Source organism: Streptomyces sp. NPDC046939, assembly GCF_040644575.1.
Lineage (GTDB): Bacteria > Actinomycetota > Actinomycetes > Streptomycetales > Streptomycetaceae > Streptomyces.
Genome location: NZ_JBEYWV010000005.1, coordinates 1 through 55,770, shown reverse-complemented (window position 1 = coordinate 55,770; position 55,770 = coordinate 1). Strand labels below are relative to the sequence as shown.

Sequence of the window (55,770 nt, the reverse complement as noted above, 5' to 3'; positions counted from 1 at the left end):
AGGAGGCGGGCCACCTTGTCGGCGCCGACGATCGGACGCAGCGCGGCATGCTTCACGCCGCCTCCGTCGCCCATGTAGACGACATCGGGCGCCAGTACGTCGAGCAGTCCCTGCAGGTCCCCGCCCTCCAACGCCCGCAAGAACGACTCCACCACCGTCCGCGTCCGGCGCGGGGAGACCGCCGAGCGCGGACGCCGGGCGTCCACGTGCCGACGGGCGCGGTGCGCGATCTGGCGGACGGCGGCGGGCGTCTTGTCGACGGCCGCCGCGATCTCGTCGTAGTCGACGTCGAAGACCTCGCGCAGGACGAAGACGGCCCGCTCGGTCGGCGACAACGTCTCCAGGACCAGCATCACCGCCATCGACACGCTCTCGGCGAGTTCGACGTCCTGGGCGACGTCCGGCGTGGTCAGCAGCGGCTCGGGCAGCCATGGGCCCACGTACGACTCCTTGCGCCGTGCCATGGTGCGCAGCCGGTTGAGCGCCTGCCTGGTCGTGATCCGGACCAAGTACGCGCGCTGGTCGCGCACTTGGTCGAGATCGACCTCGACCCACCGCAGCCAGGTCTCCTGAAGGACGTCCTCGGCGTCGGCCGCCGCGCCGAGCATCTCGTACGCCACGGTGAAGAGCAGGTTGCGGTGGGCGACGAAGGTCTCGGTCGCCCGGTCGACGGCGTCGTCGTCACCCATGCGCGGAACCTCTATTGAGCTCGGATCGTCACCCATGCTTGGAACCTCTATTGAGCTCGGGTCCTCACTCGAGCTTGCAACCTCACCCAAGGTGGACTCGGCACTCAAGCTGGACTCCGCACTCAAGCTGGACTCCTCGCTTAAGCTGGACTTCACGCTCAAGCTGGACTTCTCGCTCATGGCTGGATCCTCTCCCCCACGCCTTCCGGCTTCCCAGGACCTAGGAAACCCGCTCGACGACCGGTGCCTCGGCCCGCATCGCCGCCAGCGCCTCGCGGCGTCCGGCGCCTCCCTTCATGCGGTGCAGGCGGTATCCGCCGGGCTTGTGCGCCTCCTCGGCCAAGTGCTTCACGATGCCCTTGCACACGCCTTCCTTCATCTTCGCGCCGAGACGACCGCCGATGTGGAACCACACCGCGACATCGGACCTGTTGCCGAACTGGAAGACGCCGGTGCCGCGGCCCAGGCTGACACACTGAGCCCCGAACGACTGGTTGAGGGGCTCGGGCCGCTGCCCGGCCAGTCGGCTGAGCACCGTGTCTGCGGCCCGCGCGCCCAGCGGCATCGCCGTCTGGCAGCTCATCCGCAGCGGCAGACCCGACGGCGCCGCCGAGTCCCCGGCCGCCACGATGCGGTCGTCGTCCACACTCGTCAACGTCTCGTCCGTGAGCAGCCGGCCCAGGGCATCCGTCCGCAGCCCGCTGCGCGCGGCCAGGTCCGGCACGCCGAAGCCCGCGGTCCAGATGGTCACCGCGCTGGGCAGCTCCCGGCCGTCAGCGAGCCGCACCGCGTCACGCGTCACCTCCGTCACCCTCGCGGCCGAGCCCTCCAGGACCTTCACCCCGAGCGCCGCCAGCCGGTCGGCCACGGAACGCCGCCCGCGCCGGTGCAGGTAGGGACCGAGCACCCCGCCGCAGACCAGGGTCACGTTGCGGCCCTGCTCCGCCAGCTCGGCGGCGGTCTCGATGCCCGTAGGACCGGCGCCGACGACCGTGATCGCGACCGACGCGGACGCGGCGTGCAGAACCGGCAGCAGCCGCTGCGCCTCCTCCAACCCGGCGATCGGGTAGGCGAACTCGGCCGCTCCGGGCACGTGCGGGTCGGCGCTGCCGCTGCCCACCGCGTAGACCAGGTAGTCGTAGCCGACCGTGGCCCCGCTGCCCAGCTCGACATGGCGCCCGGCCGCGTCGATCCGGGTCACGCTGTCGACCACCAGCCGCACCCCCGCCGACAGGACCTCCTGGTAGTCGACGACAGCGGTGTCGGTGCCGCCCACCAACTGGTGCAGGCGCACCCGGTGGACGAAAACGGGGCGCGGGTTGATGAGCGTCACGGTCACGTCGTCGCGCTGCGTCAGGCGGTTGGCCGCCATGACGCCGGCGTATCCGCCGCCGATCACCACTACGCCGGTGTTCTCAACCATGATGGTGTCTCCCTCGTTTCGAGCGGTTCGTGCTCAAGACACCACTGGTGCGACTGGTGTGACACGTTGTGACCCATGTCACCCTGCGCCCCTCCATGACCGGGGCGCGTGATGCCGCCCCAACAACACACCGCACACCGCACACGCTTAACGTCGATCGGAGGCCCCGGCGCTCTCCGTCGCGATGCGGGGCGGCAAACCGGCCAGCAGACTGCGTCGAGCCGAGTCCACATGCTCCTCGGCCCGGCGGGCCAGTGTCCGGATGTCGCCCGAGCGCAGGAGAGCGGCGAGTTCGCGGTGCTCATCGATCACACGCGCGCGGTAGTGGTCGTAGGCCGCGTCGACGCGTCGCAAGTGGAACAAGTGCAGTTGGGAACGGATCGTCCGCCAGGCGGTGGTCAGTCTGCCGTTGCCGGCGGCGGCGTAGATCTGGTCGTGGAAGGCGATGTCCAGCGCCACCAGCCGGTGGGCTTCACCGCCCGCAGCGATCTCGGTCGCCATCTCGGCCACCAGCCGGTCGAGTTGAGCGAGGTGCTCCTCGGGCGCGGCCCGTCGCGCGGTGGTCGCGGCCAGCCGGTCGAGTGCGGCCCGTAGCGCGTACACCTCTTCCACGTCTTCGGCCGTCACCTCGATGACGGTGGTGCCGCGGTGCCAGCCGCCGCGTACCAGTCCTTCCTGCGTCAGCCGGGCGAGCCCTTCGCGGACCGATCCGCGGCTGACCCCGAGGCGTTCGGCCAGCTCCACCTCGCGGAGTGCGGCGCCGGGCGGGAAGTGGCCGGAGAATATGGCCGCGCGGATCAGGTCGGCGGCTTCGTCGGCGAGGCCGCGCCGGGCTGCCCTCGGCAGTGCGGATGACATGCGGGCAATGCTGGCATCCGGACAATGACCGACGTCAGGCCCGCCAGCCTGCGCCCATGGCATTGTCCGAATGTTGACATTAGGACAACGACCGGTCCACGCTGCTGCGGTCCACCGCGCCCATCGGAGGGGACCCTGTGCCTCATCGCCCCGCTGCCCATCTGGCCATCCCCGTCAACGACCTCACCGCCGCCCGCGACTTCTACGGGAAGGTGCTCGGCCTGACCGAGGGACGCAGCACCGACCACTGGGTGGACTGGAACCTGGAAGGGCATCAACTGGTGACCCACGTAGTGGCGGCCGCATCCTGGCCGATCGGTACGAGGTTGGTGGGGCCCGATGCGGCGGGCAACGCATGGGAGTTCAAGTCCTTCCGCGACGAGTCGATGGTGTTCGCCCGATGAGGGGCGTACTGGTCAGCGGCGGTTCGCGGGGCATCGGCCGGGCCGTCGCGATGGCCTTCGCCACGGGCGGTGACCGCGTCGCCGTGCAGTACGCCGGTCGTCGTGCGGACGCCGAGGAGACCCTGCGCCTCCTGCCGGGCGACGGGCACACTCTCCTCCAGGCCGACCTCGGCGAGCCCGGCGCGGCCGAGCGGACCGTGAACGAGGCGGTGGCCGCACTCGGCGCGGTAGACGTACTGGTGAACAACGCGGCCGTGGCGCCCACGGCGGAGACCCGGCATCCGATCGCCGAGACTCCGCTGGACCACTGGCAGCAGGTGTGGCGGCGGATGGTGGACGTCAACCTCCTCGGGGCGGCCGACCTGTGCTGGGCCACGGCCCGCCACCTCGTCGACCGGGGTGCCGGCGGCGCGATCGTGAACGTCGGCTCGCGCGGCGCCTTCCGCGGCGAACCCGACTTCCCGGCCTACGGGGCGACCAAGGCGGCGCTGCACGCCCTCGGCCAGTCCCTTGCCGTGGCGCTGGCCCCGCACGGCATCACCGTCACCTCCGTCGCGCCGGGATTCGTGGCCACCGAACGACAGGCGGCGAAACTGTCGGGCCCGCAGGGCGAGCGCCTGCGCGCGGAGAGTCCGTTCGGGCGGGTCGGTACCCCGGAGGAGATCGCCGCCACCGTGCACTTCCTCGCGTCCCCGGCCGCGACATGGGCGTCGGGAACCGTCGTGGACCTCAACGGCGCGTCTCACCTGCGCACCTGACACTCACTCACCGACCATCACAAGTTCAGACCCTGCCGGATCGCTGTCTCCACGGGAGAGTACGCGCCGTCGGTCCGCTCCAGTTCGTACGGCGCGGCCGACATCAACGGTGGCTGCGCCATGAAGCGGGGTCGTGTCCCGTGATGCGGCTGGGCCGCGTGCACCAGGAACGGATGGCACAGAAAGACGTCGCCCGGGGACCCGGTGGCGAGGGCGACGGGCCGGTGGGCGGATGCCGCCGCGAGGTCCGGCGCGATGTCCAGGACGCTCGCGCCCTGCTCCCCGTACGGTTCAAGGACCTTCGGCACGTCCAGGTGGCTGCCGACCCGGATCCGGGTAGGGGCGTCCTCCTCCCCCACCTCGCTGAACAGGAACAGCATCAGCAGCGCCCGGCCGCGTGAGCGGAGATTGGTGAAGGGCCAGTCCTCGCCGTCCACCGCGTAGCTGCCCTCGATGTGCCAGCCCGCGTCGTCGGGCTCCTCCTCGTGCGGGAAGCGCAGCGGAAAGGTGCCGAGGGAGTAGCGCGGCTCCCAGCGCCCGGCGCCCACCAGCAGGTCGTACGCCCGGTGCAGAGCCGGGGAGTTGGGCGCGGCGGCGAACGGCCCCTGCGCCATCCCACCGACCCAGTGCACGGGCCGCGTCCACGTCTCCGGGTCGTCAGGGTCGCAGCCGGTCTCCCGCCACAGCAGCCGCGCGCAGCTCGCGGCCACGCGGGGCGCGACGGCCCCCTCCAGCTTGACGAAGCCGTCGCGGAGGAAGCGGGATGTCAAGGTCTTGTCGTCCATGGCTTCATCGTGCGACGCGGCCCGTCCGGCACACCCGACACATGCCGCACCGCTTTTCTCGGGTGCGGCGGTCATCCTCGTCTCGTCCGCTGAGCGTGCCTGTTGTTGCCGTCCGGAGGCTGGACCGTCTGACTCCCGGTACGCGGCGCCCCGCAGGGTAAGCGGTGCAGTCGGTTCTCCTCGTCCGCCAGGTGGGATGAACCCCGGCGCGTGACAGGCCGGGGCGCAATGCGAACGTGGTGCGCATGACCACTGACACACCAGCAGACGTACGCGTCACCGACGCATGGAGCCAGATCATGGAATGGCTGGCCGACTACACCCCACCGTCGTATGCGGCCCTCAGACTCGGCGCCCACGACAGAGACATCACGGCCCTGGAAGAAGCCCTCGCCGTGAGCGTTCCCGAGGAGTTGAAGGCACTGTGGCGGCTGTCCGCCGGTGAGAACGGTGTCAACGGCTCAGGGCTCATGCTGGGGAACTGGGCCCTGATGCCGCTCGACGCCGTGATCGAGGTGCACCGGAGACAGATGCGGTTACGGAGCAGCGGCGAGGGCGCGGCCGGCGACGTGGGCGGCATCGAGGGCGAGGAGGCCCCGGCGTCATGGAAGCCGTCATGGATACCCTTCTGCTCCCGCACCCCCGAGGACACCGCCTACGGCCTCTACTTGGACGGCGAGACCGGGGAGGTCTGGCAGTGGACCAGGTTCGCGGAGCGCGTACGGAAGTACAAGTCGCTCCCCGCCTACCTGGAACTCATGGCGATCAGCCTCGAAGCCCCCGTGACAGGGTCCGGCCCCGAGAAGCCCGGCATGCTGGGCGGCGCCCTGGTATGGGGACCGCCTTCCGACGAGGAGCGCAGGGACCAGTGGGTTCGCCACCTCGGCCAGGCCCCGCCGCGCCACCCCGCGAAGACGCTCGGCGCGATTCGGGAGGCCCTGCCTGTCGATGACCGTACGGAGTTCGACGATCAGCGCGACGCGCTCGACCTGGCAGACTCCGAGGCGGTCGCGGCCTTCCTGGATCAGTGGTGGGGGCGCGCGGTGCAGGCCCAGGAGGAGCTGGAGGACCAAGTCGCCGCCGCACTGCGTGGGAACGTCCTGGTCAGCCCCGGCCGCACACTGGCGCCGGAGTACGAGGCGACACTGGCGCCCGCCATCCGCCACCGCCCGCCGTCCCTGGACGACATCCGCAGCGCCCTGCGCCACGAGAGCGTCCGCGCCCGGTTCAACCGGGACTTGATGAACGCGATCCCGCCGCACTACCCGGCGTTGCTACTGCGGTGGTGGGACCTCGCCCGCCTGATGGCCGACCCGCGCGGCGACCGAGCCGTTCGCGCTGTCATCAAGGGCCGCGACGCCTCGGACTGACCGGTTCGCGTGGGCGGGGCCGACATTGGGCCGCCGCGAGGAGAGCAAGCTGAAGTCTTACGTCGTCGACGAGATCGGCACTCCGCCCGTCTGCTGAACTCGTCTCGGACGCGGCTGACTTGGCAGGCCACCGAGTCGGCCGTGACCCGCACCTTGGCGCACGTCGGCGGCCTCGACGCGGCGGTGGCCAACGCCGGATTCACGTCCGGTGACTCCATCGGGGCCGGCGACCCGACGCTGTGGTCGCCCATGGTCCTCACCAACCCTCGGGCTCGCCCCGCCGCCCATGCCACCCTGCCCCACCTCGATATCACGGGCGGACGGCTGGTACCCGGCCACCAAATGGGCCACTACCGGACGCGCTGAAAACCTGCGCCCGTACGCCACGACCGCGGCATCGGTGCCACCCTCGTCACCCTGGCATGATCGACACGCCGTTCTGGCAGGGCATCGACGTACCTCCGTTCGCCCTGCCTGCCCAGCCCGTCGCCAAACCGGTCTGACCGCGACTCACCCGCCCCGCCCCCCCCCCGAACCGAAAGGTCCCCGTGCCCCGTACCACCCCCCCACGCCCCGTCGACGTCGAGGCCCTTCCCAGGGCTGCAGGCCTTCCGGCGAACCACCACCCGGCTGCACCCGAGTTTTGGCAACCCGGGCCCTGCTCAGAGTTCGGTGGGCGGCCCCCTGTGGTGGCCCGCCGACGAGTCGTGGCCGGTGTGCACGAGCGTGCACCGCAAGCACAGCGGGTACCGCCTGACGGATCTGCGCGCGGGGCGCCGCCTCCTCGACGCGGCCCGGCGTCGCGACCCCGAGCACGGCCCGAACGACGCGGAACGCGAGACGCTGCGGCGGCTGGAGCGGCGGGTGCGGGCGGTGCCCGGCATCGTGGACGACGACCCCGTTCCGTTGTTGGCGGCGCAACTCTTCGCCCGTGACATACCGGACCTACCGGCCGGGCCCGGTGGCGCCGACCTGCTGCAGGTCCTGTGGTGCCCCTTCGAGGCGCACGGACCGGACCGCACGATCGACGTGGTCCTCAGATGGCGCCACACGGACGATGTCACCGAGGTCCTCGACGTGCAGCCGGAACCGTTGATCGTGGGCCGTACGTGGTGCGTGCCCAACGCGTGTGTCCCGGACCCGGAGCAGGTCGTCGAGTACGAGTACGCCGACCTGCTCCCGCAGACCCTGCGGCGAGCCATCGACGCGTGGGAGGACGAGCAACTGACCCGGCAGGAAGCGGCGCTGGAGGACGAGGCGCCGTGGGGCAATCACGCGGACAGCGCCTCGTTCGACGCCGCGACGGCCGCCCGCCCCGACACACCGGAGATCCACTCCTACCAGCACGATCTGTCCATCGCGCCCGGCTGGAAGGTCGGCGGCTACGCCACCTGGCACCTCACCGGCCCCGCCCGCGTCGACTGCGCCGCGTGCGGTACGCCGATGCGGCCCCTGCTCACCGTCGAGGACGGCGAATGGGACGGCACAACCACCTGGGTCCCGCTCGAGGACCGCCACCTCATCGGGGTCCCGGGCGCCTCGACCCCTACGGGAGTCCAGCTGGGCCGCGGCCTGCTCCGTATCTTCACCTGCCCCACCGACATCGGCCATCCCCATCGACTGAGCTTCCAGTGACCGCGGCACTATGGGCGGGCCGTCACTCCTCCGCGCCTCGTCGGCTCGGACACGGCGGGGCACTCGTCGCTGGTCGGATACGGTGACGAAGTGAGCGAGGGCCTGCCTACCGACATAGCCGACGTGCTTGCGGCGCTCCTGAACAGGGACACGCCGGTCCATGTCGCGCTCAGGAGTCAGATTCCGCACCTACGCGTGCGAGAACACTGCACATGTGGGTGCGGCACCGCCTACTTCGAGCTCAGCACCGGCGACATAACGTCCGCGCCGACCGGCCCCGGCACAGTCGTGGCGGCGGAGGCGCAGCTGCTCACCGACGCGGGCGAATGCCCCGGTGAGATCCTGGTCTTCGTCCAGGACGGCCGTCTGTCATGGCTGGAAGTCTGTTCATGGAGCGATGACATCGAAGTGACCCTGACGGCCGCGCGTCACTGGTTGCCCGCATGCTCCTGCGCCTGAATGCCTCGGTGTGAGCAGGCCAGTCTGCAAGCGCATGGCCGACTGCGCCGCTGAGGGCTCCGGTCAGGATCCACTCCGCTGCTACGAAAATCACCAGCCACCCAGCCCCACCCCGGACAGGATGCCCTACGTGAATCATGTCCTGTGCGGGCTGGCCGCCAATACTGCCCTGCCCTCCGAGCTGGTCGATCGGCTGATAGCGGTCGCGGACGCCGACATCGCCTGGCACCTAGCCGACCGTGCGGATCTCAGTCGTGCACAGGCGCTCGCGCTGACATCGCGCGTCGAGGAGAGCGCCGCATGGCTTGCGTACGCGGGACGACTGACCCCCGCCGACATCGACCCCTCTGAACAGCCGGACGCCGCCCTCTCCCTACTCGCGAAGGATGTCGGCTGTCCGGAATGGGCACGTCTCCTCGCAACGGACCCGGTCCCCGAGCGACGGAAGAAACTCGCTGCTTGCCCCGGCCTTCCTCCCGACGTGGTCCGGACACTCAGCACTGACCCTGCCGTACGGGTCGTGGCGGAGCTCGCGTCGGCAACCACTCCCGCCGTAACCGCCGAACTCGCGGCGCATCCGCATGTCGAAGTGCGCCGCGCCGTGGCCTCCAACGAGGCGACACCCCCGGCCGTACTGGCGGCGCTGCTCACCGGCGAGGGTCTGCCTCCCGCGCAATGGTGTCTGGTCTGCGAGCGGCACAGAACAACGGCCGTGGATCAGCGACAGCACCCGCTGCCCGACCACGTTCCACTGCCGGACGCCAGGTGCGACGGCGCGCATGAGTCGGCCGTGCACGACATACGGCAGATGACACTGAGCAACCCCGCCACCCCCGCCGACGCCGTCACCCGCTTCGCCGACCATCCGTCAGCGCTCCTGCGGTGGGCACTCGCCACTCGCACCGACCTGTCCTCGCGGGTGTACGAGCGGCTCGCCGTGGACCCGGACCCCTGCGTCCGGGCCGACCTCGCCCAGAACCCCGCGCTCGAAGACGACCTCATTCGCCTACTGGCCGACGACCATGAGCACGGAGTGAGACGCGACCTCGCCCACCACCCGCGCGTACCGCTCGATGTACTCGTCCGCCTGGCCGCGGGCAACACCAGGCTCGGCCCCACCGTGCTGCCGAGAATCGCCGCCGCCAGTACGGCCGAGGTGGAGGAGCTGGCGCAGTCGCGCGACCCGGCCGCCCGGAAGCTCGTGGCTCAACGACGTGACCTGCCGGCCCGGATCCGCCAGGCGCTCGCCGCCGACCCCGACGCGAAAGTGGTGAAGGCGATCGCTCCCCATCCAGGTCTTTCCGAGGCACAGCTACGTGCCATGGTCGACCGGCACGGCGTACGAGTCGTCGCCAAGGTGGCGGCCAATCCGGACGCGTCCCCGACCCTGCTGGAAGACCTGACCCGGTACCAGCCTCCGGTACGCAAGGCGCTCCGCGAGATCGCTCGGCACCCTCGTGCGACGGTCGCGGCGCTCCGCACCTGCCTGACGGACCCGCAGGCGCGCCCTCTGGCCGCCGGCCACCCGGCCCTTCCGCCGCACGACATTGTGGAGTTGATCGCCGACACCGACTGGCAAGTGGTAGAGGCCGCGACCAGTAACTCCTCCCTGCCACTTGCTGTCATGTCGGATCTGATAGCTCAGCGGTGTTCCCAATAGTCGCGCTGCGGCAACTGCACCCACGCATCAGGAGGCCCGACGTGCATCGAGCGGGCGCAGTCCGGCGAAGGCGCAGGAGTAGGCCACAGCGTTGTACTGGTAGGGGTGGCGGCATGGCTTGCTCGGCGCTGTCGCCCGCCTGCGGTCCGCGGTCCGCCCCCGGGGTGCAGGTCCCAGCCGACAGCCGACTGAGCACCCCGGGCAACTGTGCGCGTACCCCCACGGTTGGGTCAGCGGCGACGAATGCCCGCGCGTTGTCGGGCCTCCTGGACACGACGGCCTCCCACAATGCCGTCACTCCGTTCTCCAGGGCATCCATGTCGGCGACTCGCGTGGCCAGCTCCATGACGACCTCCGGGGAGCCGAACACCGCCGCCCGGTGCAACGGCCGTCCCCCGCTCCATCCCTCCGGCTCGGCCCCCTGTGCAAGACGCCGACGTATCGTTCGCACGCGTCGGCGTTGTGCCGCTCCGCGCTTCCGCTTCAAGGCCCCGCAGGGGAAGATCACGGAGGTCCGTGCATCCGCCCGGCCCTGCTCGCAACTCCCGGGGGATCCCATGTACCGTCGCGCCCGCCCTGTGACCACGGCTCTCGCAGGCTTCGCAATCCTGACAGCCGTGGCGACAGCCTGCTCCGGCTCGGCGGAGACGCCGGAGCCTTCCTCGTCGAAGGCAATGGTCGGCGCTCCGGCCGCGTCCCCCGCGCAACGGGTGTCCCGCCCCGACCATGAACGGCTCGACAACGCAGCCCGCCATCTGCTCGACAGCACCGGCCTTCTGGACGCGGACGACGACGGCTTCATCGCGTCCGGGACGCTCGCGATCCCCGGGCAGAACGTGGACGAGACCATTGAGTCCGGCACCGCGCTGCGCGTGAGGATGGCCTGCGGGGGAGAAGGAACGGTCACGTTCACGGCCGTGTCCGGGACCGCCAGAGCCGTCAGGCACATCGACTGCACGCGATCAGCGACCAAGGAGCTTCACCTCACCACGGCAGCGCCGCGCCTCGCGGTCCGGGCGGACTCCGCCACACCGGACACGATCGGCACCGCCTACGTGGTACGCCGCGCCGACGAAAATTGAACGCCGCATGCGCGGCCCACCCCGTGACGGTGTGGCAACGGCGGCGGTCGCGACCGCCATCCGTCCCACGTGGACCCCAGCTCCACCGACGGTGGCGGTGGCAGTAGCGGTGGCCCGGAGCACACTGCATGAGCCGGCGCGAGCTCGATCAGTGTCGCTGACTCAGTCCCGGGGGTGGCGGCATTCGGGGGGCGGGTTGCGGGTGTTGGCGATGACCGTGTCGAGGCGGTCGCGCGCCGCGAGCAGGTCGGTGATTCGCTCGCTGATCCGCGCGCGCTCGGCCTCCAGGTGGTCCAGGAGTCCGGGTACCACCGTGCCGGAGTACACGCACGGCAGCACCTCGCGCACCGACCTGCTCGGCAGGCCCGCCGCGAAGAGCTGCTGGATCAGTTTGACCCGGTCGACAGCGGAGTCGGGGTACTGGCGCTGTCCCCCGGCACTCCGCTCGGGGGACAGCAGATCCTGCTCCTCGTAGTAGCGCAGGGCTCGCACGCTCACCCCGGCCTCCCTGGCCACCTCGCCGATACGCACGAACCCTCCGCCCCACGGGCTACTCCGCCCGCGACTTGCATCTCACGTCAATGTCAGGTTTTAGCGTAGTCGACGTCAAGGCACACCGAGACGACCGAGCAGAACCGAGCGAAGAGGCAGGACGTCATGCGCGCAGCCCGTTACCACGAGTACGGCGGTACGGAGACTCTGAGGGTCGAGGAGGCCCCGGACCCGTTGCCCGGCCCGGGCGAGGTCCGCATCCGTACTACGGCGGCCAGTGTGAACCCGGTCGACTGGAAGGTGCGCAGCGGTGTGGTGCGCGAGCTGTTCCCGTTGGACCTGCCCGCGATTCCCGGTCGCGACGCCGTTGGTGTCGTGGACATGGTTGGGGAGGGCGTCGAGGGCGTGGACGTCGGGGACCGCGTCTTTGGGCTCGGCGGCCTGACGGGAGCGACGGCGGAACTGGTCGTGCTCTCCGCCTGGGCCACTGCGCCCGCTAACTGGACCGACGAGCAGGCGGCCGGGGCCGGTCTCGCGTCCGTGACCGCGTTCGGCGGGCTCCATGCCCTCGGTCCGCTGGACGGGCGCACCCTGCTGATCGAGGGCGCCGCCGGAGGCGTCGGCAGCGCGGCGGTCGAGTTCGCCCTCGCGCAGGGGGCCACCGTGATCGGGACCGCCAGTGAGCGCAACCACGCCTTCCTCGCATCCCTCGGCGCGATTCCCACGACCTACGGCGCGGGCCTCGCACAGCGCCTCACCGACCTGGCGCCGAACGGCGTCGACCTCGTACTCGACGCCGCCGCCTCCGGCTCACTCGCCGACCTCGTCGCGATTGCCGGTGCGGCGGACAGGGTCGTCACCGTCGCCGACCACCAGAACGCGGAGAGCCTGGGCGTACGGGTAGCCAACGCGGTCAACGACTCCGCACTCCTCGCCGAAGCGGCAGCCCTCGGCGAGCAGGGCCGTTACACCCCGCGGATCGAGCAGACGTACCGGCTGGAGGAGATCGTGCAGGCCCACGCCCACTCCGAGCGCGGACATGTACGGGGAAAGATCGTCGTCCTCATCTGATTCCGCACCGCGTACGCGTACCGAGGGAGGTGGGCCGGAGCGGCAGCGGCCAGAGCCGGTCGCCAGAGCCGGTCCACTTCCCGCGCCCGTGTGCCGGCGGACGGCCTTGGTCGTGTGCTTCGGACCCGCTACCAAGGCCGCACACATGGCGCGTGTTTCTTTCGCACGGCGCTCCTGTGCGGCCTTGGTAGCGGGCTTGCTTATGTGTCACTTCCGTGTTACTTCCCGGGCGAGCAGATGTGCTCGGCCGGGGCGATCAGCCCACCGTCCACTTCTGGTTGGCGCCGCCCGAGCAGGTCCAGATCTGGAGCCGGGTGCCGTTGGCGGAACTGTTGCCGGTCGCGTCCAGGCACTTGTTCGCCTGTGGGTTGACGATGTCGTTCGCTGAGCTGACGGCCCACTTCTGCGCGGCCGTCCCGTTGCAGTCGTAGAGCTGTACGGGGGTGCCGTCGGCCGTGCCGCCGCTGGCCACGTCCAGGCACTTGCCGAGGGCGCGGATCGTGCCGTCGGAGCCCACGGTCCACTGCTGCGCGGCGGTGCCGTTGCAGTCGTAGAGCTGTACGGGGGTCCCGTTGGCGGGGTTCGCCCCGGCGACGTCCACGCACTTGCCCGCGATGCCCCTGATCGCGCCGCCCGTGGGCGTGTCACCCGTGGTCACCGTCACCGAGTCGACGACGAGTTGGGCGGGGAAGACCGTGGAGCTGTTGGGGTCGCCGGGCCAGTAGCCGCCGACCGCCAGGTTGAGTATGAGGAAAAAGGGCTTGTTGAAGGCCCAGGTCTTGCCGCTCACGTCGGCGGGCGTACGTGTCTGGTAGACGACGCCGTCGACCGACCACTTGATGGAGTTGGGCGCCCAGTCGACCGCGAAGGTGTGGAACGCGTCCGCGAACGCCTGCCCGCCCGGCAGCGTGTACCCGGCGCCGACACCGGCCGATCCGGAGTAGCCCGGGCCGTGGATGGTGCCGTGGACCGTGGAGGGCTCGAAGCCGACGTTCTCCATCACGTCGATCTCACCCGAGTTGGGCCAGCCGACCGAACCGATGTCGGTGCCGAGCATCCAGAACGCGGGCCACATGCCCTGCCCGCGCGGAATCTTCATGCGCGCCTCGACATGCCCGTACTGGGCGCTGAACTTGCCCGAGGTGTTCAGCCGGGCCGAGGTGTACTGGCAAGTTCCGTACCAGCACTGGTAGTTGGCCGGGTTCTCCTTCTTGGCCGTGATCACGAGGTGGCCCTGGCCGTCCAGGGCGGCGTTGTTGGTGCCGGAGGTGTAGTACTGGCGCTCGTGGTTGTTGACGTTGTCGCCGGTCTCCAGGGTCCATTTCGACCCGTTGACCGCGCTGCCCGCGGGGCCGTCGAACGTGTCGGAGAACGTCACGGCGGCAGCGGCAGCGGGGGCAGCAGTGGGGGCGGGGGCGGCATTCGACGGTTCTGCTTGAGCCACGCCGGTGGCGGCGGATGCGACCAGTGTCGCGGACAGGGCTGCGAGCAGACATCTGCGCAGCAGACGGTGGGAGTTCACGTCTCGATCCTTCCTGGGTGGTGGGGCACGACATGGGCAGGCCGAGATGAGGGTGAAGGTGGAGCTGTTTCGCCTGTTGATTTAAGAAGTGAAGTAAGTGGGCGTCAAGGTGTTGGCACGGACCAAACGTTGATCGCGGCGAGCCCGCGCGCCTCGCCCCACGAGGCCTGGCCGAGACCGTAGGCCCGTCGTAAGCCGTCGCAGGCCGTCGTAAGCCGTCGTAAGCCGTAGTAAGCCGTCGGAAAATCCGTGGAGCCCGCGGATCTCCCTGGCTAGGGTCGCGGCATGAGTACTCGCACCTTCCGCGTCACCGTCCGCGGTGTTTTCGACGGGCTCAGCAGCGATCAGCGCGCCGCGCTCCTGGCCGACGCAGCGGAGCACGACGTCCTGCGCGCCGCATTCACGCGCGAAGGGCACCTCAGTTACGACCTGGCCGCGCGTCCCGCCTTCACCTTCCGTTTCCTGGACTCAGGAGAAGAAGAGGAAGACATCCTGGAGGCGTCCGAACGCGCCGAGGAGACGGCGAAGGCGTGGCTCGCGGAACACGGCTACGGCTACAAGAACCTCCGCGTCCGCGCCGAGGACCTGTCCCAGGCCCCCTTGAGCAAACGCCAGCGTCGCGCCGCCGCACAGGGCACCGCCTGACAAGACCCTCAGCGTCGATAGTCGCCACTGAAATCGCCCCGGGCAGAGGATGTCAGGTCAGGGGCACAGTTCCATGTCACTACAGTCGCCCCTCCTCTCCCGCTCTACAGCCCGCGGGCTCCGGATCGAGGTGATCCGGAGCCCGCTCGCATGTTTGCTGGGTGGGTTGTTTTCGACGCTTCCGACACACCTGTGCGCCACCGGCATCGGTCCCACCAACCTGCGGTCAGTGAGCCACCCCGGTTCGGCGGGCGGTCGTGGCGTTGCGGCTGAGGAAGAAGCCCAGGGCGATCATGCCGATGCCGAGAACGAAGTGCAGCCAGTTGTCGGCCGTGTTCACCGGTACGAAGTTGGCGTCGCTGGTGCGGTCGATGAGCAGGCCGTACAGCCACAGCACGAGATAGATCGCGCCGCCGACGACCAGGTAGTTGCGGGCGGCGCCGGCGCTGCGGGCTAGAGCGAGGCCGGCGATGCCGAAGAGCAGGTGCACGATGTTGTGCAGGATGGACACCTGGAAGATGCCCAGGAGCTTGGCCTCCGAGTGGTGGGCCGCGAATTCCATGGTGCTGTAGTGCGTCGTGATGCCGGGTATGAAGCCCAGGATGCCGACGAGCAGGAAGACGGCTCCGACGACCATGGCGGCCTGTTGCACGGGCGTGCGGGTGGGTGTCACGGAGCGGGCGGATGTAGTCATCGCTTGTCCCTTTGTCTTGCGCGGGCCGAGGGGGGCCCTCGCGTGTGACGTCGCCAGTACCCGTAGGGGGGAATCGAAACCATGGATGGCTGTATGCCGTACGTCGCGACGGCTAGTACGGATGTGTGTCGGCCACGGATGTGTGTCGGCCAGGGGTGTGTGTCAGCCTCGGGACAGCACACCACGGGCACATCCAGGGGAGAGGTGCGTTCGGCACCCCGGGCCGCCATGTAGCTTGACACGGCAACCTCGGCAGTCCGGCATAAGGATAGGAACCATGGAACAGCGGGCCTTCGGCAGGAGCAAGCAGCAGGTGTCCGTGATCGGCTTGGGCACCTGGCAACTGGGGGCCGACTGGGGTGACGTGAAGGAGGAGGACGCCCTGGCGGTGCTGGATGCCGCCGTCGAGTCGGGAGTGACCTTCTTCGACACCGCCGACGTGTACGGGGACGGCCGCAGCGAGCAGCTCATCGGCCAGTACCTGCGCCGGCGCCCGGACGCGGACGTCCTGGTGGCGACGAAGATGGGCCGCCGCGTGGAGCTGGATCCGGCGCTGTACACGCTGGAGAACTTCCGCGCTTGGACGGACCGCTCACGCCGCAATCTCGGGGTGGACCGGCTCGACCTGGTGCAGTTGCACTGCCCGCCGACGCCGGTGTACTCCTCCGACGCCGTCTTCGACGCCCTGGACACCCTCGTGGAGGAGGGCCGGATCGCGGCGTACGGGGTGAGCGTGGAGACGTGTGAGGAGGCGCTGACCGCCATCGCCCGGCCGGGCACGGCGAGCGTACAGATCATCTTCAACCCGTTCCGGCTGAAGCCGCTGGAGGAGGTCCTGCCCGCAGCGGCGGAGGCCGGGGTCGGCATCATCGCCCGGGTGCCGCTCGCCAGCGGGCTTCTGTCCGGCCGGTACACGAAGGACACGGTCTTCGCCGCGAACGACCACCGCTCGTTCAACCGGCACGGCGAGGCCTTCGACCAGGGTGAGACCTTCGCGGGGGTCGACTTCGCGACGGGCGTCGAGGCCGCCGCCGAGTTCTCCGCGCTGGCGCCCGAAGGTGCCAGCCCGGCGCAGACTGCACTGCGCTGGATCCTCCAGCAGCCGGGCGTCTCCTCCGTCATTCCCGGCGCCCGCAACCCCGAGCAGGTCCGCGGCAACGCCCAGGCCGCCGCGCTGGCCCCGCTGCCCCAGTCGACGCTCGACGCCGTCCAGGCCCTGTACGACGACAAGGTCCGCGGCCAGGTGCACCACCGCTGGTGATCGGACGGTCACGCATACGCCCTGTTCCGGGCGGTGCCGACCGGACGCGCGAGACCCCGCCACCAACATTCGAAGGAGGCGGGGTCCGCGCGGGCGCGCGTCCGTCAGCGGTTCGTCTCGTCGTCCGATTCGTCCGCCTGGGGCGCAAGGCCCGCCTCTTCGAGGGCCTCGGACATCGTGCGGCCGGTCGCGCCGTTCGTGTCCTCATGGGAAGCGTTCTGCTGCCCCGCCTGCTGATTCAGCAGCGCGTCATTGGTGGAGTCGGTCTTGGGGCGGCTTTCCTCGGGCGTGGTCATGGTGTCCTCCAGACGAAACCGGTCATCAGGTGTTACTGAGGGGCAAGGAGTGCTTGCTGTGACTCAGTGATCCGGCGAGTACCCAGGAGAGATCACCGAAAAAGTCCCGTAAAGAGAGAATCGCCCACGTTTTTGGCGTGTACGCGTGCTGGGCGGCCCGCACCCGCCGGCGTCGCCGGCCCTGGCTCGCCGCCCCGTGACCCGTACGCGGAGCACTGCGTCGGCGAGGAGCCAGGAGCCGGCACCGGCTTTCCGTCCCCCGGTCCGTCCTACTGCGGGGCCGAGGGCGACGGAGAGGTCGAGGTCGACGGCGAGGGCGACGGCTGGTTCGCGGGCTCGCACAGCTTGTCCAGGTCGGCCGCGGGGGTGCCCAGGTTCAGGACCTTGATGAGCGCGACGAGCGCTTTGCATATCGCGACGGGGTCCTGCTGCGGGGCGCTCGGGTCGGCTTGCGGGGCACTCGGGGCGGCCTGCGGGGCGCTCGGGGCGGCCCAGGCCACGACGGGCGCGGCGACGAACAGGGCCAAGGCGGCGGACACGGATACTGCTGTTTTGCGGATCACGAGCTTTCCCTTCATCGGCCGGCTTCGCGCCGGAACGTCCTTCGATGGTGCGGGAGTCACGCGAGCGGCCCCAGACAGCAACGCCCGAATGAGTGACCGGGGCCCCGTGATGCCCTTCTGGTGGTGATCGGGGCGGTTCTCAGGACGGGCGCCGCGGAAGCCGAGCGAGGCCGCGGCGTCCGCGCCCGGCCGCAGTTCCTCGCGTGCCGTCAGCACCCGGTCGACGTCCACCAGGCGGACCCAGAGACTGTCGGCCAGCAGATGCTTCAGGGGTTCGTCCACGGCACCGTCGTAGGCGAGGTGGGTGCGGGCGTCGAGGTCGATGAGGAAGCGCCCAGAGGGCGGCATATGCCTGCCGGGAGGCGGGCGCGACCTCGGTGACCTGCACGAGCCCCGGCTTCGAGCGGTACAGGGCGTAGTCGGTGACCTCTCCCCCGCGCCCCAGATGCACTGTGAAGCACAGCGCCGTTGCGCCGTCGGCAAGGCGCGCCTCTCCGTACGGTCGACCCAACCGCGGACCGTAGTCTTGGTCAACTCGACGACCCTGGAGGGGACATGACCGTGGCGGGCAGGCTCGACGCCAAGAGAGTTCTGGTGCTGGGCGGCGGCGGGGACGGCATCGGTCGTGCCATCGTCCGTGCGTACGCCGCCGCCGGGGCGCGCGTGGTCGTCGCCGACGTGGACGCCGCACGGGCGACGGAGGCGGCGGGCGAGTTGCGGACGGCCGGACACGCAGCCCACGCGCTGAGCGGTGACGTCCGCTCCCGCGAACAGATCGACGCCATGGTCACCGGCGCGGCCGAACGTCTCGGCGGTCTCGACACCCTGGTCACGGTGGTCGGCGGACAGGTCGCGTTCGTACCGGCGGTCAAGCTCCACGAGATGGAGGACGAGGACTGGGAGACCGTCTACGACCTGAATCTGCGCTACGTGATGCGTGCCGTGCGCCGCGTACTCCGCTTGTTCCTGGAGCAGGGGACGGGCGGGAACATCGTCAGCATCGGATCGGTCACCGGCATCATGGCCGCGCCGAAGCAGGCCGGGTACGGCGCCGCGAAGGCCGGTCTCCTCAGCCTGGCGCGCACCGTCGCCGCCGAGTACGCGGCCGACGGCATCCGGATGAACGTCGTCGTCGGCGGGGCCATCAACACCGCGGTCAACAACGGCCCTGCCGCCGACGCATGGGTGCCGGAGATTCCGGCAGGACGCTACGGCACGTCGGAGGAGATGGCCGCAGCGGCCCTCTATCTGGCCTCGGACGAGGCCCGCTATGTCACCGGGCAGCAGATCGTGGTGGACGGAGGGGTGTCGGTGCGGGGCCCGTTCCCCGAATGACCGTGTACCCCGAGTGACCGTGTAGGCGCCATTGCCAGGAGCGAGCCTTACGTCCCGTCTCTCGCCGCCCCACGCCCCAGCCCGGCCACAACGATCACGGCCGCCAGCAGGGGCAGCGTCACGGCCAGCAGAAACACCGGCCGTGCGGTCAACCGGTCGGCCAGTGCCCCTCCCACCAGGATTCCCAGTGAGCCGCCCGCCGCGCTGAGGGAGGCGAACCAGGCGAACGCCTCCGTACGCAACTGCTGCGGGACACCCTCGCCGAGTGCGGTGCCGGCCAGCGTGGCGACAGGAGTCGTGGCCAGCCCGGCGACGAACATCAGCGCCGCCATGGGCGCGCTCGCCGTCGGCAGCGCGAGGAGCGCGAACCCCGTCGCGGCACCGGCCGAGACCGCCGCGTACTGGGCGCGGATCCCGCCGCGCCAGGACCGGGCGGCGAAGACGAGCCCGCCCGTCACGGAGCCGGCCGCCCACAGGGCGAGGCAGATGCCGGCGAGCGCCGGGGCGTCGAGCTCCAGCGCGCGTGCCGAGACGCCCACCTCGACCATGCCGACGGCCAGCATCTGGGCGAGACCCGCGAGACCGACCAGCCACACCACCCGCACGCGCCGCACGCTGTGGCGCCCGGAACCCGTAGCAGCGGTCGCCGGCCGGTGTTTCGGGACCGGCCGTGCGGATAGGAACAGCAGCGTCCCGGCGGTGGTCAGAACGGCGCCAGCGAGCAGGGCCAGTTGCGGCGCTCCCCAGGCGAGGGCGGCGCCGACGGCCGCAGGCCCGACGACGAAACTCAGCTCCACACTCACCGCGTCCACACCGAAGGCGGCGGTCCGCATCCCCGGGTCCGTGAACGAGCGGGTGAGCAGCGTACGCAGCGACGGTGTGACGGGAGGTTGCAGCGCCCCGGCCACCACCGCGGCGACGAGCAGCCCGGCCGACTGGTCCGCTTCTGCCGCGACGACGAGGCCCCCGATACTGAGGGGCGCGGCCAACGCGCAGACGCCGAGTACGATCCCGCCGTGGCGGTCGACCAACCGTCCCAGGACAGGGCTGCCGACCGCGATCGCCACACCGAAGCAGGCGACGACCAGGCCCGCCATGGCGAACTGTTCCGCTTGCCGCCGCACGGTGAGCAGCATGGCCACGGGGTACATGCCTTGCGCGAGCCGGGCGACGAGTGCGCCCAGCAGGCACCGTCTGACCTGCGGCTCTCCCAGCACGAGCGCGTACCGCCGTATCCCCGTGGCCTCCCTCTCCGCGCACGGCGACTCCCTTTCCCCGTCCGCGCCGCTCCCCTGCCGTTCGCTCGGCTCCGGCTTCCCCTGGCTCAACACACAGCCTTCCGCTCGACGTCGACGGTTTCATTGTCTGGCCGGAAAAACCCGCTGTCTCACAGGGCGTTCACAGGCACCGCCCCTACTGTCGTGCCCATGTCCAGACCCTCTCTCGAAGAGCCTGACAACGCCGTCGTCTCCCAACTCGTGTCCCGCCGCCGCCTGTTGCTCCTCGGCGGCGCGGCCGGTGCCGTCGCCCTCAGCGGGGCAGGCGCCGCCGCGAGCGCCGCCGACCGGAACAACACCGGCACCGGCACCAGCACCCTCGACTCGGTGAAAGCCGCCGCCTCCGCGTCCAGCACCTGCATGTCGCTGACCACGGAGCAGATCGAGGGCCCCTACTACATCGACTACGAACTCTTCCGGAAGAACGTGGTCGAGGACCGCACCGGAGTTCCGCTCCTCCTGGTACTGCGCGCCGTCGACAGCGCCACCTGCAAGCCCCTGCGCAACTCGGCCATCGAGATCTGGCACTGCGACGCGTCCGGCGTCTACTCCGGCTACACCGAGATCGGCAACGGCGGCGGAGGCATGCCCCCTGGCCAGCCGCCCTCCGGTACCCCGACGCCACCTCCGGACGGTCCGGGCGGTGGCGGCGGTGGCGGTGGCGGTCACGCCACCCCGACCGACGACCTCACCTGGCTGCGCGGCATCCAGATGACCGACCACCAGGGCTTCGTCACCTTCCGGACCGTCTTTCCCGGCTGGTACACCGGCCGCGCCGTCCACATCCACACCAAGGTGCACACGGGCGGCTCCCGGACCTCTGACGGGTACACCGGCGGCCGCACCTGCCACACCGGGCAGTTCTACTTCTCCGAGGACGCGGTCGAGGCGACCGCCGACAGCGCCCCGTACAACACCAACAACGTCACACGTGTGACCCTCGACCAGGACTCGATCTACCCGGGGACCGGCACACGGGGCGGCATGCTCAAACTCCTCTACGACAAGCGGCACATCGAACGCGGCGTCATCGGCTCCCTCACCATGGCGGTGGATCCCAGCGCCACGAACGAGGACGGAGGCGGGGGCGCACCAGGCGGCGCCCCCTCCCCCACCACCTGACGCAACCCACCCGTCTGTCGTCAACTCGGGCTCAACCGACGCGCGACGGCGCCGAGCAGTTCACCCAGCACCGCCTCACGTTCCCGTCCCGGCGGCCAGGCCAACGAGTTCGTCAGCGCGGCGGTGGTCCTTGGGGCGGCCGATGGCGCGCCGCATGCGGATCAGATCGTCCAGCGCGACGTAACGGATGGTGAAGCCCGCCGGGTCATGGGCTTCCACCGCCGTCGCCAGGCAGCCGGACACATCCATCTGCCCCCAGGGAAGGGCAGGTGTGCATAGGTCACCACTTACACCGGTCACCTGGTAGGCCACTTGTGGGTGGTTCAGGTCGGGTACGTCGGTGCAGCCGGTGGCAGTCATGGCGGCGCGCAGAGCGTGCGCCTCGCCGGGGGTTCCGTCCCACAGCAGGTCGAGGTCGCCGGTCAGTTCCTCGGAGCCGTGCATGATTCCGGCGACCTGGCCTATGACCACCGCGCGGGAACCGGCCTCGTACAAGGCTGTCAGGAAAGGCAGTGGGTCGAAACCGAGCGCGCCGTCCGTGGCGAACGTTCCGGTGACGTCGTCGGCCTCCTCCACGGTGCGGCCGGTGGCAGCACGTGCGCGGGTGGCGTGATGGATACGCCGGACGGCCTGACGAAGTCGAACAGCAGCCGATTCATTCATTCCATGCATTCAACAGCACCCCGCACCAGCCATGTCCATCCATGTCGTTGTGGCAGCAGTACATCGAGCGCGAGCAGCGTCGCATCACGGCCTGGAGGCCGCCCGGCGTTGTCACCGTTTCGTCCCAAGCCGCGCATCAGTACAACCTGTCGGCCCTTCCCCCTGTCTGCTTGTTCAGGACCATGGTCGGCCGCGGGCAGAGCGCCCCGCGGCCGGCCGTAGAGACGCAAGGCATGGGAGAGGAACTGCCATGGGGGACATTCGCAGATGGGGCACCGCCACCGTCGCGATCGCCGGGCTCGTCGCGCCGTTGACGCTGGCGTTGGGAGCGTCGCCGGCGCAGGCCGCGAGCAACTGTACGACCCAGCGCGGCCCGTATCAGAAGCAGGTGGAGAAGTTCCTCGGCCGCCCGGTCGACGGCAAGCAGTCCGCCGCCGACTGCAAGGCCATCAAGGCATTCCAGACCAAGCACGGCATCACTCCGAACATCGGCTACGCCGGGTCGGTGACCTGGGGCGTCATGAACCTCATGAACAAGCAGAAGGCCGTCGGCAACAAGCCGAACAAGAGCGGCAAGTGCCCCGTGAACAAGGGCCGCATAGCCTGCGTCGACCTGACCCTGCAGATCAGCTGGATCCAGGACGGCAGGAACCTGGTCTACGGGCCCGTGCCCGTGCGCACCGGCCGCAACGGGTACGAGACCCGTACCGGCCTGAAGAAGATCTACTGGCGGCACATCGACCACGTGTCGACGATCTACAACGTCCCCATGCCGTACAGCCAGTTCTTCGACGGCGGTCAGGCGTTCCACTCCGTCGGCGTCAGCATGTGGAACCCGCCGGGCTCCCACGGATGCGTCAACATGACGAAGACCGCCGCGAAGAAGTACTGGTCCTTGCTGCGCAACGGCGATGACGTCTTCGTCTACGGTCGCAAGCCCGGCACCTGAGCCGACCGGTGAACGGGGCGCGTGAGCGCGGCGGTTCCATGTCGGCCGCGCTCGCCCGCCCCGCGCTCCCCCGTCCTTCCCTACGGTCTCCTGGCCACGCCGCAGAAGTGCGTCACGTCCACGGAGTGGGCTCCATCCGGTGAGTCGTTGCGCCGGCGCGAGCAGGTGACGAAGCCGGGCTCGAGCAGTTCCGAGCGGGTGCGCAGCGTCATCGGCGCCGATGCCCAGGAACCGCCGGAATGCCCGCCTCAGTGACGAAGTACTCGACGGCCAGCGCGAGAAACCGCCGATCGGCCACGGCGGAACGGGGCCGCCCAGCCAGTAGTTCCAGATCCGGGCCGAGGAAGCATGCCGCTGGTCGTCCACGACCCACTCGTCACCCAGCTCTTAGGGCTCGGGCCGGATGGGTCGTCCCAGTCGATCGAGGACTGGTAGCGCTCGCTCAGTTCGGCGAGTTCTTCGCGGGTGGTCCGGCTGAGGGGCAGGCGGTCCGGTTCGCAGGGGTAGCCGAAGGGGCTGTCGACGTCGTCGGGCCACAGTGCGGTGCCGACGACACCGGCCGAGAAGAAGAACCGCAGATGGGGAGGCATACGGCAGCTTCCCACACTGGCCCGGCCCCGTGGCGGAGTCCCTGTCGTGCTACCGCGCCGACGCCCCCCGATGTGCCACCTGTGCCGCGCAATAGTCCCGCACCCGGGCGTACCGTCGCGCTGGGTTTCCGTAGTAGGACCATGGGGGCGTGCCCGCGTAGCCGTCCACCGCGCGGAACTGTTCCAGCGCTTCCTCGTAGCGGTCCTGGGAGTACAGGAAGTGGCCGAGCATGTGGCGGGCCGGGGGGATGGCGCGGTCGTGCGGGTTGGTGGCGTGCGCCGTCGCCACGTCCGCGAGGGCGGCGTCCGTCGCGGCGACGATGTGTGGCTGCCGGTAGTACGTGCCGGGGTTCAGTGTCTCGTCGGTGATCTCGTACTCGAAGTAGGCGTCGAGGACGATCGTGGACAGGAGTTGCCCGGGGGCGCCCTTCGCGGCGGCGGCGCGGCCGAACTCCTCCGCCGCCTCGTGCGAGCCCCGCCACTTCGCGCACCAGTACTGGAGCGCCGAGTGGTGCGCGGCCACGTGGTACGGGTCCCGTTTCTCGACCTCGGTCCAGAGCGCCCCGAACGCCTCGTGGTCGTAGCCGAGCCCCATGGCCAGTGGCAGCTCCGCGATGTACGGGCACGGGTCGTCGCCCGCCAGGGCCTGCGCGGCCGTGAACGCCTCGCGGGCCTGCGCGAGGATGCGGTGGAATCCGGCGAACTGTTCCCGGGTCGTGGCCCCCGCGGCGGCGCCGCCCCGGATCTCCCATGCCAGGTCGACCAGTGCGCGGGCGTTGACGAGCGCCGCCCCGGGGTCGTCGCGGCGTGCGGTGCGCCAGGCGAGCAGCCAGCCGTCGTCCGTGACGGCCTGCGCGGCGAGGGCGTTGGAGCGGCGGTTGCGTTCCGACCAGTCGCGGCCCGCGTCCTCCAGGTATGCGGCTCCGGCCTGCCAGTCCCCCGCCCGTATCGCCGACTTGACCGTTTCGAAGCGCGGGTCGGGGGCCATCGCCGCGTCGCCGTCGATGTTCTCGACCGGCACGAGTCCGAACTGCCGGGCCGCCGCCGCGAGCTGCTTGTCGCTGAAGGAGCCGACGCGGTTCGGGCTGGTGGCGCGCCGCTTGCCGAACAAACCCATCAGATCGTCTCCCGCTCTCGTACGTGGTCCGCCGGTCCGGCCGTGCTCAGCAACTGCCGCAGCCCGGTGACCTCCGGCACGTCCGCCACCGCCGCGTCGAGGGCCCGGCTCAGCTCGTCCTCGGAGGCGTCGTGCAGGCGCAGCAGCGGCGCGTCCGTCCAGGACAGTTCGAAGTGCGCGCCGCCGCGCGCGATCAGCTCGGCGACGGTGAGGTCGCGCAGCAGGGAGTGCAGTCGGGGGCGGGCGAACTCGCGGGCGGCGCGGCCCGTCGCGGCCTTCGCCTGGGCGGACTTGGGCAGCTTGTCGGCGATCTGCCACAGCGCGCCCGCGTCGATCGCCGCGAGCACCGAGTCGTACGAGCCGTCCCCGCCGGTGACGTCGCGCACCGCCTTCCGCAGCGGCTTCGCGGACGAGTCGGCGTACGTCGTCATCGCGTCGTGCACGAGCTGTTCCCAGTCGGCGGTGCGCCGCATCGCGAGCGCCTCCGGTGTGAGCGAGACCTGCTCCAGGGCGGTGAACGCGGCGGCCGGGTGGTCGAGGAGGCCGAGCGCGGGCCCGGCCGAGCCCGCCGCCCGCCCGTCGTCGGGGAGCTGCTCGACGCGGGCCACGCGGTCGGCGATGGGCGGGTGCGTGTCGTAGGCGGAGCGCTCCCCGCGGGGCAGGCCGCCGCGCAGCTCGTCGAGTTCGGCCGAGCGTGCTTCGAGGAGGTGGTGCAGGCCGCCGTAGACCTCGCCCTGCGGTGGGAGCAAGCCCGCGTTGGCGCCGAGGCTCGCGTAGGACCGCATGTAGAAGCCGAACGCGGCGTCGAGGACGGGGACCTCGCGGAGCGCGGACGCCGTGGCGTCACGGCCCGCGATGCGCGCGGCGGCCAGGTCGGCGGCGTACTCCTGGCGGCGCATCGTGCCGCGCATGGAGCGCACGTAGAACTTGCCGTACCAGAGGAAGGGCTTGGCGGCGAGGCGGTAGCTCAGGCCGGCCGTGCCCGTGTCGATCTCCCGGGCGGACTTGCCCTTGGCGACGCGGCGCGCCTCCTTCTCCTCCGCCTTCGCCCGCTCGTCCTGCACCTTGGCGGCCGAGCGCCGCATGAGGGTGGAGACGGTGTGCGACATCTGCTCGTAGCCGCGCCGGTTGATGGCGCCGAGCCGGGTGTCGGCGTTGGAGTAGTGGCCGAACTCGTGCGCCAGTACGGAGCTGAGCTGGGCCTCGTCGAGCCCGCTCAGCAGCGGCATGCCGACCAGCAGGACCCGCCGTCCGGGGATGAGGCCGAGCAGCCGTGACTGTTCGTGGACGGCGGCGTTGACGGCGGGTACGAGGTAGATCTCGTCCGGCGCGCGGGTGCCGGTCTGCTCGGCGAGCCGGCGCACGGTGGCCCACAGCCGTGGTTCCTGGTGCTCCTCGACGCGCAGCCCGTCGGCCGGCGGCTCGAAGCGTGGCCCGCGGACCGCGAACATGCCCTGGAGGATCGGTACGGCGACGATCAGGGTGAGGCCGACGATCTTCAGCGCGCCGATGCTGTGGCTGCCCTTCGAGATCAGCAGCCAGTCGCCCACGCCCAGGGCGCCGAGCAGGACGAGGCCGACCACATAGAAGCCGAGCAGCAGCACGAGAGCGCGCACGGCGCGCAGAGTAGAGCCCATTGGGCGGTTCCCCCCACGGGAAAGGAGCATGCCTCGCGCCGTGACCGGCCGTGAGCGGGCAGGCCTCGGGAAGGCAGGGGTCGGCGAAAATAGATGTGGGGGGAACGGGAGTATGACACAGGGTCAGTGTCCTGGCGAGGCCCGCCTTCGCGCCGGAATCTGCCCTGAAACTGCCAGGAACTGCCGGGAACTGCCGGGGGGCCTACGCCTTTGCCTCGGCTTGACCTTGGCGTATGTGCTTGCGCATCGTCAGGGCGTAGCACCCGCCGGCCACCACCATGCCCACCGGGAGCGTGAGGTCGATGCCGCCGGCCGCCGCGGCGAAGGGGCCGGTGTAGAGGGTGTCGACGCTGAGGGCGGCGGTGGTGGCACCGAGGAGCAGGGCGAGGGCTCCGGGCCGATTGACGCCTCGGCGGTACCAGAACGGGCTGCCGGGGCTCTCGTCGCAGAGGTCAGGACCGTCGTAGCGGTTGCGGCGCAGGACGATGTCGGTGGCGTAGATCGCGGTGCTGGGGCCGAGCAGGACGACGGTGAGCTGCAGGACGTTGTTGACCGTGTCCAGGAAGTTGGACACCAGCAGTGCGTACAGGGTGAGGGCGACGGCCGCCGTGCCGTCGAAGAGGACGCTGACGGAGCGGCGGATGCGCAGGCCGACGGCTTGCAGGGCGAGACCGGCGCTGTAGGCCGTCAGCGCGTTGATGGCGATGGTGCCGAGGACCAGGGCGAGCAGGAAGACCGGGGTGAACCAGCGCGGCAGGATCTGCTCCAGGGCGGACTGCGGTTCGCTCATGTCGACGACGGTCGCGGCGAGGGCGCCGATCGAGCACACCACCATGCTCGGCAGGAACCCGCCCAGCGCGGTGAAGCCGAGCACCGCCCGCTTCGACGTCGTGCGCGGCAGGTAGCGGGAGAAGTCCGCGCTCGTCGTGTACGAGAGCGGGCCGGAGGCGATCAGGGTGACCCCCGCGAGCAGCGCGGCCCACAGGTCGATGCCGGTGAGGCGGTGCGTGGGGACGTACGTGAAGTCGCCGTGCCGGACGACGCTCACGGCGACCACGGTGAAGGTGGCGGCGAGGGCGATCGTGATCACCGGGTACAGGCGGACGATCACGGCGTGACCGTAGACGCTGATGGTCAGGGTGAGCGCCGCGATGACGACGATCACGACGGTCTTCACGCCGGTGTTCGCGGGGATGCCGGCCTTCTCGACGAGGGAGAACGCGGCGACGGCCGCGGCCGACAGGTTGAGCGCGAAGTAGCAGACCGAGATCGCCCACCCGGTGACGGCGTTGTTGACGCGGTTGCCGAGGACGCCGTACAGCGCCCGCGTGACCACCTCGCTGGGCGCGCCCGCGGCGGGTCCGGAGACGGCGAGCAGGCCGGTCAGCGTCCAGAAGGCGTTGCCGACGGCGAGGACCGCGAGGGCCTGCCACAGGGTGAGCCCCATCAGGACGAGGGCGCCTCCGACCACCAGGTTCAGGTAGTTGACGTTCGCCGCCGCCCAGACGGAGAACAGCTCCCGGGGCCTGCCGCGGCGTTCGCTGTCGGGGATGTGGTCGATGCCGTGGGCTTCGATGCCGGGGGCCGTGGCGCGGGCGTCCGGCCGGTCGCCGGGCGGGGCGGTGGTGATGTCCTCCGCGTCCGGGCCTGGATCGGGAAGCGTCGACGCCATGGGGTCCTCCGGGGTGCTGGGCCTGCCCACCTGCTTGCTTATTGGTCGCACACTCAATAACGTGCCGCTCATGTCGTCAAGCGTTCCGAGCAAGCGAATCCGAAAATCTCCGGCGGCCAGACGTGCGGAAATCGTTGCGTGCGCGGCTTCCATTGCGCTTTCCGAAGGTCTGGAGTGTGTGACGCTCCGGCGGATCGGCGAGGAGCTGGACGTGCGTCCCGGGCTCGTCAGCCACTACTTCCCCTCGGCGGAGGAACTCGTCGCGGAGGCGTTCGGCAACGCGGCGACGGGCGAACTCGACGCGCTGCTCCCGGAGGAGGACGGGGACGGAGGCGACAACGGGGACGCGGGCGGGGGCCGGGGTGAGGACGTGGGCGGGGGCCGGGCCGGGGACGTGGCGACGGCGGCGAGCGCACGGCTCAGCCGGTTCTTCGCACGGACGAACGGTCCGGCATGGGACGACATCAGTCGCCTGTGGATCAACGCCCGTCACCTCAGCCGCTACCGGCCCGCGCTGCGCGCCCGCGTCGTCGAACAGGAGGCGATGTGGCGCGGACGCCTCACCGCCCTGCTCGCGGACGGTGCCCGGCGAGGCGAGTTCCGTACGGCGGACCCAGAGGTCACGGCGATGCAGATCCTGGTCGTCCTGGACGGTCTCGGCGCGGACGCCGGCGCCGGTTCGGAAGACCTGCCCCCGGCCGTGACCCGGATGGCCGTGACCCTCGCCGAACGCGAACTCGGCCTGCCTCACGGGTCGTTGGGCCCCTGAGCCCCGCCCCCACACCGCAACCCTCCACGCCCTCCCCGCACCGCGTCACCCGGCGCCCACGCAACCCAGGAGCCACGCCATGGAACCCCGACTCGTCCTCCACAACGCCCGGCTGCTCGACCCCGCCACCGGCGACCACCTCCCCCACACCGCGCTCGCCGCCACGGACGGACTGATCAGCGCCCTCGGCGACGACAAGGCGATGCGCGCGCTCGCCGGACCCGGCACCACCACGATCGACCTCAAGGGCGCCGTCGTCACCCCGGGCCTGGTCGACGGCCATCTGCACCCCGTCTCCGGCGCCGAACTCACCCACGGCCTCGACCTCTCGGGCTGCACCGGCCTCGACGACGTGAGGGAGGAGCTGGCCCGCTACCGGCAGCGGCTCGCACCCGGGGCGTGGCTGCACGCGTGGGGGCTCGACCCCAACGTGTTCGGCGACCGGCCCATCGAGGCCGCGGCCTTCTCACCTGTCCTCGACGGCATCCCCGCACTGCTCCAGCTGTTCGACGCCCACTCCATGGTGGCCAGCCCGCGCGCCCTCGAACTCGCCGGGGTCGACGGCCCCCGCACCTTCGACCAGGCCGCCGAAGTGGTGTGCGACGCCGACGGCCGGCCCACCGGGCTGCTCCTGGAGGACGCCGCCTGCGAACTCGTCGAACGCGCCGCGCCGCAGCCCACCTGGGAGGAGCGCCGCGACCGCCTCGCGCGGGCCCTGCACGCCATGGCCGCGGCCGGTCTCACCGGCGGCCACGCCATGGACGCGAACGGCGACAGCCTCGCGCTCTACGCCGCGCTCGACACCGCCGGCGATCTCCCCGTACGGCTGCGGGTCGCGCCCTGGTGCCAGCCCGGCGCCGACGCCGAGGCGCTGTCCGCGCTGCTCGAACTACAGGGCACGGGCGGCGAGTTGTGGCGCACGGTGGGGGTGAAGCTGTTCATGGACGGCACGATCGACAACGGCACCGCGTGGCTGGAGAGGCCCGACTGCCACGGGGAGTCGACGCACGCGTTCTGGCCGGACCCGGCCGCGTACTCGCACGTCATCAGCGAGCTGCACCGGGCCGGCGTACCGACCGCCACACACGCCATCGGCGACGCGGCGGTGCGGCACGTGCTGGACTCCATCGAGCGGGCGCAGTCCGGTGCCGAGGGGCGCGCGGGCGTACGGCACCGCGTCGAGCACATAGAGACCGTGCCGGACGACACCGTACGGCGCTTCGCCGCGCTCGGCGTCGTCGCCTCGATGCAGCCCACGCACTGCTGCGACTTCACCCGGGCCGACCACACCGACAACTGGTCGCGGCGGCTCGGCGAGGAGCGGGCCGGACGGGCGTGGCGCTGCCGCGACCTGTGGGACGCGGCGGCGACCGTCGTCCTCGGCTCGGACTGGCCCATCGCCCCGTACGCGCCGCTCGGCGTCATGGCCGGCGCCCGCCACCGCCGCCCCAGCCGCGACCTCGGCGCGCCCCCGCACGGGCCCGAGCAGGCGCTGACCGGGATGGAGGCGCTGCGGGGAATGACGGTCAACGCCGCGTACGCCGCCGGCGAGGAGCGGATCGCCGGGCGCCTGAGCGTCGGGTTCCGCGCCGACCTGTCGGTGTTCGCCGACGACCCGGCCAGGACACCCGCGCTCGAACTGCCGCAGCTGCCGGTGCGGTTGACTGCCGTCGGGGGCCGGGTGACGCACCGGGCGGACGACCTCTAGCGCCTGGGCCTGTACAGCGGTTCCACTGTTCGCCGTTCGGTGTCGTAGCTACGGGCCTGGGTGAAGGTTCCCTCCCATGGTTCGAGCAACTGCGCGGGCAGCAGTTCGTCGGGCCAGGTGGCGGCAGTCGAACGGGACCGGCCGAGGGTGAGGTGCGGGGTCCAGTTGTCGGGGTGGTGGAGGGGATTACGGTACGTGTAGCTGCCGCTGTCGCCATCGTTGTCGTTGTCGTCGTCGCTGTGCAGTGCCTCCCAGACCTGCCGCTGCACCGCCGTCAGCTCCGCGTTGGGAACGACACGCCAGGCGAGGACGCGGGTACGGCCGCCGAAGCGGACCACGTCCTCAAGTCTCAGGCGCACGGGCAGCGCGCTCAGGGCGGGGCCCAGCGCGGGCCATCCGCCCGGTGGCGGCTCGGCCGACGTGGCGAGGGTCAGGTGCGGCCGGTTGGTGGGGTGACGGTGGCTCGCCTGGCTGGGCAGCCCGGCAGCGCCCAACGCACGCCACACACCGACCACCCTCTCCTCCGTCACCGGGTCGACCAGCAGCTCCACAGTGTGCATCGGGGCAGCTTAGGGGCGCTTGCCCGGGTACGGCGGGAGGCTGGGAGCGCGCCTACGAGGCCGAGGACACGAGCCGCGTACGAAGGAGTCAGCGCTTGCAGCATCACTCCAGGCGAATACACGACGCGCCAGGTGGGGCTCCCGGATCGTGGCTCAGCGTCCCGCGCCGGACACCGTCGTCCCGGAAGGTGTCTCCTCGGGGCGATGCCGCACGCGGTAGCGGAGATGTGTGACGTCTCGGTCGTCGAGCCTTCGTACGAGGTCGAGTTCGATGTGCTGGTCGCCCAGGTGCTCGAACAGTCGTCGTCCCTCCCCGAGGAGCACCGGCACGAGGTGAATCTCCAGTTCGTCCATCTCCCCGGCACGCAGCAGCGCTTGCGCCGCCCCCGCCCCGTGCACCAGGACCGGCCGGTCCGTCGACGCCGCCCGGGCCTGCCGGGCGCAGTCCTCGACGTCGGTGACGAAACGCGCGTGGCCCGGCGGCACGTCCCCGTCGTCCACGTGGTGCGTGAGGACGAAGACGGGCACGCCGTCGTGGTGGTCGCCCTGCCAGCGTCCGGCGAGTTCGAAGGTACGCCGCCCGGAGATCACCGCGCCCGTCCCCAGCGCCTCCCGGTAGACCTGACCGCTCCGGCCGTCGGAGCCCCGGTGGTCGAGCCAGTTGAAGAGCCGCCCACCGGCGCGGCCGAGCTCCTGCCCTGGCCGGTCGTCGGGACCGGCGATGAAGCCGTCGAGCGACATCGACATGTACAGGCGAATGGGGTTGTCGGGGTTGTCCGTCATGACGTCTGCCCTCATTTCTGTGTCACAGGGAGGACCGGGGGCGGGCGGAGAAGTCATCGGTGGCCGGGGGCGTTCCGTTGAAGGGTGCGGCCATACGAGTGAACCGTGTGTACGCGCACGAACGGCGGGCACCGGAGCGTCAGCCCCTGCTCTTGTGCCCCGAGCAAGACGAACGGGGCCGGTGGGGGCGAGTGGGTCACCGATGACAGCCTGTTCATCGGACCCCACTCCCCCGCCGTGGACCGCCGCCCGTCAGCGGGCCGGGCAGTCCTTGGCTGCCAGTTCGCGGTGCGGATAGGGACCGTCCGGCAGGGTGCCGCGCAACCACTCGGCGAGCCACTGGGCCAGCGACTGCCCGAGCGGGGCCCCGGTCCAGGAGCGGAACGATGCCTGGCGGAGGCGGAAACTCGGAACCGGCGAAGTCGCGGTACGCCTCCGTGATGTCCGCACAGTCACTGAACCAGTCACCGGTGTCCGTCAGAGACACCGCACCCCACGGCCCGAAGCCGCCGTCGGACACTTCGAGGTAGAGCCGTCGCAGAAGCGGTGGCATCGGCTCCCCCACCATCCGCTCCACTGCCCGTACGTCATCCGTGGGCGCCGGCCCCGGAAGCTCCTGGCCGGCCATATGTGCCCGCACAGCCAGCACGAGATCGTCTTCAGTCACCCGCAGATCTTCGGTCACGGATCAACGTACGTCCATGGGTGTTCAGGGTGCGGTTCCACGGCTTCCGCCAGCGCAATGCAGGCCCTCACGAACGCCAGGCCGTTTGACGACCTCCCCACTCCCCGCCGCCGCGCCACGTACAGGAAGTGGCACACCCGGCCGGAAGTGCTCAGGTTCCTTACAACAGGCGCCTTGTCGCGTGTGGCGCTTCTCCCGGCGCCACGCTGGTCGTACCAGGGACGTACGGGGGACGACGCATGGCCGCTACGAGTGTGGTGCGGGTCGAGGGCGATGTCGGCGGGCAGATCATCGTCGGCGACCACAATGTGGTGATCAGCGCGGAGCACGGGTCGTGCGCGGCCCTGCGCTCCGAGGGCCCGCCCCCTGTGCGTCGGCGCGAACGTCCCGTGGGCCGGGCCCTGCCCCGTAGCCCCGCCCCATTGTTCGGCCGGGAGAGCGAGCTCGCCACCGTGCACGAGTGGTTGGGCGAAGGATATGTGACGCAGGTGTACGGGGCCCCGGGCATCGGCAAGTCGGCGCTGCTGCGGCGTTACGCGGCGGACCAGGCCGCGCTGGGCCGGGACCTCGTATTGTTGCCGGCTGCGGGGCTCGCGGTGGAGGACGTCGTGCAGGACCTCTTCCACGCCTGTTTCGAGAACGAGGACTACAAGCCCGAGCCGGCCCGGATGCGCCGACTGATGGGCACGGTCCAGGCGTTACTGGTCGTCGACGACTTCGCGGGTTCGCCCGAGGATCTGGCCGCTCTCGCGGACGCCGCCCCCGGCTGCGACCTCCTCGTGGCGGGCGCGGAGCGATGCGTGTCCGACGAGGTACGGGCCCTGGGCCTCGGCGGCCTGCCGAGGACCGCCGCGTTGAACCTCGCCACGAGGGAACTGCGCCGCCGCCCCCGGGGCACCGAGGCAGAGGCGATCGGCGCGCTGGCCGATGCCGTCGCCGGACATCCGCTCACCCTGGTCCAGAGATCCGCGGCGGTCCGGGCCGCGGAAGCCGCCGGGGAGGATCTGGCGGAGGGGGCGTTCGCGGCCGACGAGTCGGCGTTGGCGGTGGGGGTCGCGGGGAGGCTGGACGAGGTCGGCGTTCGGCTGTTGCGGGTGTTGTCCGCCGTGTCGCCCCTGCCTGTCTCGTCCGGGCTCCTGCATGTGCTGGCCGGTGCTGCGGACGAACCGGCCGGTGCCCAGGCGGCCGAAGCCTTGCAGCGACTGGGACTGGTCGAGCAGGACGGTTCCGGGTATCGCGGCCGAGGAGAGTTCGCTGCCGCCGTCGCACGGCGTACCGGCCGCACATGGGAGGCGGGGGAGCTCGCTGGCCCACTCACCACCTGGCTGCGCGGCGGGGCCACCCGCCAACAGGCCGCCTTCGACGCCGCGTTGATCGGCAGGGTGCTGGCGGACGCGGCCCGGCGGGACGACCACGCGGGCGTACGCGATCTGGCCCGGGCCGCGGCCCCGCTGCTGGCCCGCTCCTTGCGCTGGGGCACCTGGCGGACGGTCCTGGAGCAGGGCCGGGCAGCCGCCGCGGCGCTCGGGTCGCCCGCGGACGAGACGTACTTCGCCCACGAGGAAGAGGTGCGCAAAAAGAGCCTGGGGCTCGTCGCCGCGGCCGCCGCGGTGGCGGTCGGCGGTGGCGTCGGGGTCGGTGCGGCGGCCGTGCACGCCACGCTCACGGCAGGCGGCAAGGGTACGGCCGTCACCGGCAAGGCGGGGTTCGGCGCGCTCGCCTCCAAACCCGCGGTGATCGCGCCCGCCGTGGCCGCGCTGGTCTCGGGGGCGGTGTTCGTGGCCCTGGCCGACACGGGGAACGACCAGCCGACTGCCGGGCCGCCCGCGCCCGTAGCCTCGGTACCCAGCGCACACCCGACAACGCCGCTGCCGCCGCACCCGGCGTCGTCGGTGCCGGTCACACCGCATCCGAGCCTGTCGTCGCCGAGCGGGTCGCCGCCCACGTCCGTGGTGGCGAGGATGCCCCTGCCCGACGGCTCGGAGGGGTGCGTACCCGCCCCGATCAACGCTCCTGACTTCGGCCGGACCAAGCCGCACAAGCCGGTCACCCGCCCGGTCGACTTCGACGCGTGGCTGCCGTGCGACGACGAGAAGTCCCTCGCCGTCAACGACAAGGCCAACTGGAGGGTCGCCCTCACCGCCTGCCCGCCTCCCCCGGGCTCCCGCCTGTGCCGGTTCACCGTGACGTTCATCCCTAAACTGCCGGGCACCTATCACGCCACGGTGACCATCCACGACGACTGGGGCCACGACGATCTACGGATGCAGGTGACCGGAGTGGCCGTCACCGCCCCCTCACACACCCCCACCACGCCTCCGACCCCGAAACCCCCACCCAGTGAACCGGCATCACCGACGCAATCGACCCCGACAGCACCTTCCGTGCCCCCCGAACCACCGCCCTCCCCGACGTGACCCAACCAGAGACCCAGTCCGCCCGAGATCACCCACCCCGACTCACCCGACCAAAGGAGCCCGCCCCATGACCGCCCGCCCCGCCGCAGAACCAGGCCCCGGCGACGACCGTTCCGACCGGTATCACGTCCGCACCCATGCCGTCTCCGGGCAAGTCATCATCGGCCGGCACAACACCGCCTCGCAGACCGCCCCGGGCGCACCCGCGACCCCGCCCGTCACAGCCGGTGAACTGGCATCCCTGCGCGCCGAGTTCGCTCACCTGCGTACCCTCGTCCCGGAGGACGAGCCGCAGGCGGGGCGCGCCCGGGAGCTCCTCGAAGAGCTGGAGGAGACGGTCAGCGCGACCGGCGAACCGCCGGACGTGTCGACCATGCGGTACGTGGTGCGCTGGTTCCGCCGCAGCCTGCCCGCTCTCGCCACAGCGGTGACCGGCCTGGTCCTCCACCCGGTCGTCGGGCGTCTGGTCGAGGCGGCGGGTGACACTCTGGTCGAGGACTTCCACCGGTACTTCGACGACATCTGAGCCCGCCCCACTCACGTCCACCACCATTTTGGTTCCGGTCAGCCGGCCCGCCCGGTCGGACAGCACGAACAGGCCGGGCCCGACCGCCTCACCGATGCCGCGCGTACCGCCCGTCACCAGAGCACGTTTTCCGACGAATTCCCGCGTCCGCGTCTCGCGTGAAGAGGGGAAAGGCAGAATTGAACGCCGTGGAGCAAAATTGCGGGCGTCTATGAAGGGGCTATAGGGCGGGCGCGGCGCCGCCCGGGCGCGCCTCGTCGTGCGGCCCGGGCGGCGCTCCCCGCTATTCGGCGGAGGGGGCGCTGAGGGTGGCGATGGCCTCGTCAACGGTGGGCCGGAACGTGAAGATCTGGTCGAGCCCGACGATCTGCAGGACGCGCATGAGATCGTCGGCGACTGCGGCGAGGATCAGCGGGGTGGCGGTCTCCCGGGCGCGGTTGTAGGCGCCGACGAGCACCGTGATGCCGGTGGAGTCGCAGTAGCTGAGGTTCGTGAGATCCATGACCACGGGCGCCTCAGGGGTGAAGGGCGTCTGTTGCAGGACCTGGGTGACCTGCGGTGCCGTGTGGTGGTCGAGTTCGCCGTTCACGGTCAGTACGACGACTCCCGAGGGGTCGGAACGTCGCGTGGCGGTCAGGGTGCGGTCGGTCACCTTTTCTCCTGTGTGGGGGACGCTGAGGCTGGCGGGTGGGACGGCCCGGGCGAGCGGCGCGGTGCCGTCGCTGCATCCGGTGCCCCGTTCGGTGAGAAGTCTGTGTGTGAGAGCCGACAAACCCTCGGCGTCCTGTGTGGTGTGCGCCGGCCGGAGGCGGGCCGGCGAGAGGAGGCCGGCCGCCGGGGGCACGCGCCGTGCGGGGCGGAGCGCTGGATCGCCGTCATGGTGCCTTCCGCCCGGTGCCGACTGGTGTGGCCGCCGCCTTTCGACACGGCGGTCTTATCCTACGGCCCGCGTCAAAAACACCTCCTGGCGGGCGCAGGAACTCGGTTCTGCAGGGCAGAGGAGTTTGACGGCACAATGGAGCGGCTCGTCGGCGCCTTTCGCCGGGGCCGGGGGTGAATGAAGGGGTGTTCTGTGACGCATGCGGACGACGGCGAGGTCATCGTGCCGTCGAGGGCCGGGGACGACATTTTCTCGGCGGAGGAGAGAGTCGGTGCGGACCTGGCCCGGGTGGACTGGTCGGCGACCTCCCTCGGCGAGCCGGAGAACTGGCCGCAGAGCCTGCGGACGGCCGTGAGCATTCTGCTGTCGTCGAAGTTCGCCATGTGGATGGCGTGGGGCCCGGAGCTGACGTTCTTCTGCAACGACGCCTATCGCCGCAATACGTTGGGGCGGAAATACCCATGGGCGCTCGGCCGCCCGTCCAGTGAGGTGTGGGCGGAGATCTGGGACGACATCGGGCCCCGGATCGACACCGTCCTGACCACGGGCGAGGCGACGTGGGACGAGGCGCTGCTGCTGTTCCTGCGGCGTTCGGGCTATGCCGAGGAGAGCTACCACACGTTCTCCTACAGCCCGCTGCGTGACGACACCGGGGACGTGGTCGGCATGTTGTGCGTGGTCAGCGAGGACACCGAGCGTGTCATCGGTGAGCGCCGCATGGCCACGCTGCGGGATCTCGGTTCCGATCCGAGCGTGGTCCGTACCGAGCAGGAGATGCTCGACTTCGCCGGTGAGCAGCTCAACCGGAACGTGCGGGATCTGCCGTTCACCCTCACCTATCTGTGCCAGGACGACGGCAGTGCCGCTCTCGCCGCGACGAGCGGCCTTCCGGCCGGCCACCCCGCAGCGCGCGATCTCCTCGCGGCAGGTGAGGACGGGCTCTGGCCGACTGCCGCCGCCTCTCGCGGGGAGAGCACCACCGTGTCGCTGGAGGGGCCGGAGTTCGAGGGCCTGCCGTCCGGGGCGTGGGCCGAGCCTCCGGTCCAGGCGCTCGTGGTGCCCTTGTTGCAGCAGGGCGGGACCCCGTACGGGTTTCTCGTGGCGGGCCTGAACCGCTATCGGCCCCTCGACGAGGACTACCGCGGCTTCGTGGAGCTGGTCGCCGGGCACGTCGCCACCGGGATCGCCAGCGCCCGCAGCTACCAGGCCCAGCAGCGCCGCGCCGAGGAGCTCGCGGAGCTGGACCGGGCGAAGACGACGTTCTTCTCCAACATCAGCCACGAGTTCCGCACCCCTCTCACCTTGATCATGGGGCCGCTGGAAGAGCTGAAGGGTGAGCTCGCCGAGGCGCCCGCGCATGTACGCGAGGAGCTGGAGGTCATCCACCGCAACGGGCTGCGGCTGGGCAAACTGGTCAACACGCTCCTCGACTTCTCCCGTATCGAGGCGGGCCGGATGCAGGCGCTCTACGCGCCGGTCGACCTGGCTCTGATCACCGGCGAGCTGGCCAGCGTGTTCCGTTCCGCCATCGACAAGGCGGGCCTGGACTTCCACGTCGACTGCGCTCCCCTTCCCGAGCCCGTCTACCTCGACCGCAGCATGTGGGAGAAGATCGTCCTCAATCTCCTCAGCAACGCTCTGAAGTTCACCTTCGAGGGCTCGATCCGCGTCTCCGTCCACGCCGAGGGTTCCGAGGCCATGGTGCGCGTCCAGGACACCGGGATCGGGGTGGCCGCCGAGGAGATGCCGAGGCTGTTCGAGCGGTTCCACCGCATCGAGAACGCCCGCTCCCGCTCCAACGAGGGCAGCGGCATCGGCCTGGCCCTGGTGAAGGAGCTGGTCAACCTGCACGGCGGCACCATCACCGCCGACAGTGCCGAAGGCCGGGGCACCAGCTTCACCATCCGGCTGCCGTTCGGCTCCGCCCATCTGCCCGCCGACGCCATCCGCCCCGACGACGGCACGGACACCGCGCTCCTCACCGCCGACCCGTTCGTGCAGGAGGCCCTGCGCTGGCTTCCGGACCGGCAGGCCGACGCGGCGCCCCTCCTGGAGGAGGACCCGGCCGACCGCGCCGCCACGCAGCCGACCACCGCCGCGCAGACGGCCGCCCCCGCCCGGATCCTCGTCGCCGACGACAACGCCGACATGCGCGACTACCTCGGCCGGTTGCTGCGCGCGGCGGGCTACCGGGTCCACACCGTCGACGACGGCCGCCAGGCTCTCGACCGGATCCGGGACGACGCACCCGACCTGGTGGTCAGCGACGTCATGATGCCGCACATGGACGGGCTGACGCTGGTCGGCCGGCTGCGCAATGATCCGCGTACGGCGTCCGTGCCGGTCCTGCTGCTGTCGGCGCGGGCCGGCGAGGAGGCATCCATCGAGGGGTTGCAGGCCGGCGCCGACGACTACCTCGTCAAACCGTTCGCCGCCGCCGAGTTCCTCGCCCGCGTCCGCGCCAACGTGGAGCTGGCGCGCCTGCGCAACCATCACGCCCGCTGGCGCACCGCGCTGGTCGACTCCCTCCAGGAAGCCTTCTTCGTCTGCGACGAGGAGGGCGCCGTCATCGAGATCAACACCGCCTTCACCACCATCCTCGGCTACGGCACCGAGGATCTCCCCTACCGGCCGATCCACCCGTGGTGGCCGGATGCCACCGCGGACCCCGAGGCGCACCGGCAGGTCGCCGACGCCTTCGCGACCCTGCTCGACCGGACCCAGGGCAGCTACACCATCCCCGTCACCCACCGCGACGGTCACCGGCTGTGGGTCACGGCCAACTTCAACCAGGTCCAGGACCCCGACACCGGACGCTCCGTGGTGGTCGGCACGTTCCGCGACGTGAGCACCGAGCACTACGCCATCCAGCGCGAGAGCGCCCTGGCGGCCCTGGGCACCTGCCTCTCCCGGGCCACCAGCCTGTCCGAGGCCGTCACGGGCGCTCTCGACGAGCTCAGGAACCTGTGGCGGGCCGAGCGCGTCACGGCCGCCGTCTTCGACCACGGTGACGAGCCCGCCCTCACCTCCACCGAACCGGGCCTCGCCTGGGAGCAGTTGTCCGCGGAGCGCCGCCGGGCACTCTCCGACCTGCGGCACCAGACGCCGCTCACGCTCACCCTCGACCAGGGGGGAGCGGGCATTCTCCTGGAGTACCCCGACGGCCCGCTCGTCCTGTGGATCGACCTCGGCGAGAACCGGCCCTTCACCAGCGAGGACCAGCTCCTGCTGTCCCTCCTCGCCGGTCACCTCGCGCAGGGCCTCGCCCGCGCCCACCAGATCGACCAGCAGCGCGAGACCGCCATCGCCCTGCAGCGCGCCATCCTCGGCCCCTCGCACCTGCCCGACGGGTTCGCCGTCCGCTACGAGCCCGCCACCCGGCCCCTGGAGGTCGGCGGCGACTGGTACGACACCGTCGACCTGCCCGACAGCCGTATCGGCATCGTCGTCGGCGACTGCGTCGGGCGCGGCCTTGAGGCGGCCAGCGTGATGGGACAGTTGCGCAGCGCCTGTCGCGCCCTGCTATTGCAGGACACGAGCCCCGCCCAGACCCTCATGGCCCTCGACCAGTTCGCCGCCGGGGTGCCCGGCGCCATGTGCACCACCGTCTTCTGCGGCGTGCTCAACGCCGAGACGGGGCACCTCACCTACTCCAGCGCCGGGCACCCGCCGGGCATCCTCGCCCGCCCCGACGGCACGACCCAGCTCCTGGAAAGCGGCCGCTCCTTCCCGCTGGCCGTCCGCACCGGCCAGCCGCGCCCGGAGGCCACCTGCACCATCCCCGCGCGCTCCACCCTGCTGCTGTACACCGACGGACTCGTCGAACGGCGTCGCCGCCCGCTCAGCGTGGGCATCGCCCAGGCCGGTGAGGCCCTCCAGGACGGCCGCGACACGGCGGTCGACGATCTCGCCACGCACGTCATGTCCCGCCTGGCCCCCGCCGACGGCTTCGACGACGACGTCGCGCTCCTGCTGTACCGGCACCCGGCCCCGCTGGAGATGTCCTTCCCCGCCGATTCGGCCCAGCTCGCACCCGTCCGCAAAGCCCTGCGCGGCTGGCTGGAGCAGTGCGAGCTGCCTCCGACGACCGCGCAGAACGTGCTGGTGGCCGCGGGAGAGGCCTGTGCCAACGCCATCGAGCACGGGCACCGCGACACCCCCGGGCAGGTCGTCCACTTCCGCGCCGAGGCGTTCGTCGACAACCTGCACCTGAGGATCGCCGACACCGGGCGCTGGAAGACCCCCCAGCCCGAGCTCAATACCCATCGCGGCCGAGGTCTGCGGCTGATGCGTGCCCTGATGCAACAGGTCACCGTCACCCCCGGGCCGACCGGCACCACCGTCGACATGCACACGAGGATCGCCTGATGACTACCCCTCTGACCCTCACGATCGGCCGGCGGCCGGACGGGGCCGCCGTGCTGACGGCGGTCGGCGAGATCGACATGAGCAACGCCGCCGAGCTGGCGGCCGCGCTCGAGGGCACGTCCGGCGCGCTCGTCCTCGACCTCACCGGCGTCGAGTACCTCGACAGCGCGGGCCTGAGCGTGCTGTTCCCGCACGCCGAACGCATCCACCTCATCGCCAACCCGCTGCTCGCCCCGGTCCTGGCCATCTCGGGCCTCACCGACCTGACCACGGCCGCCCCTCCGGCGGACTGACCGGCGCCGGGTCCTCAGGGCCGGCGGGCGCGGGCCGCGCTGAGCAGGCGCCGGGTCTGCGCCTGCATGCGTCGCGCCGCCGCGTAGGAGGACTCGGCCTTGGCCTGCATGACGGAGGCGCGCATGGCGGCGGCCCGCGCGAACTGGCACATCCGTTCCGCGTGCTGCCGCATGCGAGCCGTCTCGGCAGCGAGGCCGGTCTCCATCGCTCACCACACCTGGTCCGGGCGGCCCTCCGGCGGGCGGGGTCCGGGCCCGGCCGGAGGCCGCTGATCCCGCTCTCCGCTCCCGGGACCGCGCACCCAGCCTCCTCCTCCGGCCGCGCGACTGCCAGCGCGTGACCGAAGCGAAATGCCGGAGAGCGCGAAGGACGCGGCATCCGTGCTCGGACGTCGAGGACGTCGAGCCCGTCCCCGCAGGTCAGAACGCGGGACGGTCGCCCTCCGCCTCTCCACTGGGCCGTCGCCGCTCCTGGCACGTGCGCAACTGCCGGTACAGCTCGGTGCGGACCGTGGTGGGCAGGGCGCGGGTGTGACCCCATCGGGTGAGCAGGACCGCCAGTTGGCGGAGCTTGATGTTCGTGTGCTGGGAGACCTTGCGCAGCACGTCCCAGGCCTGGACGGGTGAGACACGGGCTGTGGCGACGATGACGCCGACCGCCCGGTCGACGTCCGCGTGGGAGGCGACCGCCTCCCTCAGCTGGGCGACCTCCCGCTCCAGCGCCGCCACCCGGGTCTCGGCCCGTTCCAGTTCCGAGCGGGCGACCACCGTCTTCGATGCATGCAACGTCAACTCTTGCCTCCGGGGTCCTGGGGGGCAGTGCGGTCAGTCTCCCACCACTGTTCCCCGATCGCCCGGCCGATCTCAAGCACGTTCGAGGCGCAGACGGCCGGTGACGACGTCGTGGGCGATGGTCCGCAGCGCCTGGTCGTGGGCCCAGGCGTGCGACCGCAGGCGTACGAGCGCCTGGTCGATGGGGATGCCGAGGTGGACGGAGGTCATGCCGGCGGCCTGGTGGACCTCGGCGCGCAACAGGTCCGGGGCGCCGATGCTCGTATGGACGAGGTCGGTGGTGGAGGTCTGCAGCAGCGGGTGGACGAGGGCGTGGGCGAGGGTGGTGAGGGTGTCGAGCCGGCGGGGCGTGAAGGGGATGGGCGTGGTGCGGTAGGCGGTCAGCACGGCGGGGACGATGATGCCGAGGCGCACCGGTAGCGCGGCGACGGCGCGGGCGGTGGAGACGGCGGGTGCGGCTTCGGCGAGTGCGGGCCATTGCAGGGCGGTGTGCAGGTCGGGCACGGTGATGAGGCGACGGGTGGTGACGGCGTCGAGGGTGGGGCCTTCGCCGAGGGTGTACTGCAGGTCCTCCAGCGGCCGCCCGACCGGGTCGCCGGGGTCGCCCCAGACCAGTTCGAGGGCGCCCTGGGCGGAGATCAGGGTGAGGGACAGGGAGTCCACGCCTGCGTGCCGGGCGAGCGTGCGGGCGTCGAAAGCCGTCAGGTCCTGCCCGGTGCGGGCGGCGCGGCGCATGCCTGTCAGGAGAGCGGTGAGGTCACTTTCGGGCATGGCGGGCCCCCGGCAGGGGTGGGGGGCGCCTCGCGGGTACGGTCGGCCTCCTCATCAGTGGGCCCGGCCGAGCAGGGTGTCGGGCAGGTCGCCGGCGGCGACCCGGGCGGCCAGCGCGGTGAGGGGCTGCTGGGTGGAGCGGGCGTGCCCGCGCAGGAGCCGGAAGGCTTCGTCAATGGTGACCCGGCGCCGGGCGGCGAGGACGCCCTTGGCCTGCTCGATGACGATCCGGCTGTCCAGGGCGGTCTGCAACTGGCGGATGACTTCCTCCCGCTCGGCGACGTCCCGGCGGTGCGTCAGCGCGAGGGCGGCGGCGTCGGTGAGGATCTGGGCCAGCTCCAGGTCCCGGTGATCGGGCAGGGGGGGGCTGGTGCTGAGCAGGTTGAGCGCACCCAGCATGAGGTCGGGGGTGTGCAGGGGTACGGCCGCCACGGCGGTCAGTGAAGCGGCCAGGGCGCGCGGTGTGAAACGCGGCCAGCGGGCGGCGGCCTGCTCGCTGTCCAACAGCATCACCGGCAGCGGATCGTGGCTGCGGGCGCTGTCGAGACACGGGCCCTCGTCCAGGTCCAGTTGGTCCTGCTGGAACCGGCGGCACAGTTCGTCGGAAGCGGTGAGATAGGCGACCTCGCCGCTGTCGTCCAGCACGGTGATCCCGGCCCGCGCGGGCAGGAAAGCGGCCGCGTAAGCGGTCAGATCGTGCAGCAGCTCCAGCACATCGAGGTCGGGAGGGCGGCCCACCAGGTCGAGTACCGCCCGCGAGATGTCCAGTTCACGCGTGGTGACCATCGTGGTCCGCCTCCGCCCCGTCGATGTCCTCGTCTCACATCGCAAGGTCAGGGCGACAACACGCGCACGGTTTCGGCGAGGCTGCCCGGCCCGGTCGGCACGACCGGCTCACGGCAGGCTGACGCCGTAACCGTCACGCTACTCCTCCTGCCGGTACCGGGCACCGTCGCGTCGCGCGGGTTACGCCGCCTGCGTCCGGCCCGCGTCCGGCAGGTGGCGCTCGAAGTCCATGTGCGGGAAGAGTTCGCAGGCCGAGCGGAGCATGCGGAGCGCCTGGGGGCTCGGCGCGGTGACGGTGACGTGGACGGGGCTCGGCGACAGGTCGAGCAGGTGCAGGCCGGCGATGTCCACGAACGGGGCGTCGTGCAGGTCCAGGACCACGCGGGTGACCTCGGAGGGAAGACCGGTCAGGCGGGCCCGGAGCTGGTCCAGGGAGTCGAAGTCGATGTCTCCGTGCGGGGTGAGCGTGACGCTGTCACCGTCGAGTTCGGTGGTGATGTTCATGCGGCGCCCCCTTCCGGGGGTTGAAGAGCCCGTCGCCGACACGGCCCGGGGTGGGGGCCGGCGACCACGGCGGGTGCCGGATGCCCGTGAAGGGGGCAACGTCCGGTTCCCAAGGAGTCGGCGTTCTTGGCATACCGGCTCAGTCTCGCGTCCCCCTACCGTCGCACAGCCGACGGGGCGGACGCCAGGAAAGTCCTTGCCGAACGACTCGAAAGTGTCGGGGACAACACTCCGCGGGGCCCACGGGCGATTACGGTGCTGACGCTCAACGTTCAAACAACAGCGATCAGATGTACAACCATTCGTCATGTCAAGCGGTCGAACCCGCACAAGAAAGCTTCCCAGAAGTGGAGTTGGCCTGTGCGTCTTCGTCTTCTCGTCACCGCTGCCGCCGCGTCCATGGCGGTGACCGGCCTCACCCTGCCGGCCGCCGGCGCGGCGGGCGCCGCGCCCGCGCTGCGCGGCGACTTCAACGGTGACCACTACCAGGACCTCGCCGTCGGCGTGCCGGACGCCACCGTGGCCGGAAAGGCACAGGCCGGTTATGTGAACGTGGTCTGGGGAGGCCCCGGCGGCCTCGGCTCCAAGGGCTCCACGACGATCAGCCAGAACAGCCCCGGCGTGTCCGGCGGCGCGGAGGCGTACGACCGTTTCGGTGCCGCCGTGGAGAGCGCCGACACCGACGGCGACGGCTACGCGGACCTGGTGGTGGGCGCACCGGGCGAGGACATCGCGCCCGGGACCACGGACGGCGAAGGCATGGTCACCGTCGTACGGGGCGCACCCGGCGGTTTCGCCGACGGCTACTCGGTGGCCAAGGGCGCCGGTCAGTTCGACAAGATCGGTGAGCAGCTCGCCCTGGGCGACTTCGACGCCGACGGTGATCTCGACCTCGCCATCGGTGTGGCCGGTGACGAGAGCGGCTCCCTCGCCTGGCGTCCGGGCCCGCTCACCGCCGCCACCCCGGACACCGTCTCCCGCATCACCGGACTCGGGATGAACGGGCGCGTACGCGACCTCGCCACCGGCGACTTCGACGGCGACGGCGTCGACAACCTGGCCGTCACCTGGCGCGCCCTGGAGAACGCCGCCGTCGACGTCTACACCTGGGACGCGGCGGACAAGCCGGTCAAGAGCTGGACCACCCCGGACTACGGGCAGTCCCTCGCCGTCGCCGACCTCGACCGCAACGGCGTCGACGATCTCGCCGTCGGACTCCTGCATTCCAACCCGGACTCCGAGGACGGCCGCTCCAAGTGGTGCGCGGACCTCAGCGGCGGGGCCGTCCTCACCCTGCACGGGGCGAAGGGCGCGGGCCTGGGCGGCAAGTTCGACTGCCTCACCCAGTCCAGCCCCGGCGTCCCCGGCAGCGCCGAGGCGGGCGACGACTTCGGCTACTCCCTCGCCGCCGGTGACACCGACGCGGACGGCTACCCCGAGCTGGCCGTCGGCATCGACACCGAGACGATCGGCAGCGCGAAGGACGCCGGCATGGTCGTCGTCCTCAAGGGCACCGCTGACGGGCCCGTCACCGGCGGGTACGGCTTCAACCAGGGCAGCGCCGACGTGCCCGGGACCGTCGAGGCGGGCGACCGCTTCGGCAGCGCCCTCGCCCTCGGCAACTTCAGCTCGGCCTCCCGGGCCGACCTGGCCGTGAGCGCACCGCAGGAGAACGTCGACGCCGGCGGGGTCTGGTCCTTCCCGCACGCCCAGGCCGCGGGCTCCCGCGCCCTGTCGCCGACCAGCCTGAACCTGACCGGCGCGCGCAACTACGGCTCCGTGCTGGCCCGCTGACCCAGCGCCGGAAGCGGACCACCCCCGTACGTTCATGTGCGGGGGTGGTCCGTCCGTCTCCTTCACCGCGCCGACACCGGCACCGGTCACGCGCTTGTCAACGGTGCTTGACGCCGGTCCGGGCGCCGGGGGCGAGGGTGGGCTCGGTGACGGGGACGTCGCCCAGCGCCTCGTCGACGGCGGCGAGCAGGTCGTCCGGCAGCTCGACGCCGGACGCGGCCGCGTTCGCGTGCACCTGCTCGGGACGCGACGCACCGGTGATGGCGGACGCGACCTCGTCGCGGCGCAGGACCCAGGCGAGCGCCAGGGTCGGCATGCTCATCCCGGCCTCCTCGGCGATCGGCACGAGCCGCTGGACCGCCTCCAGCGTGGCCTCGTTGTAGACGAGGTCCTTGGAGACGGCCATGTCGGCGGAGGCGAACCGGCTTCCCTCCGGTACGGGCTGCCCGGGCAGGTACTTGCCGGTCAGCACACCCTGGGCCAGCGGGGACCAGACGATCTGCGAGATGCCGTTCGCGGCACACAGGCCGAAGACCTCGGCCTCGGGGGCCTGCCACAGCATGGAGTACTGCGGCTGGGACGAGACGAACAGATCGGGGCCCGCGACGTCGATCGCGGCGCGGATCTGTTCCGGGGTCCACTCGCTGAAGCCGATGTAGCGGGCCTTGCCCTGGTCGACCACCTTCTGGAACGCCTCGACGATGTCCTCGACCGGCACGGAGGGGTCGAAGCGGTGCGCCTGGTACAGGTCGACGTAGTCCGTCCTCAGCCGGGTGAGTGAGGCGTCGATCTGCTTGGCGATCTGCGCCGGTGACAGGCCCTGGTCGGCCGGGTCGTCCGACATCGGGAAGTAGACCTTGGTGGCGAGGACGTACGAATCGCGGGGGCGCGAGGAGAGGATCCCGCCCCAGGCCGTCTCCGCGGCGCCCCGACCGTAGACGTTGGCGGTGTCGAAGAAGGTGATACCCGCGTCGAACGCCGCCTCGGTGCAGGCCCGGACCTTGTCGGCCTCGACGCCGCCGGAGTAGGTGAGCCAGGATCCGAGCGAGATCTCCGAGACCTGAAGGTCCGAGCTGCCGAGTGTGCGGTACCGCATCGTTGCTCCCTTGCTGCTTGGTAGGACCAGTGCGGGACCGGCATGTGTGCTAGGTCACGACACTCCGAGGGGCTCGGCGAAGAGTGTGTACGTGCCGGTCAGTTGCAGCAGACGGGACACGCCGGGGCTGGCCGAACGGATCGTGACGTCCTTGCCCGTCTCGACGGCCGCCTGGCGCACCCGGAGCAGCACTCCCAGGCCCACGCAGTCGCAGAAGCGCAGAGGCTCCAGATCGAGGTCGACTCCCTGGGGCGCCTCGTCCAGAGCGGAACGCAGCTCGCGCTCCCAGCCCGGACCGGCGTCCATGTCCGCCTCGCCATGTACGGCCACGACGGCGCGCGCTCCTCGCTGACGCACCTCCACGCTCGGCCCCGTCCCCGCGGACGGCGGCTCAGCGGTGGCGCACGGCGAAGCCACGCAGTTCGCGTATTCCGGCACAGCCACCCCCATGTTTCGATGTCGAGCGGCGTCCAGGATCTCTGGAAGCTCACTTCACGTCAACATATACACGAAATCGATGTCGTGTTTTCTGTGTCGGGTGAAGTTCGTAGACTGGTCCCCATGCAGGCACGAAGTGAATCGCACATTGGATGGACCTTCCTGACCAACCACGCACGCGTACTGGCGGCCATCGCCGACAACCGCCACGTACGCGTGCGCGACCTAGCCGTGCACTGCAGGCTCACCGAACGCGCGGTCCAGCGGATCATCACGGACCTGGAGGACGCCGGTTACCTGTCGCACGTCCGCGAGGGCCGCAGCAACATCTACGCGATCGATCCCGCCAAGGTGCTGCGCCACCCCGCGGAGGCCGACGTCCCGGTCGCCTCCCTGCTGTCGGTCCTGGTCAAGGACGAGGCGGACCGCTCCCAGCTGGTCGAGCAGGGCTGACGGACGCGCACCCGAAGGACGCCGCCGGGGTGCGGATGGTCACCGGTCGGTGATGTGTGCGGTCAGGCGGGCCAGTAGGGGGACGCAGCGCCGGAGGCTTTGCCGCTCGTCCGGGTCGAGCGCGTCGCGGATGGCGCTGTTGAGCCAGTCGGCGCGCTGCGCGCGTTCCCGCTGAAGACGCTCGCGGCCGCTGTCCGTGATGTGCAGCAGCAGCTTGCGGCCGTCGGTCGGGTGGGGCTCGGCGCGCACCAGGCCGTCAGCGAGCAGCATCTTCGCGGACTTCGCGGCCGCCTGGTGGCTCACACCACGAAGCTGGGCGAGGTCCGCCGTGGTGCGGGGACCGCCGCGGTCGAGGTGACCAAGAAGGGCCGCCTCTCCTGCCGGCATGGTGTCGGCGGCGCGTACCGCGCGGACCAGTTCACCGATCACTTGCCGCAGGTCTTCGGCGAGGGCGTCGTCTTCCATGCCGCACACCTTACCCGGACATGTGTAACCTGGTTGTACAACCGGGTTACACACATACGTCCCGCTGGGGGTTCGAGGTCATGTCCATACAGCTCACGAAGTTCGGCCACGCCTGCGTCCGGCTGGAGAAGGACGGCCGCCGCCTGGTCATCGACCCGGGCGGGCTCACCGACCCGCACGCGCTGGACGGCGCCGACGCCGTCCTGGTCACCCACGAACACTTCGACCACTTCTCCGAGGAGACGCTCCGCGCGGCCGCCCGGGACAATCCAGCACTGAGGATCTGGACCAACACCTCCGTCGCCGAGAAGCTGGACGGCCTCGGCACCCGGGTCACCGCCTGCGGCGAGGGGGACGCCTTCACCGCGGCCGGTTTCGACGTCCAGGTCCACGGCACATGGCACGCGCCGATCCACCCGGACATCCCGCGCATCGGCAACATCGGCTTCCTGGTCGACGCCGCCCTCTTCCACCCCGGCGACGCCCTCACCGTCCCGGACACCACCGTCGACACGCTCCTGCTCCCCGTGCACGGCCCCTGGTCCACGACCGGACAGCTCATCGACTACGTACGGGAGGTCTCCCCGCGACAGACCTACGCCGTGCACGACGGCGCGCTCAACGACATCGGCGCGAGCATGATCAACGGTTTCCTGGGCGAGGACGGCCCGGGCACCGGGGCCCCGTACCGCCGTCTCACCGCAGGCGCGTCCGTCGACATCGACTGAGCGAGGCCGCGAGCCGCCCCCACCGGCTTACGACGCACGCTGGAGGCGCCCGGTCAGGCACCTCCAGCGCAGATCACTCACCGACGACTACCTCACGCACCGACCCCGGGCGTCAGGTGCGGGTCCAGTGCTGGTTGCTCCCGTTCGAGCAGGAGTAGAGCTGGATCTGGGTGCCGTTGGCGGTGCCGTTGCCGACGGCGTCGAGGCAGAGGCCGGACTGCACGCCGACAATGGATCCGTCGGAGTTGAGGCGCCACTTCTGGTTGTCGGCGCCCCAGCAACTGTAGATCTGGACCTTGGCGCCGTTGCCGGTGCCGGCGGCGTCCAGGCACTTGTTGCCGTAGACCCTGAGTTCACCGGCGTCGGTGTACGTCCACTGCTGGTTGGTGCCGCTGTTGCAGTCCCACAGCTGGACCTGGGTGCCGTCGGTGGTGCTGGAGCCGGGCACGTCCAGGCAGCGGCCCGAGCCGACGCCCTTGACCTGTCCGCCACCCGTGGGGGGCGTGGAGGTGCCGCCGTTCAGCGCGTTGAGGACGGCGCTGTACGCGGCCTTCTTGCTCCCGTCACCGTTGAACAGCAGCGGCGTGTCACCCGAGCGCCAGGAGTCGGTGTCGCGCACACCCCAGACGGTGATGCCGAGGCAGCGCGCGACGGCCAGGCAGTCGTTGGTGACGGCGGCGTAGGTCGTGGGCGAGGCGCCCTGGATGTCGAGTTCGGTGATCGCGACGTCGACACCGAGCGCGGCGAAGTTCTGCAGGGTGGTGCGGAAGTTGCTGTTGTACGGACTGCCGCTGTTGAAGTGCGACTGGAAGCCGACGCAGTCGATCGGGACGCCGCGCTGCTTGAAGTCCTTGACCATGTTGTACATGGCCTGCGTCTTGGCCCAGGTCCAGTTCTCGACGTTGTAGTCGTTGTAGCAGAGCTTGGCGGCGGGGTCGGCGGCGCGGGCGGTACGGAAGGCGACCTCGATCCAGTCGTTGCCGGTGCGCTGGAGGTTGGAGTCGCGCCGGGCGCCCGAATTGCCGTCGGCGAACGCCTCGTTGACGACGTCCCACTGGGCGATCTTGCCCTTGTAGTGGCCCATCACGCCGTTGATGTGGTCGATCATGGCCTGGCGCAGGGTGCTGCCGCTGAGGTTCTGCATCCAGCCGGGCTGCTGGGAGTGCCAGGCCAGGGTGTGGCCACGCACCTTCTTGCCGTTCTGGACGGCCCAGTTGTAGACGCGGTCCGCGGAGGAGAAGTTGAACTGCCCCCGCTGCGGTTCGGTGGCGTCTATCTTCATCTCGTTCTCGGCCGTCACCATATTGAACTCACGGTTGGCGATGGACGTGTACGTCGAGTCGCCGAGCTTGCCCGAGGCGATGGCGGTGCCGAAGTAGCGGCCGCTCTGCGCCGCGGCGGCGCCCAGCGTGCTCTCGGCGGAGTGTGCGGTCGACGGCGTGACCAGCGCGACGACCAGACCGAGTGCGCCGACGACCAGGCTTAAGAACACGTCGCGCATCCTGCGGCGCACACCGGTTCCGGGAAGGGCGTTCAAGCCCATGGCTGTGCCTCCAAGTCGAAATCACATGAGCGGGGCGGGGGTAGCGAACTGCGGCCGCTTGTTCAGACGGGATGATCGAGCGGTTGACGGTGGCGCGTCAACACTTCCCACAGAATAAGTTTCGGCTGTGTTTCCGAAACATGTGATTCTCGACAAGCAACTGGACCGCGCGAGGCGCTACACCAACCGCTTGAATGTCAGCAAAAGCCATAAAAGTGCGCCGAGTTGAGTGACAGCATCTCCCGCCTTCGAAACTTTTCGAAGCTCCGTCCGGCGCGTCAGATGCCCGAGGCGATGGCCCTGCTGACGGCCTTGACCGCCGCCGGAGTTCGCGGGGTGAGGGCGGGGCACGTCTCGCCCGGCATCTGCACGATGGATCGTTCGCCGAGTACATGCGGGTGCCGACGGAGAACGTCTTCCCGCTGCCCGCATCGGCGCGGGACGATCGGTGAACTCGCCGCGGGTGAGACGCTGCTCGTCAGCGGCGCCACCGGCAACCTCGGCAGCAGCGCGGTCGCCGTCGCCCTCGCCATGGGGGCGGGCCGCGTGGTCGCCCCGAGCCGCGCTCGACCTCCTGGCCGACCGCTTCGGTCCCCGGGGGCGCCCGGTCCCGCTGTCCGGTGACGACGCCGCCGACCGCGCGGCGATCTCCGCGGCCGGTGACGGCCCGATCGACATGGTGATCGACCTGCTGCCGCCGAGCGCCCCGAGTTCGGTGACCCGTACGGCGGTCATGACCGTACGCGAGTACGGCCGCGTCGTCCTCATGGGTGGCGTAGGCATGATCCGGCTGATCGCCTCCGGCGCCCTGGACCTCGCACCCGAACGCGTCCGGTCGTTCGGACTCGACGCCGTCAACGACGCCGTCGCCCATGCCGCCGCACATGGCGGCCCGTTCGACCGCACGGTCCTCCGCCCCGGGCAGCCAAGACGTTCTGCAAGCCTTGCTTTCCAGCGAAGCGGGTCTACGTGACCGGGAACCGCCCGGAGCTCGGCTCGTGGAACCCGGACAAGGCGGTGGGCCGGGCGGGCCGACCCGCCCGGCCCTCTCGCATGTGTCTCAGCGCCGGTGCTTGGAAGCCATCCACTGCCACAGGTGTGTGCCATGGTCGCTGGGGTCGTTCCGGGCGACGTAGATCCAGGAGAAGTGGCCGAGGAACTGGTGGCCGTTCCAGATGACGTGGTCGTAGAGCGTCAGCAGAGAGCCGGGGATCACTTCGTGGGCGTGGACGGTGTTGGCCCTCGGGTCCACGGTGGTGTCGTCGGCGGAGGTGACGAGCCAGGTCGGGGTGGTGATGCGGGCCAGTTCACTGTCGGGGATCAGGGGCGGCGCCCCGACCGGGAAGGACGCGACAACGCCGCAGACCGGCACGGAGGCGGCGAACAGGGTGGGATAGACGGTGGTCATCTTCATGCTCATGTAGCCGCCGTTGCTGCACCCGGCGACGTAGATCCGGTCGCGGTCGATGCGGTGCCTGCGCACGACCTCGTCGATGATCTCGCGGATGAGCGGTGCGAAGCGGGGGCCGTCCTCCATCCAGTAGGAGGTGCTCTGCGGAGCGACGACGTAGGCGCCGTCGAAGATGCGCTGCGCCTGCGGGGTGGCGAAGCCGAGGGCTCCCCGGTTGGCTCGCAGCGTGGTCTCGTTGTCGTAGTAGCCGTTCGGCAGGGAGGCTCCCTCGCCGCCGCCGTGCAGCCAGACGATCAGCGGGCGCCCGTCGCGTCCGGAGCGGTGAGGACGGGTGTCGGCGGCGGGTGAGTACAGGCGGTACTTCATTCCTGAGCCGGACACGTGGTGGCTGAAGGCGTCCACCTCGGGGTCGGACAGGCGGGGGTTCTGCACGAAGTTCTTGATGACGACCGAGCGGTGGTCGCGCAGGACGATCGGGGCGCGCTGCGTAAGGGTGTAGGTGAGGTCGAGCATGACGTTGCGGCCTTCGCGGGCCAGGTAGCCGAGCGTCCCGCCGCCCGTCCGGCCCTCGCCGTGGCTCAGTTCGAGCACGATGTCGCCGTGGCGGTCGAGCCGGACGGCGGTCACCGTGCGGTCGAGGTCGTACTCGCCGGAGAGGCTGTCGCCCGCCGGGACGGGGAACGGGCTGGTGGCCTTGGCGTGCACGCCGAAGGTGCCGGTGGTGAGCCCGGCTGGGTCGACCGGGCCGAGCCGGCCGGTTCCGATCGTGATCGAGGTGACCTGTTCGCCGCCGTCGAGCACCTGGGCGTTCAGGGTGAACCGCACGCTGATGTCCCGGCGGTCGTCGGCGTACGCGGAGACGCCGGGCAGGGACAGTCCGACGGCGCCCGCGCCGGCGGCGAGAACGGTGCGACGGTTGAGCCGAGTTGCCATGCGGACTCCTCATGGGTACGAAGACTTCATCGCGGCCGTGTGGTGAACTACGCGCGGCAGCACGGGAGTTGACCGGGCGCCGCACCGTGCAGGATCAAGGGCATGAGTGTCATGGACAAGACATGACACGTGTCAGCCGGAATGCTACCGGCGCCGCCGCGCAGCGGACAGATGCGGGACGATCAAAGCCGTTCCACCGGCCGAACCCTCGCCCCCGGTCAGCCGAAGGGGTGGTTTAGCGCGGAGCGGCCTGCGCGGGTGCGTCCCGTCGCGTGTTCTGAGAGCCGAACGGATCAAGGACACGATCGGTACGAAAGGTACGGAGGGGGCTCGCATGACAAGCGACGCAGGACGTGGCCGAGGCCCGGACGGGCGGGCGGTCCTACTCGTGGCGGGGCTGGCGGATCTGGCGGTGAGCGCCATCGGTTCGGCCGCCGGCACCGTCCAGCAGTTGCTGCGCCGGTCCGACGCGCCCGAGCTGGCGCGGGACGCGCAGCACGATCTGATGGCCCGGGGCCGTATCGCCCTGGACCGGCTCGCCACCGTCCCGCCCGCCCACCTCGAAGTGCTCGCGCAACAGGCCCTCGCGAGACGAGCGGCGTCCGGTGGCGATGTCTGAGCGCTGGGACCGGACCGGCTTCAAGGACCGCGTCGACACCCTCCTCGCGGAGTTCCTGTCCGAGGAGGCCGAGCGGCTGCTCGCGATCGACGCCGCGTTGAAGCCGGTGGCCGATGAACTGCGCGGGGCCGCCGCCCACGGCAAACGATTACGGGCCGCCTTCTGCTACTGGGGATGGCGCGCGGCCGGGCAGCCCGACAACGACGCGCTCCTGCGCGCCGCCGCCTCAATGGACCTGGTCCACGCGGCGACGGTCGTCCACGACGACCTCATCGACGACAGCCCCCTGCGCCACAACCGGCCCACCGCACACATCGCGCTGCGCACCGCCGTCGCCGGTCATCCGCGCGCACGGGGCGCGGCCCGCTCCCTCGCCATGCTGGTCGGCGACCACCTCATGGCGTTGGCGGGCCAGCTGTTCGCCATGAGCGGTCTGCCCGCCGCCTATCTGGCACGAGCCCGCCCCGTCTGGTCCGATCTCGCCCGGGACCTCGTCGCGGGCGAGTGCCTGGAGATCCTGAGCACCGGCGGCCCGCCGGACGCGGGCACCTCGTTGAAGGTCGTCCGGTACAAGACGGCGAAGTACACCGTGGAGCAGCCGCTCCTCATCGGCGCCCTGCTGGCGGGCGCGAGTCCCCGGCTGCGGGACGGGCTCTCCGCGTACGGGCTGCCGCTGGGCGAGGCGTTCCAATTGCGCGACGACCTGCTCGGCCTCTTCGGCGACCCCGGCAGCACGGGCAAGGCGGGCCTGGACGACATCCGCGGCCACCGGCCCACCACGTTGCTGGCCAAGGCGTGGGAGGTCGCCGGCCCCGACCAGCGCGCACGGCTGGGCGAGCTGCTTGGCCGTCATGACCTGACCGAGGCGGACCTGCGCGCGGTCCGTGCGCTGATGCGCGAACTCGAGGCGCCGGAACGGGTGGAGGAGCTCATCGCCGGACGGGTGCGCGAAGCCGTCCGCCACCTCGCCGGGCTCGGCGTCCCCGCGCAGGCCCGGCACGCCCTGACCGACCTCGCGCACACGGCCACTGACCGCGATCACTGACACCGAGGGAACGACCGACATGACCTACGACGAAGCCTCCATGAACGCCCTGCGCCTGGCGGGTGACGAACTCGCCGACGCCGTCGTGGCGACCCTCTTCGAGCGCGGGGAGGTGGGCAAGTTCAACACCTTGATGCGGTACGTCTCCACCGCCGGCGCTCCCCTGCCGGACGGGCTGCCCGACGTCGCGCGCGAGTACCTCCACACGACGGCCGCCCCGCCGGCCTGGGTGGACTGGACGGAGATGGAGAAGGCGCGGCTGTTCTTCATCGACAACAACGTGCACATCTCCACCGCGCTGTCCTTCGCCTCCATGCCCGCCTGCTACGTCGTCCCGCACGTCGCCAAGCTGCTCTCCACGACGCACGGCCTGGACTACCCGTCGCGGCGGATGGCGGAGACAGGACAGTTCACGGTCTACCTGATGCAGCCCGACGCGTTCGAGGCGGGCAGCCGCTTCATCCCCGCCGCGCAGAAGGTGCGTCTGCTGCACGCGTCGATCCGCCACCACCTGAAGCGGGAGGACCGGTGGGACACCCAGGCGCTCGGTACGCCGATCAACCAGGAGGACATGATCGGCGGGCAGATGTTCTTCTCGCTGCTCGTCCTCGACAGCCTGCACCGCCTGAACATCCACATGTCCACGGAGGGCGCGGAGGCGTACTACTACGCCTGGCGCGTGGTCGGCGCGATGCTCGGCGTGGACCAGGACGCGGTGCCCAAGACCCTTGAGGAGGCCCGCGCCTTCCTCGACCTGTACATGGTGCGCCACATGGGCCCGTCGGAGGAGGGCGCCCATCTCACACGGCAGTTGATCGACCTGTACGAGGAGGTCGTCCCGGGCACCTTCTTCGACCCGATCGTCTCGGCCCTGATCCGCTACCTCGTCGGTGACACGTGTGCCGACTGGCTGGAGGTGCCGCGCACGGCCTGGGACCGGGTGGCCCAGGCGGTCCCGGCCCTGCTCGGCGTGTTGGAGAGCATCGAGGACCGCTCCCCGCTCGGCGCCTGGGCGCTTGACCGCGTCGGCCACCTCACCACCGTGCTCGAACTGTCCTCCCTCACCCGCGGCCGGGTCATGCACTACGCCATCCCCGAGCAGCTCAAGAAGGACTTCGGCGTCAGCGCCACCGTGCCACGCACCCAGCGCTGGACCCCGCCCACCTCGAAACTTGGCTAGCCACAAGAAAACACTTGGCTAGCCACGCAATGGCTGCTACGTTTTATGTGTCCGGCCACATATTCGGGTCGGGCGACCGACTCCCAAGGAGACAGCAGCCATGAAGGCCATCGTTTTCGACACGTTCGGCGGCACCGAGGTCCTGCACGAGGCGGACCTGGAGATCCCCCAGCCCGGCCCCGGCCAGGTCCGCG

The 55,770-nt window shown here is 70.8% G+C and carries 53 protein-coding genes and 2 pseudogenes (1 of these 55 only partly in view); 28 read left to right on the top strand and 27 right to left on the bottom strand.

Translation table 11 applies throughout. The annotated features are described in order from the left end of the window. From ABZ877_RS07175 to ABZ877_RS07165, 3 genes are all read right to left on the bottom strand, one after another. Positions 1-689: the 5' portion of an RNA polymerase sigma-70 factor gene (locus tag ABZ877_RS07175; protein ID WP_361065729.1), read on the bottom strand. The gene continues 211 nt to the left of window position 1, outside the view; 689 of the gene's 900 nt are visible here — the first part of the coding sequence; the start codon lies at positions 687-689; its stop codon lies off the left edge, out of view. Positions 690-909: 220 nt separating this feature from the next. Beyond that, a complete protein-coding gene (locus ABZ877_RS07170; protein WP_361065726.1) occupies positions 910-2,112 on the bottom strand; it encodes an FAD-dependent oxidoreductase in 1,203 nt (400 codons plus the stop codon). Positions 2,113-2,259: 147 nt separating this feature from the next. Further along, entirely contained in the window at positions 2,260-2,970 is a 711-nt protein-coding gene (locus ABZ877_RS07165; protein ID WP_361065723.1) for a GntR family transcriptional regulator, read from the bottom strand. A gap of 137 nt (positions 2,971-3,107) precedes the next feature. On the opposite strand from ABZ877_RS07165, the gene ABZ877_RS07160 reads away from it, so the two are divergent. Both ABZ877_RS07160 and ABZ877_RS07155 read left to right on the top strand, forming a co-directional pair. Next, the gene (locus ABZ877_RS07160; protein WP_361065720.1) at positions 3,108-3,374 is read left to right on the top strand and encodes a VOC family protein; all 267 of its coding nucleotides are present in this window, start codon (positions 3,108-3,110) and stop codon (positions 3,372-3,374) included. Then, positions 3,371-4,132 carry an SDR family oxidoreductase gene (locus tag ABZ877_RS07155; RefSeq protein WP_361065716.1) on the top strand — a complete coding sequence of 254 codons (762 nt, stop codon included), beginning with the start codon at positions 3,371-3,373 and terminating at the stop codon, positions 4,130-4,132. The genes ABZ877_RS07160 and ABZ877_RS07155 overlap by 4 nt, the downstream gene beginning before the upstream one ends. Before the next feature lie 17 nt (positions 4,133-4,149). On the opposite strand, the gene ABZ877_RS07150 is transcribed toward ABZ877_RS07155, so the two are convergent. Further along, entirely contained in the window at positions 4,150-4,917 is a 768-nt protein-coding gene (locus ABZ877_RS07150; protein ID WP_361065713.1) for a phytanoyl-CoA dioxygenase family protein, read from the bottom strand. Positions 4,918-5,162: 245 nt separating this feature from the next. Here ABZ877_RS07150 and ABZ877_RS07145 point away from each other — a divergent pair, with 245 nt between their 5' ends. The 6 genes from ABZ877_RS07145 (at position 5,163) to ABZ877_RS07120 (ending at position 11,123) form a co-directional block, all read left to right on the top strand. After that, on the top strand, positions 5,163-6,287 hold the full coding sequence (locus ABZ877_RS07145) for an SMI1/KNR4 family protein (RefSeq protein ID WP_361065710.1): 1,125 nt from the start codon (positions 5,163-5,165) through the stop codon (positions 6,285-6,287). A gap of 141 nt (positions 6,288-6,428) precedes the next feature. Further along, complete coding sequence (locus ABZ877_RS07140) at positions 6,429-6,653, top strand: hypothetical protein (protein WP_361065707.1); 225 nt, start codon at positions 6,429-6,431, stop codon at positions 6,651-6,653. 306 nt (positions 6,654-6,959) lie between these two features. Continuing rightward, positions 6,960-7,922 carry a hypothetical protein gene (locus tag ABZ877_RS07135; RefSeq protein WP_361065704.1) on the top strand — a complete coding sequence of 321 codons (963 nt, stop codon included), beginning with the start codon at positions 6,960-6,962 and terminating at the stop codon, positions 7,920-7,922. A 90-nt stretch (positions 7,923-8,012) separates the two neighbouring features. Further along, a complete protein-coding gene (locus ABZ877_RS07130) occupies positions 8,013-8,381 on the top strand; it encodes a hypothetical protein (RefSeq protein WP_361065702.1) in 369 nt (122 codons plus the stop codon). Positions 8,382-8,511: 130 nt separating this feature from the next. Further along, positions 8,512-10,041, top strand: coding sequence for a hypothetical protein (locus tag ABZ877_RS07125; protein ID WP_361065700.1), 1,530 nt, complete (start codon positions 8,512-8,514; stop codon positions 10,039-10,041). Positions 10,042-10,658: 617 nt separating this feature from the next. Continuing rightward, on the top strand, positions 10,659-11,123 hold the full coding sequence (locus tag ABZ877_RS07120; RefSeq protein WP_361065697.1) for a hypothetical protein: 465 nt from the start codon (positions 10,659-10,661) through the stop codon (positions 11,121-11,123). A gap of 162 nt (positions 11,124-11,285) precedes the next feature. On the opposite strand, the gene ABZ877_RS07115 is transcribed toward ABZ877_RS07120, so the two are convergent. Then, a complete protein-coding gene (locus ABZ877_RS07115) occupies positions 11,286-11,654 on the bottom strand; it encodes a MerR family transcriptional regulator (protein WP_361065694.1) in 369 nt (122 codons plus the stop codon). 126 nt (positions 11,655-11,780) lie between these two features. On the opposite strand from ABZ877_RS07115, the gene ABZ877_RS07110 reads away from it, so the two are divergent. Continuing rightward, the gene (locus ABZ877_RS07110) at positions 11,781-12,686 is read left to right on the top strand and encodes an NADP-dependent oxidoreductase (protein WP_361065691.1); all 906 of its coding nucleotides are present in this window, start codon (positions 11,781-11,783) and stop codon (positions 12,684-12,686) included. A gap of 256 nt (positions 12,687-12,942) precedes the next feature. Here ABZ877_RS07110 and ABZ877_RS07105 read toward each other — a convergent pair whose 3' ends face one another. Next, a complete protein-coding gene (locus tag ABZ877_RS07105) occupies positions 12,943-14,208 on the bottom strand; it encodes a family 16 glycosylhydrolase (protein WP_361065688.1) in 1,266 nt (421 codons plus the stop codon). Positions 14,209-14,493: 285 nt separating this feature from the next. Between ABZ877_RS07105 and ABZ877_RS07100 the strand changes: the two genes are divergently transcribed. Then, positions 14,494-14,853 carry a DUF6204 family protein gene (locus ABZ877_RS07100; RefSeq protein WP_361065685.1) on the top strand — a complete coding sequence of 120 codons (360 nt, stop codon included), beginning with the start codon at positions 14,494-14,496 and terminating at the stop codon, positions 14,851-14,853. Between the two features lie 226 nt (positions 14,854-15,079). Here ABZ877_RS07100 and ABZ877_RS07095 read toward each other — a convergent pair whose 3' ends face one another. After that, the gene (locus ABZ877_RS07095) at positions 15,080-15,547 is read right to left on the bottom strand and encodes a DUF4383 domain-containing protein (RefSeq protein ID WP_361065682.1); all 468 of its coding nucleotides are present in this window, start codon (positions 15,545-15,547) and stop codon (positions 15,080-15,082) included. 277 nt (positions 15,548-15,824) lie between these two features. Here ABZ877_RS07095 and ABZ877_RS07090 point away from each other — a divergent pair, with 277 nt between their 5' ends. Continuing rightward, positions 15,825-16,808: an aldo/keto reductase gene (locus ABZ877_RS07090; protein ID WP_361065679.1), complete on the top strand. Its 984-nt coding sequence runs from the start codon at positions 15,825-15,827 to the stop codon at positions 16,806-16,808. Positions 16,809-16,912: 104 nt separating this feature from the next. On the opposite strand, the gene ABZ877_RS07085 is transcribed toward ABZ877_RS07090, so the two are convergent. Together ABZ877_RS07085 and ABZ877_RS07080 are read right to left on the bottom strand one after the other, a co-directional pair. After that, positions 16,913-17,104: a hypothetical protein gene (locus tag ABZ877_RS07085; RefSeq protein WP_361065676.1), complete on the bottom strand. Its 192-nt coding sequence runs from the start codon at positions 17,102-17,104 to the stop codon at positions 16,913-16,915. Between the two features lie 269 nt (positions 17,105-17,373). Next, a complete protein-coding gene (locus tag ABZ877_RS07080; protein WP_361065673.1) occupies positions 17,374-18,015 on the bottom strand; it encodes a hypothetical protein in 642 nt (213 codons plus the stop codon). 207 nt (positions 18,016-18,222) lie between these two features. Between ABZ877_RS07080 and ABZ877_RS07075 the strand changes: the two genes are divergently transcribed. Then, a complete protein-coding gene (locus tag ABZ877_RS07075) occupies positions 18,223-19,002 on the top strand; it encodes an SDR family oxidoreductase (protein WP_361065670.1) in 780 nt (259 codons plus the stop codon). 47 nt (positions 19,003-19,049) lie between these two features. On the opposite strand, the gene ABZ877_RS07070 is transcribed toward ABZ877_RS07075, so the two are convergent. Then, the gene (locus tag ABZ877_RS07070) at positions 19,050-20,330 is read right to left on the bottom strand and encodes an MFS transporter (RefSeq protein WP_361065667.1); all 1,281 of its coding nucleotides are present in this window, start codon (positions 20,328-20,330) and stop codon (positions 19,050-19,052) included. 99 nt (positions 20,331-20,429) lie between these two features. Between ABZ877_RS07070 and ABZ877_RS07065 the strand changes: the two genes are divergently transcribed. After that, positions 20,430-21,401: an intradiol ring-cleavage dioxygenase gene (locus tag ABZ877_RS07065; protein ID WP_361065664.1), complete on the top strand. Its 972-nt coding sequence runs from the start codon at positions 20,430-20,432 to the stop codon at positions 21,399-21,401. A 75-nt stretch (positions 21,402-21,476) separates the two neighbouring features. Here ABZ877_RS07065 and ABZ877_RS07060 read toward each other — a convergent pair whose 3' ends face one another. Beyond that, entirely contained in the window at positions 21,477-21,977 is a 501-nt protein-coding gene (locus ABZ877_RS07060) for a hypothetical protein (protein ID WP_361065661.1), read from the bottom strand. A gap of 337 nt (positions 21,978-22,314) precedes the next feature. Here ABZ877_RS07060 and ABZ877_RS07055 point away from each other — a divergent pair, with 337 nt between their 5' ends. Further along, complete coding sequence (locus ABZ877_RS07055; protein WP_361065658.1) at positions 22,315-23,013, top strand: L,D-transpeptidase; 699 nt, start codon at positions 22,315-22,317, stop codon at positions 23,011-23,013. A gap of 639 nt (positions 23,014-23,652) precedes the next feature. On the opposite strand, the gene ABZ877_RS07050 is transcribed toward ABZ877_RS07055, so the two are convergent. The 3 genes from ABZ877_RS07050 to ABZ877_RS07040 all read right to left on the bottom strand — a co-directional run bounded on the left by ABZ877_RS07050 (position 23,653) and on the right by ABZ877_RS07040 (position 28,029). Further along, complete coding sequence (locus ABZ877_RS07050) at positions 23,653-24,720, bottom strand: hypothetical protein (protein ID WP_361065655.1); 1,068 nt, start codon at positions 24,718-24,720, stop codon at positions 23,653-23,655. Then, entirely contained in the window at positions 24,720-26,336 is a 1,617-nt protein-coding gene (locus ABZ877_RS07045) for a M48 family metallopeptidase (protein WP_361065652.1), read from the bottom strand. The genes ABZ877_RS07050 and ABZ877_RS07045 overlap by 1 nt, the downstream gene beginning before the upstream one ends. 223 nt (positions 26,337-26,559) lie before the next feature. Further along, positions 26,560-28,029 carry a cytosine permease gene (locus ABZ877_RS07040; RefSeq protein ID WP_361065649.1) on the bottom strand — a complete coding sequence of 490 codons (1,470 nt, stop codon included), beginning with the start codon at positions 28,027-28,029 and terminating at the stop codon, positions 26,560-26,562. 70 nt (positions 28,030-28,099) lie between these two features. On the opposite strand from ABZ877_RS07040, the gene ABZ877_RS07035 reads away from it, so the two are divergent. Together ABZ877_RS07035 and ABZ877_RS07030 are read left to right on the top strand one after the other, a co-directional pair. Continuing rightward, positions 28,100-28,798 carry a TetR family transcriptional regulator C-terminal domain-containing protein gene (locus tag ABZ877_RS07035; RefSeq protein ID WP_361065646.1) on the top strand — a complete coding sequence of 233 codons (699 nt, stop codon included), beginning with the start codon at positions 28,100-28,102 and terminating at the stop codon, positions 28,796-28,798. A gap of 79 nt (positions 28,799-28,877) precedes the next feature. Further along, entirely contained in the window at positions 28,878-30,506 is a 1,629-nt protein-coding gene (locus tag ABZ877_RS07030) for an amidohydrolase (RefSeq protein ID WP_361065643.1), read from the top strand. Here ABZ877_RS07030 and ABZ877_RS07025 read toward each other — a convergent pair. Both ABZ877_RS07025 and ABZ877_RS07020 read right to left on the bottom strand, forming a co-directional pair. Continuing rightward, a complete protein-coding gene (locus ABZ877_RS07025; RefSeq protein ID WP_361065640.1) occupies positions 30,503-31,066 on the bottom strand; it encodes a 2'-5' RNA ligase family protein in 564 nt (187 codons plus the stop codon). The genes ABZ877_RS07030 and ABZ877_RS07025 overlap by 4 nt on opposite strands. 153 nt (positions 31,067-31,219) lie before the next feature. Then, positions 31,220-31,849, bottom strand: a complete 630-nt coding sequence (locus ABZ877_RS07020; protein ID WP_361065637.1) for a dihydrofolate reductase family protein — start codon at positions 31,847-31,849, stop codon at positions 31,220-31,222. Between the two features lie 924 nt (positions 31,850-32,773). Between ABZ877_RS07020 and ABZ877_RS07015 the strand changes: the two genes are divergently transcribed. Further along, positions 32,774-34,951 (top strand): hypothetical protein, encoded by a 2,178-nt coding sequence (locus ABZ877_RS07015; protein WP_361065634.1) that lies wholly within the window; start codon positions 32,774-32,776, stop codon positions 34,949-34,951. Positions 34,952-35,018: 67 nt separating this feature from the next. Continuing rightward, positions 35,019-35,477 (top strand): hypothetical protein, encoded by a 459-nt coding sequence (locus ABZ877_RS07010; protein ID WP_361065631.1) that lies wholly within the window; start codon positions 35,019-35,021, stop codon positions 35,475-35,477. 283 nt (positions 35,478-35,760) lie between these two features. Here the strand turns inward: ABZ877_RS07010 and ABZ877_RS07005 are convergent, their stop codons facing one another. Beyond that, positions 35,761-36,129 (bottom strand): STAS domain-containing protein, encoded by a 369-nt coding sequence (locus ABZ877_RS07005; RefSeq protein WP_361065628.1) that lies wholly within the window; start codon positions 36,127-36,129, stop codon positions 35,761-35,763. Positions 36,130-36,549: 420 nt separating this feature from the next. Here ABZ877_RS07005 and ABZ877_RS07000 point away from each other — a divergent pair, with 420 nt between their 5' ends. Both ABZ877_RS07000 and ABZ877_RS06995 read left to right on the top strand, forming a co-directional pair. Then, positions 36,550-40,725 (top strand): SpoIIE family protein phosphatase, encoded by a 4,176-nt coding sequence (locus tag ABZ877_RS07000; RefSeq protein WP_361065625.1) that lies wholly within the window; start codon positions 36,550-36,552, stop codon positions 40,723-40,725. Continuing rightward, positions 40,725-41,018 carry an STAS domain-containing protein gene (locus tag ABZ877_RS06995; RefSeq protein WP_361065622.1) on the top strand — a complete coding sequence of 98 codons (294 nt, stop codon included), beginning with the start codon at positions 40,725-40,727 and terminating at the stop codon, positions 41,016-41,018. Before ABZ877_RS07000 ends, ABZ877_RS06995 begins: the two co-directional genes overlap by 1 nt. Before the next feature lie 14 nt (positions 41,019-41,032). On the opposite strand, the gene ABZ877_RS06990 is transcribed toward ABZ877_RS06995, so the two are convergent. From ABZ877_RS06990 to ABZ877_RS06970, 5 genes are all read right to left on the bottom strand, one after another. Then, on the bottom strand, positions 41,033-41,224 hold the full coding sequence (locus ABZ877_RS06990) for a hypothetical protein (protein WP_361065619.1): 192 nt from the start codon (positions 41,222-41,224) through the stop codon (positions 41,033-41,035). A 214-nt stretch (positions 41,225-41,438) separates the two neighbouring features. Continuing rightward, the gene (locus ABZ877_RS06985; RefSeq protein ID WP_361065616.1) at positions 41,439-41,810 is read right to left on the bottom strand and encodes an ANTAR domain-containing protein; all 372 of its coding nucleotides are present in this window, start codon (positions 41,808-41,810) and stop codon (positions 41,439-41,441) included. Between the two features lie 72 nt (positions 41,811-41,882). After that, entirely contained in the window at positions 41,883-42,581 is a 699-nt protein-coding gene (locus ABZ877_RS06980; RefSeq protein ID WP_361065613.1) for a GAF and ANTAR domain-containing protein, read from the bottom strand. A 54-nt stretch (positions 42,582-42,635) separates the two neighbouring features. Continuing rightward, entirely contained in the window at positions 42,636-43,367 is a 732-nt protein-coding gene (locus ABZ877_RS06975) for a GAF and ANTAR domain-containing protein (protein ID WP_361065609.1), read from the bottom strand. 180 nt (positions 43,368-43,547) lie between these two features. Beyond that, on the bottom strand, positions 43,548-43,871 hold the full coding sequence (locus ABZ877_RS06970; RefSeq protein ID WP_361065606.1) for an STAS domain-containing protein: 324 nt from the start codon (positions 43,869-43,871) through the stop codon (positions 43,548-43,550). Between the two features lie 360 nt (positions 43,872-44,231). Here ABZ877_RS06970 and ABZ877_RS06965 point away from each other — a divergent pair, with 360 nt between their 5' ends. After that, on the top strand, positions 44,232-45,665 hold the full coding sequence (locus ABZ877_RS06965; RefSeq protein WP_361065604.1) for a VCBS repeat-containing protein: 1,434 nt from the start codon (positions 44,232-44,234) through the stop codon (positions 45,663-45,665). Between the two features lie 97 nt (positions 45,666-45,762). On the opposite strand, the gene ABZ877_RS06960 is transcribed toward ABZ877_RS06965, so the two are convergent. Both ABZ877_RS06960 and ABZ877_RS06955 read right to left on the bottom strand, forming a co-directional pair. Further along, complete coding sequence (locus tag ABZ877_RS06960) at positions 45,763-46,761, bottom strand: aldo/keto reductase family protein (protein WP_361065601.1); 999 nt, start codon at positions 46,759-46,761, stop codon at positions 45,763-45,765. Between the two features lie 54 nt (positions 46,762-46,815). Continuing rightward, positions 46,816-47,091: an STAS domain-containing protein gene (locus tag ABZ877_RS06955; protein ID WP_361065598.1), complete on the bottom strand. Its 276-nt coding sequence runs from the start codon at positions 47,089-47,091 to the stop codon at positions 46,816-46,818. A gap of 231 nt (positions 47,092-47,322) precedes the next feature. Here ABZ877_RS06955 and ABZ877_RS06950 point away from each other — a divergent pair, with 231 nt between their 5' ends. Further along, positions 47,323-47,652, top strand: coding sequence for a helix-turn-helix domain-containing protein (locus ABZ877_RS06950; protein WP_361065595.1), 330 nt, complete (start codon positions 47,323-47,325; stop codon positions 47,650-47,652). Positions 47,653-47,691: 39 nt separating this feature from the next. On the opposite strand, the gene ABZ877_RS06945 is transcribed toward ABZ877_RS06950, so the two are convergent. After that, complete coding sequence (locus tag ABZ877_RS06945) at positions 47,692-48,117, bottom strand: MarR family transcriptional regulator (RefSeq protein ID WP_361065591.1); 426 nt, start codon at positions 48,115-48,117, stop codon at positions 47,692-47,694. Between the two features lie 86 nt (positions 48,118-48,203). Here ABZ877_RS06945 and ABZ877_RS06940 point away from each other — a divergent pair, with 86 nt between their 5' ends. Then, on the top strand, positions 48,204-48,845 hold the full coding sequence (locus tag ABZ877_RS06940) for an MBL fold metallo-hydrolase (protein ID WP_361066366.1): 642 nt from the start codon (positions 48,204-48,206) through the stop codon (positions 48,843-48,845). A 112-nt stretch (positions 48,846-48,957) separates the two neighbouring features. Here ABZ877_RS06940 and ABZ877_RS06935 read toward each other — a convergent pair whose 3' ends face one another. Beyond that, on the bottom strand, positions 48,958-50,388 hold the full coding sequence (locus ABZ877_RS06935) for an endo-1,4-beta-xylanase (RefSeq protein WP_361065588.1): 1,431 nt from the start codon (positions 50,386-50,388) through the stop codon (positions 48,958-48,960). Positions 50,389-50,714: 326 nt separating this feature from the next. Here ABZ877_RS06935 and ABZ877_RS06930 point away from each other — a divergent pair. Then, positions 50,715-51,361, top strand: a pseudogene (locus ABZ877_RS06930) (alcohol dehydrogenase); the annotation flags it as partial. 87 nt (positions 51,362-51,448) lie between these two features. On the opposite strand, the gene ABZ877_RS06925 reads toward ABZ877_RS06930, so the two are convergent. Next, a complete protein-coding gene (locus ABZ877_RS06925; RefSeq protein WP_361065585.1) occupies positions 51,449-52,732 on the bottom strand; it encodes a PHB depolymerase family esterase in 1,284 nt (427 codons plus the stop codon). 334 nt (positions 52,733-53,066) lie between these two features. Between ABZ877_RS06925 and ABZ877_RS06920 the strand changes: the two genes are divergently transcribed. The 4 genes and pseudogenes from ABZ877_RS06920 to ABZ877_RS06905 form a co-directional block, all read left to right on the top strand. Continuing rightward, positions 53,067-53,351 (top strand): polyprenyl synthetase, encoded by a 285-nt coding sequence (locus tag ABZ877_RS06920; protein ID WP_361065582.1) that lies wholly within the window; start codon positions 53,067-53,069, stop codon positions 53,349-53,351. Then, entirely contained in the window at positions 53,344-54,396 is a 1,053-nt protein-coding gene (locus tag ABZ877_RS06915) for a polyprenyl synthetase family protein (RefSeq protein WP_361066363.1), read from the top strand. Before ABZ877_RS06920 ends, ABZ877_RS06915 begins: the two co-directional genes overlap by 8 nt. A 19-nt stretch (positions 54,397-54,415) precedes the next feature. Continuing rightward, positions 54,416-55,576, top strand: coding sequence for an oxygenase MpaB family protein (locus ABZ877_RS06910; RefSeq protein ID WP_361065579.1), 1,161 nt, complete (start codon positions 54,416-54,418; stop codon positions 55,574-55,576). A 100-nt stretch (positions 55,577-55,676) separates the two neighbouring features. Next, positions 55,677-55,770 (top strand): annotated as a pseudogene (locus ABZ877_RS06905) (NADP-dependent oxidoreductase); the annotation flags it as partial.

Excerpts from the sequence above, each read along its gene's own strand:
- ABZ877_RS07170 (WP_361065726.1), bottom strand. The coding sequence starts at position 2,112 with ATGGTTGAGAACACCGGCGTAGTGGTGATCGGCGGCGGATACGCCGGC.
- ABZ877_RS07165 (WP_361065723.1), bottom strand. The coding sequence starts at position 2,970 with ATGTCATCCGCACTGCCGAGGGCAGCCCGGCGCGGCCTCGCCGACGAA.
- ABZ877_RS07155 (WP_361065716.1), top strand. The coding sequence starts at position 3,371 with ATGAGGGGCGTACTGGTCAGCGGCGGTTCGCGGGGCATCGGCCGGGCC.
- ABZ877_RS07150 (WP_361065713.1), bottom strand. The coding sequence starts at position 4,917 with ATGGACGACAAGACCTTGACATCCCGCTTCCTCCGCGACGGCTTCGTC.
- ABZ877_RS07145 (WP_361065710.1), top strand. The coding sequence starts at position 5,163 with ATGACCACTGACACACCAGCAGACGTACGCGTCACCGACGCATGGAGC.
- ABZ877_RS07110 (WP_361065691.1), top strand. The coding sequence starts at position 11,781 with ATGCGCGCAGCCCGTTACCACGAGTACGGCGGTACGGAGACTCTGAGG.
- ABZ877_RS07100 (WP_361065685.1), top strand. The coding sequence starts at position 14,494 with ATGAGTACTCGCACCTTCCGCGTCACCGTCCGCGGTGTTTTCGACGGG.
- ABZ877_RS07095 (WP_361065682.1), bottom strand. The coding sequence starts at position 15,547 with ATGACTACATCCGCCCGCTCCGTGACACCCACCCGCACGCCCGTGCAA.
- ABZ877_RS07090 (WP_361065679.1), top strand. The coding sequence starts at position 15,825 with ATGGAACAGCGGGCCTTCGGCAGGAGCAAGCAGCAGGTGTCCGTGATC.
- ABZ877_RS07085 (WP_361065676.1), bottom strand. The coding sequence starts at position 17,104 with ATGACCACGCCCGAGGAAAGCCGCCCCAAGACCGACTCCACCAATGAC.
- ABZ877_RS07080 (WP_361065673.1), bottom strand. The coding sequence starts at position 18,015 with ATGCCGCCCTCTGGGCGCTTCCTCATCGACCTCGACGCCCGCACCCAC.
- ABZ877_RS07075 (WP_361065670.1), top strand. The coding sequence starts at position 18,223 with ATGACCGTGGCGGGCAGGCTCGACGCCAAGAGAGTTCTGGTGCTGGGC.
- ABZ877_RS07065 (WP_361065664.1), top strand. The coding sequence starts at position 20,430 with ATGTCCAGACCCTCTCTCGAAGAGCCTGACAACGCCGTCGTCTCCCAA.
- ABZ877_RS07055 (WP_361065658.1), top strand. The coding sequence starts at position 22,315 with ATGGGGGACATTCGCAGATGGGGCACCGCCACCGTCGCGATCGCCGGG.
- ABZ877_RS07050 (WP_361065655.1), bottom strand. The coding sequence starts at position 24,720 with ATGGGTTTGTTCGGCAAGCGGCGCGCCACCAGCCCGAACCGCGTCGGC.
- ABZ877_RS07040 (WP_361065649.1), bottom strand. The coding sequence starts at position 28,029 with ATGGCGTCGACGCTTCCCGATCCAGGCCCGGACGCGGAGGACATCACC.
- ABZ877_RS07035 (WP_361065646.1), top strand. The coding sequence starts at position 28,100 with ATGTCGTCAAGCGTTCCGAGCAAGCGAATCCGAAAATCTCCGGCGGCC.
- ABZ877_RS07030 (WP_361065643.1), top strand. The coding sequence starts at position 28,878 with ATGGAACCCCGACTCGTCCTCCACAACGCCCGGCTGCTCGACCCCGCC.
- ABZ877_RS07025 (WP_361065640.1), bottom strand. The coding sequence starts at position 31,066 with ATGCACACTGTGGAGCTGCTGGTCGACCCGGTGACGGAGGAGAGGGTG.
- ABZ877_RS07020 (WP_361065637.1), bottom strand. The coding sequence starts at position 31,849 with ATGACGGACAACCCCGACAACCCCATTCGCCTGTACATGTCGATGTCG.
- ABZ877_RS07015 (WP_361065634.1), top strand. The coding sequence starts at position 32,774 with ATGGCCGCTACGAGTGTGGTGCGGGTCGAGGGCGATGTCGGCGGGCAG.
- ABZ877_RS07010 (WP_361065631.1), top strand. The coding sequence starts at position 35,019 with ATGACCGCCCGCCCCGCCGCAGAACCAGGCCCCGGCGACGACCGTTCC.
- ABZ877_RS06995 (WP_361065622.1), top strand. The coding sequence starts at position 40,725 with ATGACTACCCCTCTGACCCTCACGATCGGCCGGCGGCCGGACGGGGCC.
- ABZ877_RS06990 (WP_361065619.1), bottom strand. The coding sequence starts at position 41,224 with ATGGAGACCGGCCTCGCTGCCGAGACGGCTCGCATGCGGCAGCACGCG.
- ABZ877_RS06980 (WP_361065613.1), bottom strand. The coding sequence starts at position 42,581 with ATGCCCGAAAGTGACCTCACCGCTCTCCTGACAGGCATGCGCCGCGCC.
- ABZ877_RS06975 (WP_361065609.1), bottom strand. The coding sequence starts at position 43,367 with ATGGTCACCACGCGTGAACTGGACATCTCGCGGGCGGTACTCGACCTG.
- ABZ877_RS06970 (WP_361065606.1), bottom strand. The coding sequence starts at position 43,871 with ATGAACATCACCACCGAACTCGACGGTGACAGCGTCACGCTCACCCCG.
- ABZ877_RS06960 (WP_361065601.1), bottom strand. The coding sequence starts at position 46,761 with ATGCGGTACCGCACACTCGGCAGCTCGGACCTTCAGGTCTCGGAGATC.
- ABZ877_RS06950 (WP_361065595.1), top strand. The coding sequence starts at position 47,323 with ATGCAGGCACGAAGTGAATCGCACATTGGATGGACCTTCCTGACCAAC.
- ABZ877_RS06945 (WP_361065591.1), bottom strand. The coding sequence starts at position 48,117 with ATGGAAGACGACGCCCTCGCCGAAGACCTGCGGCAAGTGATCGGTGAA.
- ABZ877_RS06935 (WP_361065588.1), bottom strand. The coding sequence starts at position 50,388 with ATGGGCTTGAACGCCCTTCCCGGAACCGGTGTGCGCCGCAGGATGCGC.
- ABZ877_RS06925 (WP_361065585.1), bottom strand. The coding sequence starts at position 52,732 with ATGGCAACTCGGCTCAACCGTCGCACCGTTCTCGCCGCCGGCGCGGGC.
- ABZ877_RS06920 (WP_361065582.1), top strand. The coding sequence starts at position 53,067 with ATGACAAGCGACGCAGGACGTGGCCGAGGCCCGGACGGGCGGGCGGTC.
- ABZ877_RS06915 (WP_361066363.1), top strand. The coding sequence starts at position 53,344 with ATGTCTGAGCGCTGGGACCGGACCGGCTTCAAGGACCGCGTCGACACC.
- ABZ877_RS06910 (WP_361065579.1), top strand. The coding sequence starts at position 54,416 with ATGACCTACGACGAAGCCTCCATGAACGCCCTGCGCCTGGCGGGTGAC.